General features: G+C 68.0%; 49 protein-coding genes and 1 pseudogene (1 of these 50 only partly in view). 49 read left to right on the plus strand and 1 reads right to left on the minus strand.

Annotated elements, in window-relative coordinates; all coding sequences use genetic code 11:
* From nuoH to dnaE, 32 genes and pseudogenes are all read left to right on the plus strand, one after another.
* On the plus strand, positions 1–818 hold the 3' portion of the coding sequence (nuoH, locus tag FFK22_RS13895; protein WP_138890687.1) for an NADH-quinone oxidoreductase subunit NuoH. The gene continues 190 nt to the left of window position 1, outside the view; the window shows 818 of its 1,008 coding nt (coding positions 191–1,008); its start codon lies off the left edge, out of view; it ends in the stop codon at positions 816–818.
* Positions 819–830: 12 nt separating this feature from the next.
* Positions 831–1,319, plus strand: coding sequence for an NADH-quinone oxidoreductase subunit NuoI (gene nuoI / locus FFK22_RS13900; RefSeq protein ID WP_138890688.1), 489 nt, complete (start codon positions 831–833; stop codon positions 1,317–1,319).
* Between the two features lie 122 nt (positions 1,320–1,441).
* Positions 1,442–2,041, plus strand: a complete 600-nt coding sequence (locus FFK22_RS13905; RefSeq protein WP_138890689.1) for an NADH-quinone oxidoreductase subunit J — start codon at positions 1,442–1,444, stop codon at positions 2,039–2,041.
* Between the two features lie 4 nt (positions 2,042–2,045).
* On the plus strand, positions 2,046–2,354 hold the full coding sequence (gene nuoK, locus FFK22_RS13910) for an NADH-quinone oxidoreductase subunit NuoK (RefSeq protein ID WP_138890690.1): 309 nt from the start codon (positions 2,046–2,048) through the stop codon (positions 2,352–2,354).
* A gap of 10 nt (positions 2,355–2,364) precedes the next feature.
* Positions 2,365–4,311: an NADH-quinone oxidoreductase subunit L gene (nuoL, locus tag FFK22_RS13915; protein WP_138890691.1), complete on the plus strand. Its 1,947-nt coding sequence runs from the start codon at positions 2,365–2,367 to the stop codon at positions 4,309–4,311.
* Between the two features lie 9 nt (positions 4,312–4,320).
* A complete protein-coding gene (locus FFK22_RS13920; protein ID WP_138890692.1) occupies positions 4,321–5,841 on the plus strand; it encodes an NADH-quinone oxidoreductase subunit M in 1,521 nt (506 codons plus the stop codon).
* An 18-nt stretch (positions 5,842–5,859) separates the two neighbouring features.
* A complete protein-coding gene (nuoN, locus tag FFK22_RS13925; protein ID WP_138890693.1) occupies positions 5,860–7,335 on the plus strand; it encodes an NADH-quinone oxidoreductase subunit NuoN in 1,476 nt (491 codons plus the stop codon).
* The gene (locus FFK22_RS13930; protein WP_138890694.1) at positions 7,335–8,093 is read left to right on the plus strand and encodes a biotin--[acetyl-CoA-carboxylase] ligase; all 759 of its coding nucleotides are present in this window, start codon (positions 7,335–7,337) and stop codon (positions 8,091–8,093) included. The genes nuoN and FFK22_RS13930 overlap by 1 nt, the downstream gene beginning before the upstream one ends.
* 1 nt (position 8,094) lies before the next feature.
* Positions 8,095–8,880, plus strand: coding sequence for a type III pantothenate kinase (locus FFK22_RS13935; RefSeq protein WP_138890695.1), 786 nt, complete (start codon positions 8,095–8,097; stop codon positions 8,878–8,880).
* A complete protein-coding gene (locus tag FFK22_RS13940) occupies positions 8,877–10,559 on the plus strand; it encodes a ribonuclease J (RefSeq protein ID WP_138890696.1) in 1,683 nt (560 codons plus the stop codon). Before FFK22_RS13935 ends, FFK22_RS13940 begins: the two co-directional genes overlap by 4 nt.
* Before the next feature lie 2 nt (positions 10,560–10,561).
* Positions 10,562–10,966, plus strand: coding sequence for a methylmalonyl-CoA epimerase (mce, locus tag FFK22_RS13945; RefSeq protein WP_138890697.1), 405 nt, complete (start codon positions 10,562–10,564; stop codon positions 10,964–10,966).
* Between the two features lie 73 nt (positions 10,967–11,039).
* Positions 11,040–11,306 (plus strand): DUF1467 family protein, encoded by a 267-nt coding sequence (locus FFK22_RS13950; RefSeq protein ID WP_138890698.1) that lies wholly within the window; start codon positions 11,040–11,042, stop codon positions 11,304–11,306.
* Entirely contained in the window at positions 11,285–11,860 is a 576-nt protein-coding gene (locus tag FFK22_RS13955) for a DNA-3-methyladenine glycosylase I (protein ID WP_138890699.1), read from the plus strand. Before FFK22_RS13950 ends, FFK22_RS13955 begins: the two co-directional genes overlap by 22 nt.
* Positions 11,861–12,479: 619 nt before the next feature.
* Positions 12,480–14,243 (plus strand): hypothetical protein, encoded by a 1,764-nt coding sequence (locus FFK22_RS13960; RefSeq protein ID WP_138890700.1) that lies wholly within the window; start codon positions 12,480–12,482, stop codon positions 14,241–14,243.
* A gap of 169 nt (positions 14,244–14,412) precedes the next feature.
* Positions 14,413–15,726, plus strand: a complete 1,314-nt coding sequence (gene proS / locus FFK22_RS13965) for a proline--tRNA ligase (RefSeq protein ID WP_138890701.1) — start codon at positions 14,413–14,415, stop codon at positions 15,724–15,726.
* 24 nt (positions 15,727–15,750) lie between these two features.
* Positions 15,751–17,013 (plus strand): lipoprotein-releasing ABC transporter permease subunit, encoded by a 1,263-nt coding sequence (locus tag FFK22_RS13970; RefSeq protein WP_138890702.1) that lies wholly within the window; start codon positions 15,751–15,753, stop codon positions 17,011–17,013.
* On the plus strand, positions 17,006–17,707 hold the full coding sequence (locus tag FFK22_RS13975; RefSeq protein ID WP_138890703.1) for an ABC transporter ATP-binding protein: 702 nt from the start codon (positions 17,006–17,008) through the stop codon (positions 17,705–17,707). The genes FFK22_RS13970 and FFK22_RS13975 overlap by 8 nt, the downstream gene beginning before the upstream one ends.
* Before the next feature lie 80 nt (positions 17,708–17,787).
* Positions 17,788–18,078 carry a hypothetical protein gene (locus FFK22_RS13980; RefSeq protein ID WP_221938586.1) on the plus strand — a complete coding sequence of 97 codons (291 nt, stop codon included), beginning with the start codon at positions 17,788–17,790 and terminating at the stop codon, positions 18,076–18,078.
* On the plus strand, positions 18,079–18,645 hold the full coding sequence (locus FFK22_RS13985) for a type II toxin-antitoxin system VapC family toxin (protein ID WP_138890704.1): 567 nt from the start codon (positions 18,079–18,081) through the stop codon (positions 18,643–18,645).
* A 10-nt stretch (positions 18,646–18,655) separates the two neighbouring features.
* Entirely contained in the window at positions 18,656–19,903 is a 1,248-nt protein-coding gene (locus FFK22_RS13990; protein WP_138890705.1) for a lipoprotein-releasing ABC transporter permease subunit, read from the plus strand.
* Positions 19,904–20,045: 142 nt separating this feature from the next.
* A complete protein-coding gene (locus tag FFK22_RS13995) occupies positions 20,046–21,602 on the plus strand; it encodes an acyl CoA:acetate/3-ketoacid CoA transferase (RefSeq protein ID WP_138890706.1) in 1,557 nt (518 codons plus the stop codon).
* On the plus strand, positions 21,592–22,386 hold the full coding sequence (locus FFK22_RS14000; protein ID WP_138890707.1) for an SDR family NAD(P)-dependent oxidoreductase: 795 nt from the start codon (positions 21,592–21,594) through the stop codon (positions 22,384–22,386). The genes FFK22_RS13995 and FFK22_RS14000 overlap by 11 nt, the downstream gene beginning before the upstream one ends.
* A gap of 2 nt (positions 22,387–22,388) precedes the next feature.
* A complete protein-coding gene (locus FFK22_RS14005) occupies positions 22,389–23,240 on the plus strand; it encodes a MaoC family dehydratase (RefSeq protein WP_138890708.1) in 852 nt (283 codons plus the stop codon).
* Positions 23,237–23,989, plus strand: coding sequence for a histidine utilization repressor (hutC, locus tag FFK22_RS14010; RefSeq protein ID WP_138890709.1), 753 nt, complete (start codon positions 23,237–23,239; stop codon positions 23,987–23,989). Before FFK22_RS14005 ends, hutC begins: the two co-directional genes overlap by 4 nt.
* Positions 23,986–25,497 carry a histidine ammonia-lyase gene (gene hutH, locus FFK22_RS14015; RefSeq protein WP_138890710.1) on the plus strand — a complete coding sequence of 504 codons (1,512 nt, stop codon included), beginning with the start codon at positions 23,986–23,988 and terminating at the stop codon, positions 25,495–25,497. The genes hutC and hutH overlap by 4 nt, the downstream gene beginning before the upstream one ends.
* Positions 25,498–25,511: 14 nt before the next feature.
* Positions 25,512–26,396, plus strand: a complete 885-nt coding sequence (locus FFK22_RS14020; protein ID WP_138890711.1) for a glycine betaine ABC transporter substrate-binding protein — start codon at positions 25,512–25,514, stop codon at positions 26,394–26,396.
* Between the two features lie 72 nt (positions 26,397–26,468).
* The gene (locus FFK22_RS14025) at positions 26,469–27,473 is read left to right on the plus strand and encodes an ornithine cyclodeaminase family protein (RefSeq protein ID WP_138890712.1); all 1,005 of its coding nucleotides are present in this window, start codon (positions 26,469–26,471) and stop codon (positions 27,471–27,473) included.
* A 5-nt stretch (positions 27,474–27,478) separates the two neighbouring features.
* Entirely contained in the window at positions 27,479–28,282 is an 804-nt protein-coding gene (locus FFK22_RS14030) for a phosphate/phosphite/phosphonate ABC transporter substrate-binding protein (RefSeq protein WP_221938587.1), read from the plus strand.
* Positions 28,283–28,295: 13 nt separating this feature from the next.
* Positions 28,296–28,928: an ABC transporter permease gene (locus tag FFK22_RS14035; protein ID WP_138890713.1), complete on the plus strand. Its 633-nt coding sequence runs from the start codon at positions 28,296–28,298 to the stop codon at positions 28,926–28,928.
* The gene (locus tag FFK22_RS14040) at positions 28,925–29,560 is read left to right on the plus strand and encodes an ABC transporter permease (protein WP_138890714.1); all 636 of its coding nucleotides are present in this window, start codon (positions 28,925–28,927) and stop codon (positions 29,558–29,560) included. Before FFK22_RS14035 ends, FFK22_RS14040 begins: the two co-directional genes overlap by 4 nt.
* Before the next feature lie 16 nt (positions 29,561–29,576).
* Positions 29,577–30,332 (plus strand): annotated as a pseudogene (locus FFK22_RS14045) (ABC transporter ATP-binding protein); the annotation flags it as partial.
* 397 nt (positions 30,333–30,729) lie between these two features.
* Entirely contained in the window at positions 30,730–34,203 is a 3,474-nt protein-coding gene (gene dnaE, locus FFK22_RS14050; RefSeq protein ID WP_138890715.1) for a DNA polymerase III subunit alpha, read from the plus strand.
* 7 nt (positions 34,204–34,210) lie between these two features.
* Here the strand turns inward: dnaE and FFK22_RS14055 are convergent, their stop codons facing one another.
* Positions 34,211–34,528, minus strand: a complete 318-nt coding sequence (locus tag FFK22_RS14055) for a hypothetical protein (protein ID WP_138890716.1) — start codon at positions 34,526–34,528, stop codon at positions 34,211–34,213.
* Positions 34,529–34,939: 411 nt separating this feature from the next.
* On the opposite strand from FFK22_RS14055, the gene FFK22_RS14060 reads away from it, so the two are divergent.
* The 17 genes from FFK22_RS14060 to guaA all read left to right on the plus strand — a co-directional run bounded on the left by FFK22_RS14060 (position 34,940) and on the right by guaA (position 50,066).
* Complete coding sequence (locus FFK22_RS14060; RefSeq protein WP_186002457.1) at positions 34,940–36,172, plus strand: ABC transporter substrate-binding protein; 1,233 nt, start codon at positions 34,940–34,942, stop codon at positions 36,170–36,172.
* Positions 36,173–36,194: 22 nt separating this feature from the next.
* A complete protein-coding gene (locus tag FFK22_RS14065) occupies positions 36,195–37,109 on the plus strand; it encodes a carbohydrate ABC transporter permease (protein WP_138890718.1) in 915 nt (304 codons plus the stop codon).
* Positions 37,106–37,969: a carbohydrate ABC transporter permease gene (locus FFK22_RS14070; RefSeq protein WP_138890719.1), complete on the plus strand. Its 864-nt coding sequence runs from the start codon at positions 37,106–37,108 to the stop codon at positions 37,967–37,969. The genes FFK22_RS14065 and FFK22_RS14070 overlap by 4 nt, the downstream gene beginning before the upstream one ends.
* 25 nt (positions 37,970–37,994) lie before the next feature.
* Positions 37,995–38,894, plus strand: a complete 900-nt coding sequence (locus tag FFK22_RS14075) for a nucleoside hydrolase (protein WP_138890720.1) — start codon at positions 37,995–37,997, stop codon at positions 38,892–38,894.
* An 83-nt stretch (positions 38,895–38,977) separates the two neighbouring features.
* A complete protein-coding gene (locus FFK22_RS14080; protein ID WP_138890721.1) occupies positions 38,978–39,547 on the plus strand; it encodes a chromate transporter in 570 nt (189 codons plus the stop codon).
* A 4-nt stretch (positions 39,548–39,551) separates the two neighbouring features.
* Positions 39,552–40,076: a chromate transporter gene (locus FFK22_RS14085; RefSeq protein WP_138890722.1), complete on the plus strand. Its 525-nt coding sequence runs from the start codon at positions 39,552–39,554 to the stop codon at positions 40,074–40,076.
* Positions 40,077–40,147: 71 nt separating this feature from the next.
* Complete coding sequence (locus tag FFK22_RS14090; RefSeq protein WP_138890723.1) at positions 40,148–40,564, plus strand: DUF3592 domain-containing protein; 417 nt, start codon at positions 40,148–40,150, stop codon at positions 40,562–40,564.
* A gap of 111 nt (positions 40,565–40,675) precedes the next feature.
* A complete protein-coding gene (locus FFK22_RS14095) occupies positions 40,676–41,215 on the plus strand; it encodes a VUT family protein (RefSeq protein ID WP_221938588.1) in 540 nt (179 codons plus the stop codon).
* A 13-nt stretch (positions 41,216–41,228) separates the two neighbouring features.
* On the plus strand, positions 41,229–42,269 hold the full coding sequence (gene queA / locus FFK22_RS14100) for a tRNA preQ1(34) S-adenosylmethionine ribosyltransferase-isomerase QueA (protein WP_138890724.1): 1,041 nt from the start codon (positions 41,229–41,231) through the stop codon (positions 42,267–42,269).
* Positions 42,262–43,407 (plus strand): tRNA guanosine(34) transglycosylase Tgt, encoded by a 1,146-nt coding sequence (tgt, locus tag FFK22_RS14105; protein WP_138890725.1) that lies wholly within the window; start codon positions 42,262–42,264, stop codon positions 43,405–43,407. The genes queA and tgt overlap by 8 nt, the downstream gene beginning before the upstream one ends.
* 9 nt (positions 43,408–43,416) lie before the next feature.
* Positions 43,417–43,893 (plus strand): preQ(1) synthase, encoded by a 477-nt coding sequence (gene queF / locus FFK22_RS14110; protein ID WP_138890726.1) that lies wholly within the window; start codon positions 43,417–43,419, stop codon positions 43,891–43,893.
* A complete protein-coding gene (gene queG / locus FFK22_RS14115) occupies positions 43,890–45,020 on the plus strand; it encodes a tRNA epoxyqueuosine(34) reductase QueG (RefSeq protein WP_138890727.1) in 1,131 nt (376 codons plus the stop codon). The genes queF and queG overlap by 4 nt, the downstream gene beginning before the upstream one ends.
* Before the next feature lie 79 nt (positions 45,021–45,099).
* Complete coding sequence (locus tag FFK22_RS14120; protein WP_221938589.1) at positions 45,100–45,312, plus strand: antitoxin Xre/MbcA/ParS toxin-binding domain-containing protein; 213 nt, start codon at positions 45,100–45,102, stop codon at positions 45,310–45,312.
* Between the two features lie 175 nt (positions 45,313–45,487).
* The gene (locus FFK22_RS14125; RefSeq protein WP_138890728.1) at positions 45,488–46,837 is read left to right on the plus strand and encodes an RsmB/NOP family class I SAM-dependent RNA methyltransferase; all 1,350 of its coding nucleotides are present in this window, start codon (positions 45,488–45,490) and stop codon (positions 46,835–46,837) included.
* A 1-nt stretch (position 46,838) separates the two neighbouring features.
* Positions 46,839–47,390, plus strand: a complete 552-nt coding sequence (locus tag FFK22_RS14130; RefSeq protein WP_186002458.1) for a GNAT family N-acetyltransferase — start codon at positions 46,839–46,841, stop codon at positions 47,388–47,390.
* A 78-nt stretch (positions 47,391–47,468) separates the two neighbouring features.
* Positions 47,469–48,380: a hypothetical protein gene (locus tag FFK22_RS14135; protein ID WP_138890730.1), complete on the plus strand. Its 912-nt coding sequence runs from the start codon at positions 47,469–47,471 to the stop codon at positions 48,378–48,380.
* A 111-nt stretch (positions 48,381–48,491) separates the two neighbouring features.
* The gene (gene guaA, locus FFK22_RS14140) at positions 48,492–50,066 is read left to right on the plus strand and encodes a glutamine-hydrolyzing GMP synthase (protein WP_138890731.1); all 1,575 of its coding nucleotides are present in this window, start codon (positions 48,492–48,494) and stop codon (positions 50,064–50,066) included.
* Positions 50,067–50,099: the final 33 nt, after the last annotated feature.

The raw sequence follows: 50,099 nt of genomic DNA on the forward strand, positions 1-50,099 counted from the left end.
GCATCAAGCTCTTGAGCAAGGAGACGATCATCCCGTCCGGCGCCAACCGGATGCTGTTTATCCTGGCGCCGATGATCACCTTCTTCCTCAGCCTCGTGGCCTGGGCGGTGATCCCGTTCGATGACGGCTGGGTACTGGCCGACATCAATGTCGGCGTTCTGTACCTGTTCGCGATCTCGTCGCTCGGCGTCTACGGCATCATCATCGCCGGCTGGTCGTCGAACTCGAAATACGCCTTCCTCGGCGGCCTGCGGTCCGCGGCGCAGATGGTGTCCTACGAAGTCTCGATCGGCTTCGTCATGATCTCCGTGCTGCTCTGCGTCGGCTCGCTCAACATCTCCGACATCGTCAAGGCGCAGCAGACCATCTGGTTCGCGATCCCGCTGTTCCCGATGTTCGTGATCTTCTTCATCTCGGCGCTGGCCGAGACCAACCGGGCGCCGTTCGACCTGCCCGAGGGTGAATCCGAGATCACCGGCGGCTTCATGGTCGAGTACTCGTCCATGACGTATGCGCTGTTCTTCCTCGGCGAATACGCCAACATGATCCTGATGAGCGGGATGACCACCATCCTGTTCCTCGGCGGCTGGCTGCCGCCCTTCGGCTTCGCGCCCTTCACCTGGATCCCGGGCGTGATCTGGTTCGTGCTGAAGATCCTCTTCTGCCTGTTCGTCTTCATCTGGGTCCGGGCGACGCTGCCGCGCTTCCGCTACGACCAGCTGATGCGCCTGGGCTGGAAGGTGTTCCTGCCGTTCTCGCTGGCCTGGGTGGTGATCACCGCCGGCGTGCTGACCGCCTTCGGCTGGCTGCCGAACTGAGAGGCCGAGACCATGGCATTCATCGACCGCACCGCCCGCAGCCTGCTGCTCAAGGAAATCCTGGGCGGGCTGGCGCTGACCTTCAGCTACATGTTCAAGCAGAAGGCGACGCTGAACTACCCGTTCGAGAAGGGTCCGCTCAGCCCGCGCTTCCGCGGCGAGCACGCGCTGCGCCGCTATCCCAGCGGCGAAGAGCGGTGCATCGCCTGCAAGCTGTGCGAGGCGATCTGCCCGGCCCAGGCCATCACCATCGAGGCCGAGCCGCGCGCCGACGGCAGCCGCCGCACGACGCGCTACGACATCGACATGACCAAGTGCATCTATTGCGGCCTGTGCCAGGAGGCCTGCCCGGTGGATGCGATCGTCGAGGGACCGAACTTCGAGTTCGCCACCGAGACGCGCGAGGAGCTTTTCTACAACAAGGAGAAGCTGCTGCAGAACGGGGACCGCTGGGAGGCGCAGCTGGCCGCGAACATTGCGGTCGACGCGCCGTACCGGTAAGACCCGCCGCGCCGCCTCGCCGGGGGATTCGGTCCGGACTCCGTCGGGGGGCCGGGCCGCGAGAGGGGTAGAGCAATCGTGACCTCGAGCGTCCGCAAGGGGACGACAGGGAGCACCGTGAGATGATCATCCAGGCCTTGGCCTTCTATCTTTTCGCCCTGATCACCGTCGTCGCTGGCGTGATGGTGATCTCGGCCCGCAATTCGGTGCATTCGGTGCTGTTCCTGATCCTCGCCTTCTTCAATGCGGCGGCGCTGTTCGTGCTGATCGGGGCGGAGTTCCTGGCGATGATCCTGGTCGTCGTCTATGTCGGCGCGGTCGCGGTCTTGTTCCTGTTCGTCGTGATGATGCTGGACATCAACTTCGCCGAGCTCAGGGCCGGCTTCCTGCGCTACCTGCCGATCGGCGCGCTGATCGGTGTGGTGCTGCTGGTCGAGCTGTTCCTGCTCTACGGCTCGATCGGCGGCCCGTCGATCCTGTCCGCAGGGGCGGCGCATTCGGGGCCGACCAACACGGCGGCGCTCGGCCAGCTGATCTACACGCAGTACGCCTATCCGTTCCAGGCAGCGGGCCTCGTCCTCCTGGTCGCGATGATCGGGGCGATCGTGCTGACCCTGCGCCACCGCGCCGGCGTCCGCCGCCAGGTGATTTCGCAGCAGCTCGCGCGCCGCCGCGAGGAGGTGATGGTGATCAAGAAGATCGGCACCGGGGAAGGGGCCTGACGCCATGACGATCGGAATCGGACACTATCTCGGCCTCGCGGCGATCCTGTTCACGCTCGGCATCTTCGGCGTGTTCCTGAACCGCAAGAACGTCATCGTCATCCTGATGTCGGTCGAGCTGATGCTGCTCGCCGTCAACATCAACCTCGTCGCCTTCTCGGTCGCCCTCGGCGACTTGGTGGGGCAGGTGTTCGCGCTGTTCGTGCTGACCGTCGCCGCCGCCGAGGCGGCGATCGGCCTCGCGATCCTCGTCGTCTACTTCCGCAACCGCGGCTCGATCGCGGTTGAGGACATCAACATGATGAAGGGCTGAGGCGCCCCCGATGGACATCGCAGCAATCTTCCTGCCGCTGGCCGGCTTCCTGATCGCAGGACTGTTCGGCCGCTTCATCGGCGACCGCGCCTCGATGGCCGTGACGACGCTCGCCGTCTGCGTCGCCGCACTCATCTCCTGGTGGCTGTTCTTCGACGTCGCCATCGACGGCAACGTCCGCACCCATTCGCTGCTTCTGTGGATCAGCGTCGGCACCTTCGTCGCCGACTGGGCGCTGAAGTTCGACACGCTGACCGCCGTGATGCTGATCGTGGTGAACACCGTCTCCGCGATGGTGCACGTCTACTCGATCGGCTACATGTCGCACGACCACTCGAAGCCGCGCTTCTTCGCCTATCTCAGCCTGTTCACCTTCGCCATGCTGATGCTGGTGACGGCGGACAACCTGGTGCAGCTGTTCTTCGGCTGGGAGGGAGTCGGCCTGGCCTCCTACCTGCTGATCGGCTTCTGGCATGAGAAGGAGAGCGCCCGGGCCGCCGCGGTGAAGGCATTCCTGGTCAACCGCGTCGGCGACTTCGGCTTCGCGCTGGGCATCTTCGCCGTCTACAAGATCTTCGGCACGGTGCGGTACGAGGAGATCTTCGCCGCCGCGCCGCATCTGGTCGATGCCCGGATCAACTTCCTCGGCATGGACCTGCCGGCCCTGACCACCGCCTCATTGCTGCTGTTCGTCGGCGCCATGGGCAAGTCGGCCCAGCTCGGCCTGCACACCTGGCTGCCGGACGCGATGGAAGGCCCGACCCCGGTCTCGGCCCTGATCCATGCCGCGACGATGGTCACCGCCGGCGTGTTCATGCTGGCGCGGATGTCGCCGCTGTTCGAATACGCCCCGGACGCGCTGGCCGTGGTCACCGTGATCGGCGCGCTGACCGCCTTCGTCGCCGCGACGATCGGCCTGACCCAGTTCGACATCAAACGGGTCATCGCCTATTCGACCATGAGCCAGCTCGGCTACATGTTCTTCGCCATCGGCGTCTCGGCCTACCAGGCGGCGATTTTCCACCTGCTGACCCACGCCTTCTTCAAGGCGCTGCTGTTCCTCGGCGCCGGCTCGGTGATCCACGCCATGGGCGGCGAGCAGGACATGCGGAAGATGGGCGGCATCTGGAAGCTGATCCCCTGGACCTATGCCCTGATGTGGATCGGCAGCCTGGCGCTGGCCGGCATCGGCATCCCTGGCGTGTTCGGCTTCGCCGGCTTCTACTCGAAAGACATGATCCTCGAAGCATCCTGGGCCGCCCACACCAATGTCGGCGCCTTCGCCTACTGGCTCGGCATCCTGGCGGCGGTGATGACCGCCTTCTACAGCGGCCGCCTCCTGTTCATGACCTTCCACGGCAAGCCGCGCGCCGACCACCATACCATGGACCATGTCCATGAATCCCCGCCGGTGATGTTGGTGCCGCTCCTGATCCTCGGCGCCGGCGCGGTGCTGGCCGGCCTGATCGGCTACGACGTCTTCGTCGGCGAGGGGCGCGAGCACTTCTGGCGCGAGGCGATCCTGGTGCTGCCCGCCCAGGACAGCATCGAGGCGGCGCACCACGTCGCCCTCTGGGTCAAGCTGCTGCCGCTGGTCGCCGGCCTGGCCGGGCTCGCCGCCTCCTGGGTGTACTACATCCAGGCGCCGTCCCTGGCGGGCGCGACAGTGCGGGCGTTCAAGCCGATCCACCAGCTGTTCTTCCGCAAGTGGTACTTCGACGAGATCTACGATGCCCTCTTCGTCAAGCCGGCCTTCGTCCTGGGCCGCGCGCTCTGGAAGGGCGGCGACGGGGCGATCATCGACCGGCTCGGGCCGGACGGCATCGCCGCCACCTCGATCGGCGTCGCCCGCCGGGCCAGCCGGCTCGAGAGCGGCTATGTCTACCACTATGCCTTCGTCATGGTGATCGGCGTGGTCGCGCTGGTCTCCTGGTATGTCTTCGGCGGCCGGATGTGAGAGTGACTCATGGGTAACTGGCCGATCCTCTCGCTCGCCACCTTCCTGCCGCTGGTCGGAGCAGCCTTGATCCTGCTGCTGGCCCGCGGCAGCGAGGCCGCCGTGGCCGCCACCTCGCGCTGGGTGGCGCTGTGGACCACGCTCGTCACCTTCGCCCTCTCGGTCGCCATCTGGCTCGGCTTCGACCCGACCGCGGTCGGCTTCCAGATGGAAGAGAAGGTGGCCTGGTTCCCGGACCTCAACATCGCCTACCACATGGGCGTGGACGGCATCTCGGTGCTGTTCGTCGTCCTGTCGGCCTTCCTGATGCCGATCTGCATCCTCGCCAGCTGGGAGAGCATCCACAGCCGGGTGAAGGAGTACATGGTCTCGTTCCTGATCCTCGAGACCATGATGATCGGCATGTTCTGCGCGCTCGACTACGTGCTGTTCTACGTCTTCTTCGAAGGCGTGCTGATCCCGATGTTCGTGCTGATCGGCATCTGGGGGTCGGGCGAGCGCCGCATCTATGCCGCGTTCAAGTTCTTCCTGTTCACGCTGCTCGGCTCGGTGCTGATGCTGGTGGCCCTCCTGGCCATGTATGTCCAGGCCGGCACCACCGACATCCCGACCCTGCTGGCGACCGATTTCGGCTACGACATGCAGGTCTGGCTATGGCTGGCCATGTTCGCCTCCTTCGCCGTGAAGGTGCCGATGTGGCCGGTCCACACCTGGCTGCCGGACGCGCATGTCGAGGCGCCGACGGCGGGTTCGGTGATCCTGGCCGGCGTGCTGCTGAAGATGGGCGGCTACGGCTTCCTGCGCTTCTCGATCCCGATGCTGCCCGAGGCGACGGCGCTGTTGACGCCGCTGGTCTACGGCCTGTCGATCGTCGCGGTCATCTACACCTCCCTCGTCGCCCTGGCGCAGGAGGACATGAAGAAGATGATCGCCTATTCCTCGATCGCGCATATGGGCTTCGTCACCGCCGGCATGTTCTCGCTGACCCAGCAGGGCGTCGAGGGCTCGATCTTCCAGATGCTCAGCCACGGCGTGGTCTCGTCGGCGCTGTTCCTCTGCGTCGGCGTGGTCTATGACCGGCTGCACACCCGCGAGATCGCGCGCTATGGCGGTCTGGCGAACAACATGCCGAAATACGCCGTGTTCTTCATGATCATGCTGCTCGGCTCGGTCGGCCTGCCGGCCACCTCGGGCTTCGTCGGCGAGTTCCTGATCCTGACCGGCCTGTTCCAGGTGAACACCTGGGTCGCGACCCTGACCGCGACCGGCCTGGTGCTCGGCGCCACCTACATGCTGCTCTTGTACCGCAAGGTCATCTTCGGCGAGATCACACGCGAGGATGTGCGGAAGATGACCGACCTGAGCCCGCGCGAGATCGTCCTCTTCGTGCCGCTGGCCCTGGTGGTGCTGTGGATGGGCATCTACCCGTCCAGCTTCCTGAACGTGATGTCGGTCTCGGTCGACCACCTCATCACCCAATACCACGCCGATCTCGGCCGCGCCGACGCGGTCGCGTTGGCCGTCCGCTGAGCCGGGGATCCGATCGCCATGGTGTCTCTTCCCGATCTGATGCCGGCCCTGCCGGAGATCTTCCTGGCCTGCGCCGGCATGGCGCTGCTGCTGATCGGTGTCTTCCTGGGCGAGAAGTCGACCCGGATCGTCGCCTCCCTGGCGGTGATGTCCTTCATCATCGCCGCCGCCCTGCTGCTGATGGCGCCGGGCGGGCGGGCCGTGACCTTCAGCGGCATGTTCGTCGCCGACGGCTTCGGCGTGTTCATGAAGATCCTGGTGCTGATCGGCTCGGCGCTGGCCCTGATCATGTCGCTCGACTATCTCGAGCATGAGGGCATGTCGCGCTTCGAGTATCCGGTGCTGTTCGTGCTGGCCACCGTCGGCATGCTGCTGATGATCAGCGCCAACAACCTGATCTCGCTCTATCTCGGCCTCGAGCTGCAGAGCCTGTCGCTCTACGTCGTCGCCGCCTTCAACCGCGATTCGGAGCGGTCGAGCGAGGCCGGGCTGAAATACTTCGTGCTCGGCGCGCTGTCCTCGGGCCTGCTGCTGTACGGCGCCTCGCTGATCTACGGCTTCCTCGGCACCACCAGCTTCGACGCGCTGGCCCAGGCCCTCTCCGGCCAGGCGGGACAGGGCGTGGTGCTCGGCGGCGCCTCGATGGGCGTGATCATCGGCCTCGTCTTCGTCTGCGCCGCCCTGGCCTTCAAGGTCTCGGCCGTGCCGTTCCACATGTGGACGCCGGACGTCTATGAGGGCGCGCCGACCCCGGTCACCGCCTTCTTCGCAGTGGCCCCGAAGGTGGCGGCCATGGCGCTGTTCGTCCGCGTGCTGGTGGAGCCGTTCGGCCATCTCACCAGCCAGTGGCAGCAGATCATCGTCGTCGCCTCGGCCTTGTCGATGATCCTCGGTGCCTTCGCCGCGATCGCGCAGACCAACATCAAGCGGCTGATGGCCTATTCCTCGATCGGCCATGTCGGCTTCGCGCTGCTCGGCCTCGCCGCCGGCACGCAGCAGGGCATCACTGGCGTGATCGTCTACATGGCGATCTACATCCCGATGAGCCTCGGCGCCTTCGCCGTGATCCTGTCGATGCGGATCGACGGCAAGCAGGTGGAGGGGATCCAGGACCTCGCCGGCCTCGGCAAGTCCAGCCCCGGCATGGCCTTCGCCCTGGTGATCATGATGTTCTCGATGGCCGGCATCCCGCCGCTGGCCGGCTTCTTCGCCAAGCTCTACGTGTTCAAGGCGGTGATCGAGCAGGGCACCACCGGCTTCATCGTGCTCGCGGTGATCGGCGTGCTGGCCAGCGTGGTGTCGGCGGTTTACTACCTGAAGATCATCCGGGTGATGTATTTCGACGAGCCGAAGGTCGGCTTCGACAAGCCGGAAGGCGCCGCGATCCCGGCGATCCTCGCCGTCTCGACCCTGTTTATCGTCATGTTCTGGTTGCTGCCGGCGCCGCTGACCGGGGCTGCCCAGGCGGCCGCGGCCAGCCTGTTCGGAGGCTGATGCCCGACGCCCTGCCTCCCATCGCACTGCCACCGGGCTGGCGGCTCGACGCGCGGGACCGCGTCGGCAGCACCAATGACGAGGCGCGGGCGCTCGCCGTAGCGGGCGCCGCGCACGGCACCATCGTCTGGGCCCGGCGGCAGGACGCGGCCCGGGGCCGCCGCGGCCGCGCCTGGTCCGCGCCGGAAGGAAACCTCTACTGCACGGCCATCCTGCGGCCGCAGGTGCCGTTCAGCCGGGCCGGGGAGCTGACCTTCGTGGTCGCTGTCGCCGTGGCCGACGCGGTGGCAAGCTTCGGGCTCGAACCGAAGCTGAAATGGCCGAACGACGTGCAGATCGCCGGCGACAAGATGTGCGGCATCCTGCTGGAGGCCGCAGTCGCCCCGGATCGCACCGTCGACTGGATCGTCGCCGGCATCGGCGTGAACATCGCCCACCACCCCCAGCTGGCCGACTACAACGCCACCAGCCTGCACGCCGCCGGCGCGAAGGACGCGACGGTCGAGGCGGCGCTGGAGCGGCTGGCCGCAGCGCTGGACCGCCGCCTGGCGGAATGGCGGGCAGGGGGCTTCGATGCCACCCGTGCCGCCTGGCTCAAGCGCGCCGTCGGTCTCGGCGCCCGCATCAAGGTGCGGCTCGAGACCGAGACGCTGGAGGGGGTGTTCGAGCAGATCGACCCGACCGGCGCTCTGATCTTGCGCACCGACACCGGCCGGCACAGCATCACCGCGGGCGACGTCTTCTTCGGGAGGGGCTGAGATGCTTCTCGCCATCGATGCGGGCAACACCAACATCGTCTTCGCGGTGTTCGACGGGGCACAGCAGAAGGGCCAGTGGCGCATCGCCACCGACAGCCGCCGCACCTCCGACGAATACGCCGTCTGGCTGGTCTCGCTGATGAAGATGCGGGGCCTGCGGCCGGTCGACGTGACCCGCTCGATCCTGTCCAGCGTGGTGCCGGCCGCGACCTTCAACTTGGCCAAGCTGTGCCGCGACCATTTCGGCACCGACCCGATGCGGGTCGGCGATCCCGAGATCCAGCTCGGCATCAGGAATCTGCTGCGCAACCCGCGCGAGGCGGGGGCCGACCGGCTGGTCAACGCCGTTTCCGCCGGCGCCGCCTATCCCAAGCCGCTGATCGTGGTCGACATCGGCACCGGCACCACCTTCGACGTGGTCAACGCCGATGGCGACTTCGTCGGCGGCATCATCGCCCCGGGACCCCAGCTGGCGCTCGACGCGTTGCACAAGGTGGCGGCCCAGCTGCCCAAGGTCGAGATCGTGCGGCCGGAGCAGGTGATCGGCTACGGCACCATCAGCGCCATGCAATCCGGCATGTTCTGGGGCTATCTCAGCATGATCGAAGGGCTGATCACCCGCATCAAGGCCGAGCTGTCGCCGACCGGCACGCCGCCGGTGACGGTGATCACCACCGGCGGCCTCGGTAGCGTTTTTGCCCAGGCGACCCATATGATCGACCACATCGACAGCGAACTGACCCTGCGCGGACTGCGCCTCATCTACGAGCGAAACACCACCACATGAACGCATCTCCCGCGGCCGGCGCCAACGGCCCCGACGACGCCCTCTACTTCCTGCCGCTCGGCGGCGCCGGCGAGATCGGGATGAACCTGTATCTCTACGGTCATGCGGGCCACTGGCTGATGGTCGATTGCGGGGTCACCTTCGCCGACGAATCGGTTCCGGGCATCGACCTGATCGTGCCCGACCCGGTGTTCATCGAACGGCGGCGCGACAAGCTGCTGGCGCTCGTGATCACCCATGCGCATGAGGACCATATCGGCGCCATCACCCATCTCTGGCCCGATCTGCGCTGCCCGATCTACGCCACGCCCTTCACCGCCGCGGTGCTGCGGATCAAGCTGCGCGAGACCGATTTCGCCGACCAGGTGCCGATCATCGAGGTGCCGCTGGGCGGCGATGTCGAGATCGGTCCGTTCGGCGTCGGCTTCATCACCATGACCCATTCGGTGCCGGAGCCGAACGCCCTGGTGATCCGCACCAAGCACGGCAACGTGGTCCACACCGGCGACTGGAAGCTGGACCCGGCGCCGCAGATCGGCGACGTGACCGACGAGGCGAAGCTGCGCCGGCTCGGCGACGAGGGCGTGGTCGCGGTGATGGGCGACAGCACCAACGCCCTCAACCCCGGCCGCTCCGGCTCGGAGGAGGAGGTCCGCCGCGGCCTGGCCGAGGTGATCGCGGCCCAGCCGAACCGGGTCGTCGTCACCTGCTTCTCGTCCAACGTCGCGCGCATCCACAGCGTGGCGCTGGCGGCGCAGCAGGCCGGGCGGCAATGCGCCATGGTCGGCCGGTCGCTGTGGAAGATCATGGAGGCGGCCCAGAGCACCGGCTACATGAACGACCTGCCGGAGCCCTTCGTGCGCGAGGATCAGGTCGGCTACATCCCGCGCGACAAGATCGTGCTGATCTGCACCGGCAGCCAGGGCGAGGCGCGGTCGGCCCTGGCGCGCATCGCCGGCGACAGCCATCCGCACATCACCCTGGATGCCGGCGACACGGTGGTGTTCTCGGCCCGCGAGATCCCGGGCAATGAGAAGGCGATCGGCCGGGTGCAGAACGCGCTGGTGGGGCAGGGCATCACCCTGATCACGCCGGACGACGCCATGGTGCACTGCTCCGGCCATCCGGCGCGTGAGGAGCTGACCACCCTCTACCAGTGGCTGAAGCCGCAGGCGGTGGTGCCGGTGCATGGCGAGGAGCGGCACATGCGCGCCCATGCGGCGCTGGCCGAGGCGGGGCAGGTGAAGCAGACCCTGGTGCCGCGCAACGGCGCCCTGATCCGCCTGGCGCCCGGGCCGCTCGAGATCGTCGACAATGTCGAGCACGGCAAGCTGGCACTGGACGGGCATCATCTGGTGCCGATCGGCGGCGAGGCGATCCGCGACCGCCAGCGCATCATCCACAACGGCGCCGCGGTGGTGACCCTGGTGCTCGACCGCGACGGCCGGCTGGCCGCCGACCCGAGGGTGGCGCTGCTCGGCATCGAGGACGCCGAGGACCAGGCCGACAGCGAAGCCGAGGTTGGAGACGAGGTGCGCTCGGCGATCGAATCCCTGCCGCGAACCCAGCGCAACGACGACACGGCGATCACCGAGGCGGCGCGGGTGACGGTCCGCCGCACGATCCGCAGCTGGCACGGCAAGAAGCCGGTCACCGAAGTGCATCTGGTCCGGCTCTGACCATGATCGGCCGCCTCAATCACGTCGCCATCGCCGTGCCGGACCTGGCGGCCGCCGTGGTGCTCTATGGCGAGACGCTGGGGGCCGAGGTGTCGGCGCCGGTCGACCTGCCGGAGCACGGCGTGACCACAGTCTTCGTCGTGCTGCCGAACACCAAGATCGAGCTGCTGCACCCGCTGGGCGAGGGCTCGCCGATCGCGAAGTTCCTGGAGCGCAACCCGAAGGGCGGCATCCACCACCTCTGTTATGAGGTCGAGGACATCCGGGCTGCGCGCGACCGGCTGGTCGCGGCGGGCCTCCGCGTGCTCGGCGACGGCGAGCCGAAGATCGGCGCCCATGGCAAGCCGGTGCTGTTCCTGCACCCGGCCGACCTCGCCGGCACCCTGACCGAGATCGAGCAGGTCTGAGACCAGGACGAAAAGACCCATGTCGCCCGTCGGGTCAGGCGGGTAAGAGGGCAGACACTCCGGGAGGGACCGCATGGGCCTGGTCAGCGGCATCGTCGTCTTTGTCATCATCTGGTGGACTGTGATCTTCATGGTCCTGCCCTGGGGCGTGCGGCCCGAGGTCGACGATGCGCAGCCGGGCCACCAGGTCGGGGCGCCGGCCAATCCGCGGATGTGGCGCAAGGTGCTGATCACCACCGCCATCACCATCGTGCTATGGGTGGTGATCGACATCCTGATCACCGAGAACGTGTTCTCCTTCCGGGACTGGGCCGAATCATGGACGAGAGCGCAGCAGTGACGGGCCCGGCGCCGGCGAAGACCTATTGCGCCTTCGCCGAGCGCGACCCGCTGCACAAGGCCTATCACGACACCGAATACGGCTTCCCGGCACGGGACGACACGGTGCTGTTCGAGCGATTGATTCTCGAGATCAACCAGGCCGGCTTGTCCTGGGACCTGATGCTGAAGAAGCGCGAGACCTTCCGCCACGCCTATGCCGGCTTCGACATCGACAAGGTCGCAGCCTTCGGCGACGCCGACCGTACCCGGCTGCTGGCCGATCCCGGGGTGATCCGCAACCGCTTGAAGGTCGACGCCGCGATCGATAACGCCAAGCGGCTGCAGGCGATCCGCGAGAGCCACGGCAGCTTCGCCGCCTGGCTCGACGCCCATCACCCGCTGGCCAAGGCGGAGTGGGTGAAGCTGTTCAAGAAGACCTTCCGCTTCACCGGCGGCGAGATCGTCGGCGAATTCCTGATGAGCCTGGGCTACCTGCAGGGCACGCACCATCCTGCCTGCCCGGTCTACGCCACGATCCTGAAGCTGGACCCGCCCTGGCGGCGCGGAGGCTGAAGTCCCCGTCGCTGGCCTCTGCAATGTGTGTATCCATGCACAAAAAAACGGCAGGGCCGAAGCGCCTGCCGGTCGAAAACCTGTCTTATTAATTGTGTCCGACGGACTTTAGTCCTGCCGGCACTCCCGACAGTTTCCTCCCTAAACTCGAGCCTGCCCTTGTCATTCTTTTTGTTCAGGCGAGGCGGACCTTAGCGAGGAAAAATGGGGCTGTCACGCAGAATCGCATGCCCCCCATGCGGCCAGATCAGGACGAATTTGTGCACAAACAAATCGGCCGGAATTGCGCCCCGGATCGATATCCCACACGCAGTCGGCGAGCGCTCTAACGCCCATCTAGGAGGTGAGGCCGAAGGCTATTCCCTGGGCGATTGCGCAAACCGGCGGCATCGATCGCCGCAGCGCAGTGCGGAGGCCATTCATTCCGGTCGCGCATTGAACCATACCAAAACCGGGGCTGGCGATCTGGGGCGCTTCCGCCCACTCATTCCAGTCTTGGGGCTGCTCACAACCACCATCCTCTCGCATCCCGCGCCGGCGGGTTCGTTCAATCATCCCTTCAGTATTCCACGCTGATTCAGCAGTTGGCTCTGAGGGCACAGCAACGGAGGACAGGCCGATGGCGGATGCATCAGGGAGCGGACAAGGGAGCGGAGGCCGGAGCGCTCACGCCGACCTGGCGAACCAGCCGAGATTCATCAGCTGGCTCAATGCCCTGACGAGCTCTGACGCCGGTGGCAATCTCGCCGCGTCGTCCCAGGCGGGGAACGGTGGCGGCGGAGATCAGGAGGCGGCCATCACCGCGGAACCGCCGCAGCCTGCTCCGGGGGGCGAGTGGATCGAGATGCTGCCGTCCGGGGCGGAGGTGACGGCGGCGGTCACCGAATTGCTCAACCGCGACCTCGAGCTGGCACGGAAGGTGGACGCCATCTTCAAAGATCCCGATTTCGTCGCTTTCATGGGCGCTCGGACTGACCCGGACGATCCGGCACAGCCCGCTCCGGACCTTGAGGCGGTCCAGGCCGCTGTCCGGCAAATCATCAACCAGATTGGCGCGAGACCGTCCGACAAAAATGCCGCCATCCGCTGGGGGCTCAATTTCTGGCAGGTTGCCAAGACGACGGGCCTGATCAGCCTCCTGGGCTTCGGTCTCCGGCCAGGTTTCCAATCCTTAACCGTTCAGTCGCTGAATCTCGGCCAGCCTGACGAAAATACCGGGCTTGCCGAAGGCGTCTTCTACACAGGTCAGGCCGTCAGCTCTCTCATCATGCTGACCTCGGCTGCCTTGAACGCCAGAGACCAGAAGTGGGATGCGACCATCGGGGACCTTATCTATACCTTGTCCATGCTAGGTGGTATCGGATTCGCAAAAAGCTATGACGTCGCTGCCAGCCTTGCGACGTCGACGGTAGGCGCCGCTTTCTATGCAACCTTCACTGAAATCTTAAAGACATTCAGGACGATGAAGGTGCCGCAGCTGGCCGGCGTCGACCCGACCGGTTGGAGAAAGATCGGAGTATATATGGCGGGGGCCACCACGTTTACCTTGAGTTTCATTCCTGCCACAGCTTGGTCATATTCAAACGATTATGTCGGGCCCGGCAAGTTTGCAGACCAGAATGCCGGCGACCTCATCCGAAGAGGAGCCCAGATCGGCGTCTTGTGGGCCGGAGCGCTGGTCGGTTACAACGCCCTGACGCCGCCGCTCGTGAAACTGGTCGCGGGCAACCAATTCGGGGCCATCGGCCCGCTTGAATATGAAGCCGAGTGGAAATCGAACAAGGAATTGATCGAGAAAAGTCCCAGGGAACTGCTGAGTTCTGCATTTGCAGTGGCCAACGATAGCAACAAGTTCTTTGCATTCGTCCTGGTGTTCAATACATTTCTGGCGCTCAATGGGGGAGTGCGGTTGGGCCCAACCGGACAGGATGCGATTCCGAACGAAGCGCTCCGTATCTTCGTCAATACAGTAATTTCGAGCATATTTTGTCTGGGTCTGTGCTATATTTATGAAATGCAATACGGCACGAGGAAGCAAAAGCCAAGCGAGGTCTTGACCGAGGGCAGCGAAGGACATGAGCGGGTAGAGGCTGCCCTGGACGCGTTTTACGGTGAAGTGGTCGCAGCGGAAGAACCGATCCCGATAGCCGACCTGCCCGATCTGATCGCGCAACGTGCAGCCACCTTGGAGACCGACGCGGAGAGCGCCATGTTCACGGTGCTCGTCTACACCCAGACGGTGCCCCGGGCGATCGAAGAGGACCGGATATCGAATGCGGCGGCGACGCCACCGCAGTCAGAGGGGGTTGGGGCGGACGCAGAGGATCCTGAGCCAGCCGTGTCGCCGCCGGAGGGCGAGGTGAGTCCGAGTGGCCCCCGATGATCCGCCGCCGCCCTGCTGGCGGCCTCCTGCACCACGCCTCGGGGCACGATCCTGTGGCAAGCATCGGGAGAATCGCGATGCCGCGGAACCCCGCATGGACAGGCTGCCGGTCCTTCCCTAAAGTCGCGCGCCTGACGTTTCCCACCGGTTCCACACGAAGGCCCGCTCGATGCGCCTGTCCCAGTTCTTCCTGCCCACCCTGAAGGAGAATCCCAGCGAGGCGCAGATCGTGTCGCACAGGCTGATGCTGCGGGCCGGCATGATCCGGCAGCAGGCGGCCGGCATCTATTCGTGGCTGCCGCTGGGCTTTCGGGTACTGAAGAAGATCGAGCAGGTGGTGCGCGAGGAGCAGGACCGGTTCGGCTGCCAGGAGATCCTGATGCCGACGATCCAGCCGGCCGATCTGTGGCGCGAGAGCGGCCGCTACGACGATTACGGCAAGGAGATGCTGCGCATCCGCGACCGCAGCGACCGCGACATGCTGTACGGCCCGACCAATGAGGAGATGGTCACCGACATCTTCCGCGCCTCGGTCAAGAGCTACAAGCAGCTGCCGCAGCTCTTGTACCACATCCAGTGGAAGTTCCGGGACGAGGTGCGCCCGCGCTTCGGCGTGATGCGCGGCCGTGAGTTCTTGATGAAGGACGCCTACAGCTTCGACATCGACTACGAATCCGCGCGGCGCTCCTACAACAAGTTCTTCGTCTGCTACCTCAGCACCTTCGCCCGGCTAGGGCTGAAGGCGGTGCCGGTGAAGGCCGACACCGGCCCGATCGGCGGCGATCTGAGCCACGAGTTCCAGATCCTGGCCGAGACCGGCGAGAGCCAGGTCTATGTCGACCCGCGGCTCCTGGAGCTGGACACCGAGGCGCGGCAGCTCGGCCCCGACGACGACCTTGCCGCCTTCGTCGACCGCGTCACCGGCCTCTACGCCGCAGCGGACGAGATGCACGACGCGGCCAACTGCCCGGTCCCGGCGGCCGAGCTGCAGACCCGGCGCGGCATCGAGGTCGGCCACATCTTCTATTTCGGCTCCAAATACTCGGCGCCGATGGGCGCGACCGTGGCCGGGCCGGACGGCACGCCGCGGCCGGTCGAGATGGGCAGCTATGGCATCGGCGTGTCGCGTCTGGCCGGCGCCATCATCGAGGCCAGCCATGACGAGGCCGGCATCATCTGGCCGGATGCGGTGGCGCCCTTCGATGTCGGGCTGATCAACCTGAAGCCGGGCGACGCCGCCTGCGACGCCGCGGCTCAGGACCTGTACCAGCGTTTCCAGGCCGCCGGCCTCGACCCGCTCTATGACGACCGCGACGAGCGGGCAGGAGCGAAGTTCGCCGAGATGGACCTGATCGGTCTGCCCTGGCAGGTGGTGATCGGGCCGCGCGGCGCCGCCAACGGCGTGGCCGAGATCAAGCGCCGGGCCACCGGCGAAAAGATCGAGCTGCCGCTCGACGCGGTGGTGGCGCGGATCAAGGGCTGAGCCGGCGATCCGCCGGCGCGCCGCATGTTCAACGCCTTCGAACGGAAAGTCGCCTTCCGCTACCTGCGGGCCCGCAGGAAGGAAGGCTTCATCTCCGTCATCGCCGGCTTCTCCTTCGCCGGCATCCTGCTGGGCGTGGCCACGCTGATCATCGTCATGTCGGTGATGAACGGCTTCCGCGCCCAGCTGGTGGACCGCGTGCTCGGCCTCGATGCCCATCTCAAGGTCAGCGCCGCGGCCGGCGCCGGCCTGCCGGATTACGGGCCGCTGGCCGACAGGCTGCGGCAGGTGCCGGGCGTGGTGCGGGTGTCGCCGGTGATCGAGGACCAGGCGCTGGTCAGCCGGGATTCCGACTTCACCACCTTCCAGGGTGCCCCGGCGACGGTGCGCGGGGTCGAGTCGGCGGATTTCCTGGGCCGGCCGGCAATCGCCCGGTCGCTCCTGATCGACAAGCCGGAAGAGTTCTCCGGCACCGAGGTGATCGCCATCGGCAGCGGCCTGGCCGGGCAGTTCGGTGTCCGCCTCGGCGACGAGCTGACGCTGATCACGCCGCATTTCAACCGCACCGCCTTCGGCCTGGTGCCGCGGGCCAAGACCTACACCGTGGCCGCGATCTTCACCACCGGGCTGCAGGAGACCGATGCCGCGACCGTCTACATGCCGCTGGAGGCGGCGCAGCTGCTGTACCAGCTGAAGGGCCAGGCCGGCGGCCTCGACATCTTCACCACCGACCCGGAGCGGCTCGACGCGGTGCGGGCGAAGGTGGCGGACGTGGTGGGCCCCGACCTCAAGGTAACGGACTGGCGCGACGCCAACGCCACCATCTTCACGGCGCTGCAGGTCGAGCGCAGCGCCATGTTCATCATCCTGACCCTGATCATCGTGGTGGCCGCCTTCAACATCATCTCCAGCCTGGTGATGCTGGTGAAAGACAAGGGCGGCGACATCGCCATCCTGCGCACCATGGGCGCGTCGCGCTGCGCCATCCTGCGCATCTTCTTCCTGACCGGCGCCACCATCGGCACGGTCGGCACCCTGGCCGGGCTCGCCCTCGGCCTCGGGCTCGCCGCCAATATCGACGCCATCCGCCAATGGCTGCAGGGCGTGCTGGGCCCCGGCACCTTCGCCGCCGAGTTCAGCTTCCTGGCCTCGCTGCCGGCGCTGGTCGATCCGGGGCAGGTGGTCGCGGTCTGCCTTCTCGCCATCGGCCTCACCTTCCTGGCCTCGATCTTCCCGGCCTGGCGGGCGGCCCGGCTCGATCCGGTGGAGGCCCTGCGCTATGAGTGACGCCGCCATGACCACCGCCGCCGAAGTGCTTCGCCTCGAAGGGATCCGCCGCAGCTTCCACCAGGGCGAGACCCGGCTCGACGTGCTGCGCGGCGCCGAGCTGTCGCTGGCCGGGGGCGAGATCGTCGCCCTGGTCGGCCCCAGTGGTGCCGGCAAGTCGACCCTGCTGCACATCGCCGGCCTGCTGGAGCAGCCGGATGGCGGCACCATCACCGTCGCCGGCCAGCGCTGCGACGGGCTGGGCGACGGGCTGCGCACGGCGCTGCGTCGCTCGGCCATCGGCTTCGTCTACCAGTTCCACCATCTGCTGCCGGAGTTCAGCGCCATCGAGAATGTGGTGCTGCCACAGATGATCGCCGGCCACCCGCGGGCTGCCGCGCGCCAGCGGGGGCGGGAGCTCCTGGCCCGGGTCGGCCTGGCCGGAAGGCTGGAGCATCGCCCGGCCCAGCTGTCGGGCGGCGAGCAGCAGCGTGTCGCCATCGCCCGGGCCCTGGCCAACGCGCCGAAGGTGCTGATCGCCGACGAGCCGACCGGCAATCTCGACCACACGACTTCGGATTCGGTGTTCGAGATGCTGGTCGAAGTGGTGCGCTCGACCGGCGTCGGCGCCCTGATCGCGACCCACAACCTGGATCTGGCCGAGCGCATGGACAGGGTGGTGGAGATGCGCGACGGCGTGCTGGCGGCCCGATAGGGCCGGCCGCGCTTGTCGTCGATGGCGCAGGCGCGTATGTTGAACAAGGATAAGTTTTGTTCAACGTCGGGACCAGATCGATGCCCACAACCGCACGGAAGGCACGTCGCCAGTCCGAAATCAGCAAGGCCCGGTTCGAATCGGTGATGGTGGCAGCCGAACGCTCGGGCCTGCTGCGGGACAAGAGCAGCCGCATCGGCGTCCGGGTCAGCCCGAAGCTGGTCGCGGAGGCCAAGCGGCTGACTGGCATCGAGGCCGATACCGAGTTGATCGAATTCGCTTTGGCCAGCATTGCCTTGGAAGACGAGTTCCTTCGCGTCTTTGATGAGATCAGGGGCACGGTGGACCCGGATTTGAAGCTCGGATACTGAGTGGCCGATTTCAACTTCGACGCCGCGCTGCGATGGGCTCGTTTCGATCCGCAGCGGACGCTTGCGCGACGGCCCGACGATCGCCTTCCCTTTATCGATAGCAAGCCCACCAGCGGACCGGGGCTTCTGTTCGACACCAGTGTTTATATTGACCGGATGCAGGGGCGAGTGCCGGCCGAGTTGAGGCAACTCCTCGGGCATCGCCAAGCCAACCATTCGACGGTTGCGATACAAGAGTTGATGCACGCCGTTGGAGCGCTGAATCCGGCCGATGCCCGGACATCGGCGGCGATCGCCCAGATCCGCCTCGCGATCAGGTCTATGCCGCCTCATCGGGTCTTCGCTCCGGATCCGGATACCTTGGGGCGGGCAGCGTTGCTGTCCGGGATGCTGTGCCGCCTTCAGGGCTACGCTGCCGACCGAAGCCTGCGCGCCCTGCACGACTGCATCCTGTTCCTGCAGGCCCAGAAGCTGGGCTTGAGCGTTCTGACGGCGAATGTCGCCGACTTCGATATCCTGCTGCAGTTGATTCCATCAGGACGTGCCTTGGTGTACCGGCGGGTGTAGGAGCTATCCGATGTTCAACGCCTTCGAACGCACCGTCGCCTTCCGCTACCTGCGGGCCCGCCGCGGCCAGGGCTTCGTCTCGCTGATCGCCGGCTTCTCGCTGCTCGGCATCGTCATCGGCGTCGCCACGCTGATCACCGTCACCTCGGTGATGAACGGCTTCCAGACCGAGCTGCTGGCCCGGTTCCTCGGCTTCAACGCCCATGTCAGCGCCGTGCCCCTGGGGGGGCGCGAGATTGCCGATGACGCGGCCGTGGCCGGGCGGCTGCGCGGGGTCGACGGCGTCACCCGGGTGGTGCCGGTGATCGAGGCCCAGGCGCTGGCCAGCGCCGGCAAGGCCTCGGCCGGCGTCCAGATCCGTGGCGAGCAGCCGGAGGATTTCCTGGCCCGGCCGCTGATCGCCCAGGCCCTGCAGTTGCAGGCGCCCGGCGCCTTCGCCGGCGGCGACGCGGTGGCGATCGGCCGGGGTCTGGCCGAGAAGCTCGGCCTTTCCCTCGGCGGCAAGCTGACGCTGCTGGCGCCAGGCGCCGCAGGGCAGGGGGAGCAGTCAGCCGGCCCGACGGCGCGCGCCTTCACCGTGGTCGCGATCTTCGATGCCGGGCTCTACCAATTCGACAGCGGCGTCGCCGTGCTGCCGCTGCCGGCGGCGCAATCCTTCCTCGGCTTCAAGGGCGTGTCACGGCTCGACCTCATGGTCCGCGACCCGGATCGGATCGGCGAGATCGCCGCGGCCCTGCAGCAGGCCGCCGGCCCCGGCATCCGCTTCTTCGACTGGAAGCAGGCGCTGAGCGGCTTCCTCGACATCGTCGCCGGGCAGCGCAACGTGATCTTCGTGATCCTGTCGCTGATCGTGCTGGTGGCCGCCTTCAACATCATCTCCAGCCTGATCATGCTGGTGAAGGAGAAGGGGGCGGACATCGCCATCCTGCGCACCATGGGCGCCTCGCGCGGGTCGATCCTGCGCATCTTCTTCCTGGCCGGCGCCACCATCGGCGTGATCGGCACCCTGGCCGGGCTCGGCCTCGGCATCGCCCTGGCCGACAGCCTGGAAACGCTGCGGCAGTGGCTGCAGCAGCTGACCGGCACGCCGATCTTCGACCCCCGGCAATATTACCTGACCCGGATCCCGACCGAGATCGACACGGGCGAGGTGGTGCTGGTCTGCGGCATGGCGCTGGCGCTGTCGCTGCTGGCCTCGATCTACCCCGCCTGGCGGGCCGCGCGGCTCGATCCCGTGGAAGCGCTTCGGTACGAGTGATCCGGACGGATCGCTCGACGTCTTCATCGCGTCGGTTGTTGTGGCCCTGACCGCTGAATTTTTAGCCATCGCACTTTAGTGCCTTGCAAACGGCCCCCGTTCACGCCTGTATATACAAGTTGTCGGACATTAGGGCCGCACGATGCAGGTCATCACATCCTCCGAGGCGGCGGGGCTGGTGCGCAGCGGCATGACCGTTGCCGCGTCCGGCTTCGGCGGGTGCTGCCATCCCGAGGCGATTTCGGCGGCCGTCGAGCGGCGCTACCTGGTCGAGGGCGCCCCGCGCGACCTGACGCTGCTGTTCGCCGCCAGCACCGGCGACCGCAAGACCCGCGGCATGGGCCATTTCGGCCATGAGGGCCTGGTCGGGCGCGTGATCGCCGGCGGCTGGCGCGGTACCCCCCGCCTCGGCGCGCTGGCGCTGCAGGACAAGATCGACGCCTATTGCTGGCCCCAAGGGGTCATCGCCCAGCTCTACCGCGCCATCGCCGCCGGCCAGCCCGGCGTGGTCACGCGCATCGGCCTCGGCTCGTTCATGGACCCGCGCCATGGCGGCGGCCGGCTGAATGCGCGGACGACGGCCGAGCTGGTCGAGCGGGTCAGCCTGCGCGGCCAGGAGTGGCTGCTGTACCCGGCGATGCCGCTCGACTGCGTCCTGCTGCGCGGCACCACGGCGGATGAGGACGGCAACATCACCCTGGAGGACGAGGCCTTCCCCGTCGACGTGCTGGCCATGGCCCAGGCCGGCCGGAACTCCGGCGGCATCGTCATCGTCCAGGTCAAACGCATCGCTGAGCGAGGCTCGCTGCCGGCTGCGGATGTGCGCATCCCGGGCATGCTGGTCGACTATGTGGTGGTCTGCGACGACCCCGCCGAGCACGGGGTGAGCTTCGGCGAGACCGACAACATCGCCTATACGGGCCGGCACCGGGCCGCCGCCAGCCGCTTCGCGCCGCTGCCGCTGTCGGTCGACAAGGTCATCCAGCGCCGCGCCTTCCTGGAGCTGCTGGGCCGGGACCACCCGACCATCAATCTCGGCATCGGCATTGCCGCCGGCATCGGCCGGATCGCCGGCGAAGAGCAGTTCGACGACTACACCGTCACCATCGAATCCGGCGTGATCGGCGGCATCCCGGCCGAGGAGCTGTCCTTCGGCGCCGCGGTCAACCCCAGCGCGATCATCCCGCAAGCCTCGCAGTTCGACTTCTATGACGGCGGCGGCCTGGACATCGCCTTCCTCGGCATGGCCGAGGTCGACATCCGCGGCGCCGTCAATGTCAGCCGGTTCGGCCAATCCATCATCGGCGTCGGCGGATTCACCAACATCGCCCAGACGGCGAGCACCGTCGTTTATATGGGCTCGTTCTCACATGGCGGCGCCGAGATCGCGGTCGAGGACGGCCGGCTTTCGATCGCCGTCGACGGGCGGTCCTGCAAGATCGTCGAGAAGGTCGGGCAGGTCAGCTCCGACCCCGCCGCGGCGCCTGCGGGCCAGCGTCAGGTCGTCGTCACCGAGCGTGCGGTGTTCCAGGTCATCGACGGTCGTCTGACCCTGACCGAGGTGGCGCCGGGCGTCGATGCGAAGGCGCAGGTGATCGACCGCCTGCCGCCGGGCGTCGCCATCGCGGACCGGCTGGCGGAGATGGATGCCCGCCTGTTCCGCGACTCCGCCATGAAGGATTCCCCCGATGAACATTGATGGGGCCGTCGTCATCGTCACCGGATCGGCGACCGGCGTCGGGGCCTCCTGCGCCGGGATGTTCGCCGAGCGGGGCGCCAGGGTCGTCGTCAACTATTCGCGCAGCCGCGACGAGGCCGAGGAGACCGCCGCCGCCTGCCGAGCGCTCGGCGCCGAGGTCGAGGTGGTGCAGGCGGATGTCTCCGAGGACGCCGCCTGCCGGGCCATGGCGGCGAAGGCGGTCGATCGCTGGGGCCGGCTGGATGCGCTGGTCAACAACGCCGCCGTGACCGTGACGTCCGATCCTTTCGATCTGGAGACACTGTCGGCGGCGGACTTTCAGAAGGTGTTCGGCGTCAATGTCGTCGGCGCCTACCAGATGTGCCGTGCGGTGCTTCCGGCGATGCGCGCCGGCGGCGGCGGCGCGATCGTCAACGTCTCCTCCAACGTCGCCTTCACCGGCGGCGGCAGCTCGCTGGCCTATACGGCCTCGAAGGGGGCGCTGAACGCGCTGACCAAGGCGCTGGCCCGCACCTGCGGCCCGGAGATCCGCGTCAACGCGGTCTGCCCCGGCGTCATCGACACCCGCTGGATGCGTCAGACCCTGGGCACCGACGCCTATGACGCGCTGGCGGCCCGCTTCTCCGCCACCGCGCCGCTCGGGCGGGTGGCGACGCCGAAGGATGTGGCGGGTGCGGTGGTCTGGCTGGTCGAAGGCGCGGAGTTCGTCACCGGCGAGCTGCTGTCGGTGGATGGCGGCATTCGCCTCGCCGGCGGCGCGCGCAAGCCTGCCGCCCGGAGCTGACCGTGGCCGTGTCCGCCCGAGCGATCATGGAGTTCCCGGCCCCCGAGGCCCGGCAGACCGTAGCGGCGCGTGACGCCATCCTCTATGCGCTCAGCGTCGGATACGGGACCGAGCCGCTGGACGAAGCTCATCTGCGGCGGACCCAGGAGCGCGATCTCCTGCCGGCGCCGACCCTGGCGAATGTCGTCGCCCATCCCGGCCCGTGGCTGCAGGACGCCGGCATCGACTGGCAGCGGCTGGTGCATGCCGAGCACCGCCTGACGATCCATCGGCCCGTCCCGATCGACACCCCGATGCTGTCCCGGAGCCGCATGACCGCGATCGTCGACCGCGGCCCCGAGAAGGGCATGTTCGCGACCTTCGAACGGGCGATCGTCACGCTTCCGGACGAGGCACTCGTCGCCACCATCGTCCAGACCAATGCCTGCCGCGGCGACGGCGGATGCGGATCGGCAGGAGCGCCGCCGGAGCCGCTGGCATCGGTTCCGGCCCGGGCGCCGGATGCCATCTTCGCGATCGCCGTGCCCGAGGACGCCGCCCTGCTTTACCGGCTGAACGGCGACCTCAACCCGCTGCATTGCGACCCGGCCTATGCCGCGCGCGCCGGCTTCCCGCGGCCGATCCTGCATGGCCTCTGCACCTTCGGTTACGCGGGCTATGCGGTCGGCCGGACGGTCGGGGCCGGAGCGCTCGCGGATGTCGGCTTCATCGCCGCCCGCTTCACTGCGCCGGTGCTGCCGGGTGACGGGCTGGAATTCGACATCTGGCGGCAGGGTCTGGACATCAGGTTCCGTGCCCGAGTTCCCGCGCGCGGCGTGACCGTCCTCGACTTCGGCACCGCGAGGCTGGCATGACCAAGCCGGCGGGCGAGGCGCCGCACTACCTGCGGATCAAAGACGCAATCCTGGCGCTGATCGCCGAAGGCACGTTCAAGCCCGGCGATCGCGTCTATTCCGAGAACGAGCTGGTGTCCTCCTTCGGCGTCAGCCGCATGACCGCCAACCGGGCGCTGCGGGAGCTGATGTTCGAGGGGGTGCTGACGCGCACCACGGGCCTCGGCACCTTCGTCTCGTCGCAGCGGCACGATGTCGACCTGCTGCAGATCCGGAACATCGCCGACGAGATCTCCGGCCGCGGCCGCCGCCATACGGCGAAGGTCGTGACCGCCGACCGGATCAAGGCGGATGCCGCCGTCGCGCAGTCCCTGGACCTCGCAGCGGGTATCGAGGTGATGCGCACGCTGATCGTCCATCTCGAGGACGACCAGCCGATCCAGGTGGAGGAGCGCTACGTCAACCCGACCGTGGCGCCGGGCTATCTGGGCAACGACTTCACCCGCACCACCCCGAACGAATATCTGACCAAGGTCGCGCCGATCACCGCGTTCGAGCACTTCGTCGAAGCGATCAGGCCCGATGCCCAGGTGCGGAAGCTGCTCGGCATCAAGCCCGACCAGCCATGCCTCAGGGTGTTCCGCCGCACCTGGTCCGGCGAGGCGGTGGTGACCTGCGCGCTGCTGTCCTATCCCGGCGACAAATACCGGCTGGAAGCGCGCTCGGGCCCGGCCAGGACGGCCGCCCTTCTGAACGGGAGAGACCAGTGACCCCGGCCGCACCCATCGTGTCCTTTTCCGCCACGGCGCCGACGATTGCCGACATCGTCGCCATCGCCCGGGGCGACGCCCGCGTGATGATTTCCCCCGAGGTCGAGGCGCGGATCCTCGCCGCGCGCGCCGTCGTCGATCGCTATGCCGCGTCGGACGTGCCGGTCTACGGCCTGACGACCGGGCTCGGCGCCGGCGTTGACACGCGCCTGGCGACGGAAGACCTGGTCGCGTTCCAGCGTCGGGTTCCGCTGGGCCGGGCCGTGGGGGTCGGGCCGGCCCTGCCGCGCGAAGCGGTGCGGGCCATGATGGCGGTGCGCATCGCCGGCATGGCCGCCGGCGGCGCCGGCGTGTCGCTGCCGGTGTTCTCCGGCATCGTCGCGGCGCTGAATGCCGGTTTCCATCCGGTGGTGCCGTCTCTGGGTTCGATAGGCGCGGCCGATCTGGCGCCGCTGGCGCATCTGGGCAGCGCCCTGCTCGGCGAGGGCGAGGCCGAATTCGGCGGCGCGGTGATGGCGGCCGGCGAGGCGCTGCGCCGGGCAGGGCTGGAACCGCTCCGGCTGGCCCCGAAGGATGGCCACGCCATCGTCGTCGCCAACAGCCTGTCGGTCGGCAAGGCCTGCCTGTGCCTGGCGGATATCGAGCGGCTGTTCGACTGGTCGCTGACGGCCGTCGCGCTCAATTTCGAAGCCTTCCGCGCCAATGTGTCGGCCCTCGACGACCGCGCGCTGGCGGCGCGGCCGGCTTTCGGCCAGCGCGTGGTGGCGGACCGGGTGCGGGCGCTTCTGGCCGGCAGCTCCCTCCTGGCCGAGGGCGCGGCGCGGCGGGTGCAGGACCCGCTGAGCTATCGCTGTGCGCCGCAGGTCTGGGGGGCGTTGCTGCACGCGGTCGGCGAAGCGCGGACCGCCACTGAGATCGAGATCACCAGCTCCGGCGACAACCCGGTGGTGCTGGTGCCGGAAGGGCTCATGCTGTCGCATGGCAATTTCGATCTGACCGCCTTCGTGCTGGGCTGGGAACGGCTCGGCCAGGCGATGGCGCATGGCGCGGCGGCAACCGCCTGGCGCACGATGAAGATCATGTCGGCCGGGATGTCGGACCTGCCGCGATTCCTGACGCCGCTCGGCGGGAGCCGGGCGGGGTTCGCCACGGTTCAGAAGACGGTCTCGCTGCTCGAAGCGGAGATTCGCCACCTCGCGGCCCCGGCCTCGCTGACGCCGATTCCCGTAGCGGACGGAGTCGAGGACCAGGCGTCGCTGGCGCCGAGCGTGCTGGCGAAGACCGAGGCGATCGTCGACCGGCTGCGCTTCCTCGTCGCGATCGAGCTGATCGCGTCCGCCCAGGCCGTGGAGCTGCGCGGCGTCGAGACCGAGCTGGGCGCGGGCACCGGAGAGGCCTATCGGCTGATCCGCCAGCATGTGCCACCGCTGGTCGAAGACCGTACCCAGGGCGCCGATGTCCAACGAATGGCGGAGCTCATCCGCAACACCCCGGGAGCTTTCACATGACAGGGAGAATGAAGATGAGATTGTCGATCCTGTCCGCCGTCGCCGCTGCGGCGATGGCCACCCTTGCCTTCAAGCCCGCCGCGGCAGACCCGATCAAGGTCGGCAGCAAGAACTTCACCGAGCAGTACATCCTGGCCGAGATGTATGCGGCGCTGCTGGAACACGCCGGCTTCGAGGTGGAGCGCAAGATCAATCTCGGCGGCACTCTGATCGCCCACCAGGCTCTGACCACCGGCGAGATCGACCTTTATCCGGAATACACCGGCACCGCGCTCTCCGCGGTGGTCAAGGGCACGATGTCGACCGATGCGGCGAAGGTCTATGACGAGGTCAAGGCTTTCTACGCCAAGCAGTTCAACCTGACCTGGCTGCAGCCGACGGGCATCAACAACGGCTATGTCATCGTCGTCCGCAAGGAGACCGCCGACGCCGACAGCCTGAAGAGCCTGTCCGACCTGGCCAAGGTGGCGAACACGCTGGTGTTCGGCGGCGGCGCCGAATTCCCCGACCGGGCCGACGGCTTGCCGGGGCTGAAGCGCGTCTACAACGCGGAATTCAAGGAATTCAAGCAGTTCGCCAAGCTCGGCCTGCGCTACGACGCGCTCTCCCAGAAGGAGGTCGATGTCGTCAACGGCGCGGCCACGGACTGGCAGATCGGCGCCCAGGACCTCGTCCCGCTCGCGGACGACAAGGGCCTGTTTCCGCCATATTACGTCGCCCCGGTCGTCCGCCAGCAGGTCCTGGACGCCAACCCGAAGGTGGCCGAGGTCCTGGACTCTCTGGGGTCCCATCTGGACAACGCCACGATGCGGGCCCTCAACGCCAAGGTCGAGAACGACCATGAGGAGGCCAAGGACGTCGCCGAGGCCTTCCTGAAGGAAAAGGGGCTGCTGCCCTGACCTCCGAAGGGGCGGCGGGAGCCGGTCCTGCCGCCTCGCCCGTCGGACCGCGCCCATCTCTGGAGACCGGGAATGCAGGAAATCTGGATCGACTACCTGAACGCGCTCGATGCCAAGGCGCTCGCGCTCTCCAATGACGAGATCCTCGCGGCGGTGGAGAAGGCGCTCGACGCGCAGGGCCGCGGCGAGACGGTGATCGAGCCGCGCGTCCACCTGGTGCCCGAAAGCTCCGACAAGGGGCACTTCAACGTGCTGCGCGGCTATGTCAAATCGCTGGGCTATGCGGGGGTGAAGGTCGTCGGCGACTTCGTCGACAACTACAAGATCGGCCTGCCCTCCGAGATGGCGGTGCTGAACCTGTTCGATCCGGACACCGGCATGCCGAAGGCGATCGTCGACGCGACCGCGATCACCGACATGCGCACCGGCGCGGTGACGGCGCTCGGCGCGAAGTACCTCGCCCGCAAGGACAGCAAGGTGCTCGGCCATATCGGCGCCCGCGGCACGTCGTACTGGAATGTCCGCCTGCTCGACCACCTGTTCGATTTCGCCGAGATCCGAATCCATTCCCGCCGCCCGGAAAGCCGGAATGCCTTCGCGGAACGCCTCGAACGGGATCTCGGCAAGACGATCATCGTCACCGACACTTGGGAGGATTGCCTCAAGGGCGCCGACATCATGGTCGAGGCCAGCCGGCTGCCCGAGCCCACGCCGCTGTTCAGGACCGAATGGGTGAAGCAGGGCGCCTTCGTCGTGCCCTACGGCACGATGAGTGCGCTGGAGTTCGATCTCACCGACATCATGGACAAGGTCGTGGTCGACGACTGGGGGCAATGCGGCCCCGGACGGCCGTTCGGGGCGCTGCGCCGCCATGTCGACGAGGGCAAGGTCACGGCGGAGACGTTGCATGCGGAGATCGGGCAGATCGTCTGCGGCCTGAAGCCCGGCCGGGAGAGCGACGACGAGACCATCCTGTTCTGGCATCGCGGCCTCAGCACCACCGATGTCGCGCTCGGCGCGGCCATGGTCGACAAGGCCAGAGCGCTGAAGATCGGCCAGCGGCTGCGGTTCGCGTGACCGGCATGGCGATCGTGGCCTGCTCCCGGATGTACAATGTCGGCCCGAAGATCCGCAGGCTCTGGGACGACCTGTTCGCCTGGCTGTCCGAGGAGTCCGGCATCCGCCTCGAGGTCATAGCCCACGCCGCTCCCGCTCCCCTGTCGGAGCTCTGGGCCAGGCCGGACCTGGGCGCGGCCTTCATGTGCGGCTATCCGTTCTCCCGGCTCCCGGCCGACGAGCGGCCGGTCGCCCTGGCGGCGCCGGTCTCGACCGCCCCTTGGGCGAAGGGCCGGCCGGTCTATGCGAGCCATATCGTCGCCGCCAGGCATGCGGCCTTCGATCTCGCCGATCTCCCAGCCCTGCGCTGGGGCTGGACGGTGCGCGATTCCCAATCGGGCTATCACGCGCCGCGGGCCTTCCTCGCCGGCTTGCCGCAGCCGGGGAGGGGGGTGAAGACGATCGGCCCGTTGCTCAATCCGAACGGCGTCGTGGACGCGATCGCGACCGGCAGGATCGATGTCGGCGCGATCGACGCCTATGCCTGGCAGCTGCTGCAGCTGCATGAGCCGGCGGCCCTGGCGCCGCTGCGGATCATCGCGACGACGCCGGCGACTCCCGTCCCGCTGCTCGTCGCCTCCCGCCGTCAGCCGGCCGACGGGATCGCGGCGCTGAGGCAGGCGCTGCTTCGGGCGCATCGCGGCGCCCAAGGGCAAAGCATCCTGGCTGCGCTCGGTCTCTCGCAATTCGTGGAGCCGGATGTCGCGGCGTACGACTCCCTGCCGAAGCTGGCGCAAGAGGCCGACGCGCGGCTGGCGGCAGCATGGTGAAAGACGCCGCCCGATGAAGTGGGTGCCGAAGAACATCGACCGGCTGTTCGAGGCCCTGCTCGAGCATCTCGGCCTGGTCTTCTCCTCGGTCGGGATCGCGCTGGTCATCTCGCTGATCGTCGGCATCTGGGCCGCCCGCCGGCCGAGGACGTTCAGCACGATCGTCATCATGGCCGGAATCCTGTTCGCGATTCCGAGCCTGGCGCTGTTCGCCCTGTTCATCCCGGTCATGGGGATCGGCTCGGCCCCGGCCATCACCGGCCTGGTCGCCTATTCGCTGATGATCCTGATCCGCAACATCGGGCTCGGCTTCCAGGCGGTTCCGCGCGACGTGCTGGATGCCGCGCATGGCATGGGGTATGGCACCGCCCGCCGGATCTGGGAGGTCGAGCTGCCGCTGGCCATGCCCTTCATCGTCGGCGGCATCCGCATCGCTGCGGTCACGGTGATCGGCATCGCCACCGTGGCCGCCTACATCAATGCCGGCGGCCTCGGCGTCATCATCTTCGAAGGCATCGATCAGCGATTTCCGGAAAAGATCCTCGCCGGTGGCCTCCTCACCTCGGCGCTGGCGCTGTCCACGGACTATCTGTTCGCGTCGATCGAGAAGATCCTGCGCCGCCGCAGCGGAAGGCCGGCGGCATGATCGTGATCGATGCCTTCCACTGGATCACAGCCAATCCGGGCGTGTTTTTCAGCGCCTTCAACCGCCATCTGCTGATGTGCGCCATCTCGCTCGGGATCGCGCTGGCCATCGCCATTCCGCTCGGCGTGCTCGTCGCCAGGTCGCCGCGTGCCGCCTTCGTCGCGGTCAATGTCGCCGGATCGCTGCGATCGATCCCGAGCCTGGCGATCCTGTCGGCGGCCATGCCGTTCCTCGGCATCGGCCTGCTGCCCTCGGTCGTCGCCCTCATCGTGCTGGCGATCCCGCCGCTGCTTCTCAACACCATGATCGGCATCCGGGAGATCGACCCCGCCCTGCTCGATGCCGCCCAGGGCATGGGCATGGGGCGCCGCGACATCCTGTGGCAGATCGAGCTGCCGCTGGCCGTGCCGTCGATTCTGGCGGGGGTCCGGACCAGCGCCATTCAGGTCATCGGCGGCGCGGCGCTGGCGTCGTTCATCGGCGGCGGTGGGCTGGGCGATTTCATCAATGCCGGCATCGCCATCATGAACATGCCGCGCCTGCTTGTCGGCGCGCTGCCCATCGCCCTGCTCGCCATCCTGGCCGAGCTGCTGTTCGGCTGGCTGGAACGATCCTTCGCCCGTAGACGATGACCCTCGGAATACGCCGATGATACGACTGGATCACGTCACCAAGACCTATGAGGGCAGCGGCCGCCACGCCGTCGACACGCTCGATCTGGAGATCGAGGCCGGCACCACAGTGGCGCTGATCGGCCCGTCCGGCTGCGGCAAGACGACGACGATGCGGATGATCAACCGGCTCGAGACGCCGACCTCCGGCCGCGTGCTGGTGAATGGCCGCGATGTCGCGCAGACTGACCAGCGGGAGTTGCGGCGCAGCATCGGCTACGTCATCCAGCAGGTCGGCCTGTTCCCGCACATGACGATCGAACGGAACATTGCGACGGTGCCGCGGCTGCTGGGCTGGGACCGGCCGAGGACCGACCGGCGCATCGACGAGCTGCTCGATCTCGTCGGCCTCGACCCCGCGATCATGCGCCGCCGCCTGCCGCACGAGCTCTCCGGCGGGCAGCGTCAGCGTGTCGGATTTGCCCGCGCGCTGGCCGCCGACCCGGCCATCATGCTGATGGACGAGCCGTTCGGGGCGATCGATCCGATCACGCGGGTCAGGCTGCAGGACGAATTCCGGCAGATCCTGAGGAAGGTCAGCAAGACGGTGGTCATCGTCACCCATGATCTCGACGAGGCCATCAAGATGGGTGACCGGATCGCGATCATGCGCGACGGCCGGTTGCTGCAATACGATACGCCGGCGGCGATCCTGGCTGATCCCGCTGATGATTTCGTCGAGAGCTTCCTCGGCGCGGACCGGGCGATCAAGCGGCTGAGCCTGATCGATGTCGCGAGCGCCATGGCACCGCCAGCGCCGCAGGAATCAGGCGAGTCCGTCGGACCCACCGCCAGCCTCCACCATGCTCTGGCTCTGATTCTCGCCGGAGATCTTCCTGGCCTCGACGTCAAGGACGGTGATGGTTCGAGGATCGGATATCTGTCGCGGGAAGCCGTCCTGTCCGCGCACCGGTAGCACAGGCTCAGGCGAGCTCGGCGCAGCGGTTTGCGCCGAACTGATGCCTCCGGATGATCATGGCGCCATGGACCGGGCTCAAGGCCGGGACCGACCTCTCCGCGTCCGGTGGGAGGGGCAACGTGTCAACTGCACCGGTCATCCCTTTGGGTTATGAATAGCGGCTTGCCCGATTCTGTCGGGCCGCCCCCGTTCCGTCGCCGCGGAGAGCCGCATGCCACACGCCGATTTCATCCATCTGCGCGTGCACAGCGCCTATTCCCTGTCGGAAGGGGCGATCAAGACCAAGGAGCTGGTCGGCATCTGCAAGAAGCTGCAGATGCCCGCCGTGGCGGTCACCGACACCGGCAACCTGTTCGGTGCGCTGGAATTCTCCTTCGCCGCCAAGGACTACGGCATCCAGCCGATCATCGGCACCATCCTCAGCATCACCCGGGCCGAAACCGAGTCGGGCGCCCGGGTCGGCGGCCCGGCCATCGCCGAGCCGGACTGCCTGGTGCTGCTGGCCCAGAACGAGGCCGGCTACGAGAATCTGATGGCGCTGAGCAGCCGCGCCTATCTGGAGACCGAGCAGGGGCTGGCGCCGCAACTCGCGCTGGAGGCGCTGGAAGGCCACACCGAGGGTGTCATCGCCCTGACCGGCGGGCCGCGGGGGCCGGTCGGCCGCCTGTTGCTGGCCGAGCATCCGGAGCGCGCTCTTGCCACGCTACGCTACCTCAAGACGCTGTTCCCCGGCCGGCTCTATGTCGAGCTGATGCGGCACGGCATGGAGGAAGAGGACCGGATCGAGGCAGGCCTGATCGATCTCGCCTATCAGGAGGACGTGCCGCTCGTCGCCACCAATGACTGTTTCTTCGCGGGCGAGGACATGTACGAGGCGCATGACGCGCTGCTGTGCATCGCCGACGGTACTTATGTGGTCGAGGCCAACCGCCGGCGGGTGACGCGCGACCACCGCTTCCGCTCGGCCGAGGAGATGCGCCAGCTTTTCGCCGACCTGCCGGAGGCGGTCGACAACACGCTGGTGATCGCCCGGCGCTGCGCGGTGATGCCGAAGAAGCGGAACCCGATCCTGCCGACCTTCCCGAGCGAGGCCGGCCGCACCGAGGCGGAGGAACTGCGAGCCCAGGCGCATGCCGGGCTCACCGCCCGGCTGGAGGCGCATGTCTACACGCCGGAGATGACGGCGGAGGAGCGCGAGGCGGTGCGGGAAAAATACACCGCCCGTCTCGACTACGAGCTCGACGTCATCGAGAAGATGGGCTTCCCGGGCTACTTCCTGATCGTCTCGGACTTCATCAAATGGTCCAAGGCGCACGACATCCCGGTCGGGCCGGGCCGCGGCTCCGGCGCCGGTTCTGTCGTCGCCTGGGTGCTGACCATCACCGACCTCGATCCGCTGCGCTTCGGCCTGCTGTTCGAGCGGTTCCTGAACCCCGAGCGCGTGTCGATGCCGGATTTCGACATCGATTTCTGCCAGGACCGGCGCGACGAGGTGATCACCTATGTGCGCGACAAATACGGCCATGACCGCGTCGCGCAGATCATCACCTTTGGTAAGCTGCAGGCCCGCGCCGTGCTGCGCGACGTCGGCCGCGTGCTGCAGATGCCCTACGGCCAGGTCGACCGCATCTGCAAGCTGGTGCCGAACAACCCGGCCAACCCGGTCACCCTGGCCCAGGCGATTGAGGGCGAGCCGGCGCTGCAGCAGGAGCGCGACAACGACCCGGCGGTGCGCCACCTGATCGACCTCGCGATGAAGCTGGAGGGCCTGTACCGCCACGCCTCGACCCATGCCGCCGGCGTCGTCATCGGCGACCGGCCGCTGCACGAGCTGGTGGCGCTGTACCGAGACCCGCGCTCGCCGGTCCCGGCCACCCAGTTCAACATGAAATATGTCGAGCAGGCCGGGCTGGTGAAGTTCGACTTCCTCGGCCTGAAGACGCTGACCGTGCTGCGCGTGGCGGAGAACCTGATCAAGGCCAGCGGCGTCGACATCGACCTGGCGCATATCCCGCTCGATGACGGGCCGACCTACACCATGCTCGGCCGGGCGGAGGCGACCGGCGTGTTCCAGCTGGAAAGCTCGGGCATGCGCGACGTGCTGCGCCGGATGAAGCCGAACCGCATCGGCGACATCATCGCGCTGGTGGCGCTGTACCGCCCCGGCCCGATGGACAACATCCCGACCTTCATCGAGGTCAAGAACGGCACCAAGGCGCCGGACTACCTGCACCCGTCGCTGCAGCCGATCCTGGAAGAGACCTACGGCATCATGGTTTACCAGGAGCAGGTGATGCAGGTGGCGCAGACCCTGGCCGGCTACTCGCTCGGCGGCGCCGACCTGCTGCGCCGCGCCATGGGCAAGAAGATCAAGGCGGAGATGGACGCCCAGAAGGCGACCTTCGTCGAGGGCGCGGTGGCCCGCGGCGTGCCGGCCGGCCAGGCCTCCACCATTTTCGACCAGGTCGAGAAGTTCGCCGGCTACGGCTTCAACAAGTCGCACGCCGCCGCCTACGCCATCGTCGCCTACCAGACCGCCTATTTGAAGGCGAACCATGCGGTCGAGTTCCTGGCCGCGTCGATGACGCTCGACCTCGGCAACACCGACAAGCTGAACGTCTTCCGGCAGGAGCTGACGCGCCTGAAGATCAAGCTGCTGATTCCCGACATCAACAAGTCGCAGGCGGTGTTCGCGGTCGAGACGCTGCCTGACGGCAACAAGGCCATCCGCTATGCCCTCGGCGCGATCAAGGGCGTGGGGCCGGAGGCGATGCGCAGCCTGGTGCAGGAGCGGGAAAAGGGTGGACCGTTCAAGGACCTGTTCGATCTGGCCCGGCGGCTCGACCTGAAGCTCCTGAACAAGCGCCAGCTCGAGAACCTGGCCCGCGCCGGCGCCTTCGATTCGATCGACCGCAACCGCGCCCGGGTCGTCGCCTCCTTCGAGACGCTGCTGCGCTACGCCCACACGATGGCGGCGGAGCGCGACAGCGGCCAGATCGGCCTGTTCGGCGGCCCTGCCGGCGGGGGCCTGAGCGCGCCGCCGCTGCCGACCATCCCCGACTGGGATTCGATGGAGCGGCTGCGGCAGGAGTTCGACGCCGTCGGCTTCTACCTCTCCGCCCATCCGCTCGACACTTACAACACCAAGCGTCTGGGCTCGGTGCGCTCGGCCGAGATCGGCCAGAAGATGCGGATGGGGCACACCCAGCTCCGCCTCGCCGGCATCCTGATGGCGAAGCGCGAGATGACGACCAAGACCGGAAACCGCATGTGCTTCGGCACCTTCTCCGACGCCAGCGGCGTGTTCGAGGTCACCTTCTTCGCCGAGACCCTGGCGACCGCCCGGCAACTCCTCGAGGTCGGCGCTGCTTTGGCGATGGCGGTGGAGATCCAGAGCCGCGGCGAGGAGCTGCGGCTGACCGCATTGTCGGTCGAGCCGATCGACCAGGCCCTGGCGAAGAGCGCCGCCCGCTTCGTCATCTATGTCGACGGCGTGCACGCGATCCAGCCGCTGCACGGCCTGCTCGACCGCGAAGGGCAGGGGCGCTGCAAGGTCAACCTGCAACTGCTGCTGTCGCCCACCGAGGAGGTCGAAATCGAGCTGCCCGGAGGCTTTGCCGTCGGCGGCCGGGCCAAGGCGGCGCTGAAATCGGTGCCCGGCGTGCTCGGCGTCGAGGAGTTCTGAGGCTGGTTCAGGGCGATGACCCATAGCTGCGGTCCACCCGGCGGATGTGCAGCGCCTGGACCAGGCTGTCCTTCCAGCTCTGGGGCATCCCGTGGCCGAGGAACAGCTCGATGCCGGCCAGCAGCAGGAAGGCGACGGCGCATCCGAGCCACAGCCGGCCCATCGCGCGGGATGCCCTCGGCCTGGCGGCGCCGGGTCGGGTGACGAAGCGCAGCAGCGCTACCAGCACCATGATCCAGCCGGCGGCCCCCGGCAGAAGCAGGCCGGCTGGGCCGGCGATGTCCCAGGAGAGCAGCAGCGTCCATGCGCCGATGGAGCCGAGCACGGGCACGTCGTATCGCGGGGTCTCCGAAACGGAGCCGGCGGGGCGATACGACAACCGGTGGCGCGGCATTGGCATGGGACGTCATTCTCTGAGTTGTGACGACCCCGCAGTGAAGAGCCCAGATCGGTGGCGCACAAGCGGCAACCGTATCGACGTTGGCGAGCCGGCCTGACCGCGCCTTTCTGTTCGAGCCATTGCTGATCCAGGCCCGCTGGCACCCGCTTGCGGGCCTGTCCTCGTGTCGTCCGTCACCGCGAGATTGCTGGTTGACTCATCATACCAGCACACCATAATGCCGGTAACCAACGGGCGGGCGGAACCGCCGGACATAAGACGACCTCAACGTCTCCATCGCCGGGGGAGGGCGACATGCAGGCTCTGACGCGTCGATTCATGGTCGTGGGCGCAGCGATGCTGACAGCCCTTGTCGCCATTCCCGCCGGGGCCCAGGAGGCGCCGGCCAAGCCGGTCACGATCGAGTTCTTCGGCCTCGCCTCGCACAACTGGCCGCTGGTGATCGAGCGCTTCCAGGCCGATTACCCGACCGTCACCGTCCACTTCACCAAATTCGGCACCGACGAGCTGAAGCAGGCGCTGCGGGTCGGCGCATCGTCGGGCAAGCTGCCGGATGCCTGGTGGAACTGGGGCGGGTCGCTGGCCTCGCCCTACAACCGGGCCGGCCACGCGCTGAAGCTGACGCCGGAGCTGCTGGCGGCGCTCGGGGTCGAGGCCAATCTGACGCCGGCGGCGCTCGACATCACCCGCGACGGCGCCGACCTGTACGGCATCCCGAACAAGATCGGGCCCTTCGGCTTCATCTACAAGAAGGCGCTGTTCGACAAATACGGGCTACAGCCGCCGCAGTCCTTCGCCGAGCTGGAAAAGGTGGCGGAGACGCTGAAGGCGAACGGCGTCACGCCGTTCTCGATCGGCGGCAAGTTCAGCTGGATGACGATGCGCTTCTTCGACTTCTTCCTCGAGCACTATGCTGGGCCGGAGGGGCATGACGCGCTGCTGGACATGGCGGAGTCCTGGGACTCCGAGCCTGTCATCCAGTCCTTCGCCAAGCTGAAGGACTGGGCCGACAAGGGCTATTTCCCGGACGGCTTCCTGACCGTCGACCCGGCCACCAACATGCCACTGCTCTACAACGACCAGGCGGCGATGGTGTTCGACACGCCGAGCCTGGAGACCAGCCGCATCGCCCGCGAAGGCAAGTCGCCGGCGGATTACGGCACCTTCCCGCTGCCCACCGACCGGACCCCGAAGCGGGTGCCGGGATCGCCGTCGCAGATCCAGGTCAACGCCAGGGCCTCCGACGACGTGCGCAAGGCAGCGCTGCTGTTCGCCAGCTACGCCGTGCGGCCTGCGGTCGCGCCGGTCACGGCCCAGGCGGTCGGCTTCCCCAGCGCCACCAAGGGCATCCTGCCGGCCGAGGACCTGCCGATCCAGCGCCAATGGTCGCAATGGACCCAAAGCGAGATCGGCTTCTACCGGCTGACCGACCAGGGCCTGCCGCAGGACGTCGTCGCCGCCTATTTCGAGGCGCAGGACTCCGTGCTGCTCGACCTGATGTCGCCGGAGGAAGCCGCCGCCCAGGTGCAGGAGGCGATCGAGCGCAGCAAGAGCCGCGCCAGCAACTGACCCGAGACGGGAGGCCCGCGGCATGGCCGATGCCAGCCTTGCGACGAGACGGCGGCTGCCGCGAAAGCTGGTCGACCAGGTGCTGGCGCCCTGGCTGTTCCTGGCCCCGGCGACGCTGATCTTCGCCATCGTGCTGGTCTATCCGATGGCCTATTCGAGCTGGCTCAGCCTGTTCCGCTGGGATGGCGTGTCGCCGGACAGGCTGTGGATGGGGCTCGGCAACTATGTCGAGCTGTTCACCCGCAACCGGGTGTTCTGGATCGCGCTGAAAAACAACGTGATCTGGAGCCTGCTGTCGCTGGTGGTCCCGACCGGCATCGGCCTGGCCCTGGCGCTGGCCCTTGAGGGCCGGTTCCGTGGCAGCGCCTTCTTCCGCAGCGTCTTCTACTTCCCGGCGATCCTGTCGATGAGCATCGTCGGACTGATCTGGAGCTGGATGTACCACCCCAGCCTCGGCCTGGTGAACCAGCTGCTCGAGGTGCTGGGCCTGTCCAGCCTCGAGCGCAACTGGTTGTCCGACCCGAAGATCTCGCTCTACTCCGTCTTCGTCGCCGCCGCCTGGCACAATGCCGGCCTGCCGATGCTGCTGTTCCTGGCCGGGCTGCAGACCATCTCCAGGGAGGTGCTGGACGCCGCCCGCATCGACGGCGCCGGCCGGTTCCAGCGCTTCTGGTATGTGACCTTCCCGCTGCTGCGCGAGACCACCATGGTCGTGGTCGCGATCACCGCGATCAACTCGCTGAAGGTCTACGACATCATCTACGTCATGACCTATGGCGGCCCGGCCAACCGCACCCAGGTGCTGGGCAGCTGGATGTATTTCCTGACTTACAACCACAACGAGGTCGGGCTCGGCACCGCCATCGCCGTGATCCTGTTCCTGCTGACCCTGGTCTTCGCCATCCCCTATACCCGCCACATGGTGCGCAGCCGATGACGGCCGTCTCCCTCGCCGGCGCGGCGGCCCGCGCCCGGCCGTTCCGGCTGCGCTTCGGGTCGCTCGGCTTCTACGCCGCGCTCGCCATCGGCGGCATGGTCTGGACCGCGCCGCTGATCATCCTGGTGTTCACGGCGCTGAAGAGTGCCGGTGACTTCGCCCAGAACGGTGCCTTCGCCCTGCCGCAGTCGCTCGAATTCGGCAACTTCGCCAAGGCCTGGGCGATCGGCATCCAGACCTACTTCTGGAACTCGCTGGTGCTGACCGTGCTCAAGGTCCCGGCCGGGATCTTCATCTGCTCGCTCGCCGCCTTCGCTTTGACCAAGATGAAGATGCGCGGCAGCAGCCTGGTCTTCACCATCTTCCTGCTCGGCCTGATCGTGCCGATGCAGATGACGCTGGTGCCGCTGACCCTGCTGTACCAGCGGCTCGACCTGATCGACAGCCTGCCGGGCCTTTTCTTCCTCTATCTCGGCTTCGGCCTGCCGCTCGGCATCCTGGTGCTGCGCGGCTTCTTCCGCTCGATCCCGGCCGAGATGATCGAGGCGGCGCGGATCGACGGCTGCTCCTGGTGGGGCGTGTACCGGCGGGTGGTGATGCCGCTGGCGACCCCGGCCGTGGTCTCGCTGCTGATCCTCGACGGCATCGCCACCTGGAACGAGTTCATCCTGGCCCAGATCTTCATCCGCACCGAGGCGCAGCGCACCCTGCCGCTCGGGGTGGTGCAGTTCAGCACCGAGTTCTCGACCGCCTACGACCTGCTCGCGGCCGGCCAGCTGATCACCATCGCGCCTCTGCTCCTGCTCTACCTGTTCTTCCAGCGCTACTTCGTCCACGGCATGGCCGGGGCGGTGAAATGAGCGCGCCAGCGAAAGGAAACCGACCGTGCTGCCCCCGGAAAAGAAAGCCCGCCTCATCCTCAACACCGACGCCAAGAACGAGGCGGACGACCAGTACACCATCGTCCATGCGCTGCTGACGCCCAGCCTCGACCTGCACGGCATCAGCCCGGCGCATTTCGGCACGCTGAAGTCGAAGACCAGCCTCAAGGACAGCCATGACGAGGTCATCAAGCTGCTGCAGCTGATGGACCTCTCCGGCCGGGTCCGGGTCGCCGACGGCGCCGAGGGGCCGCTGCCGGACGAGCGCACGCCGGTGCCCTCGGCCGGTGCGCATCTCATCGTCGAGGAGGGGATGAAGGACGATCCGCGGCCGCTCTACGTCGCCTTCCTCGGGCCGGTCACCGACATGGCCTCTGCGCTGCTGATGGAGCCGCGGCTGAATGAGCGCAACGTCGTCGTGGTCTGGATCGGCGGCGGGCCGTGGCCGACCGGCGGCCGGGAGTACAACCTGTCCAACGACATCGCCGCAGCCAATGTGGTGATGCGGTCGAAGGTCCAGCTCTGGCAGATCCCGATGCCGGTCTACCGCATGATGGCGGTCGGCTATGCCGAGCTGTATGAGCGGGTCTACGACAAGGGCCCGATCGGTAAGTACCTGGTCGACCAGCTGGTGGAATGGAACCTGAAGGTCCATCCCGGCCCGATCGAGCACCGCTCCCTCGGCGACACGCCGGCCCTCTCGGTGATCCTCAACCCGAACGGCGGTGTCTCGGAATGGGTGCCGGCGCCGGAGTTCAGCCCGCAGATGCACTACATCCACACCGGCGCCCACCGGCCGATCAAGCTGTACCACTCGATCGACGTGCGCTGGATCCTCGAGGACTTCTTCGCCAAGCTCGCCCGCTTCAGCCGCGGCGAGCAGGAATTCACAACCTTCGGGTGACGGCAGGGGCTCGTTGTCGCGCCCCTTGTTGCCGCGCCGCGCCTGCGCTTGAGTGAGGGCGTCGCGGAGAATCGGGGGCCGGCATGGCTGAGACCGCAGCTGAGGCGGCGGCCGGGCCGCCGGGCCTGGGGCAGATCTTCCTGGCCTTCAGCAAGATCGGGCTGACCAGCTTCGGCGGCGGGCTCAGCGGCTGGATGCTGCGGGAGTTCGTGCAGAACCGGCGGTGGGTGTCCGAGGCCGACTTCCTCAACGGCCTCGCCTTGGCGCAGGCCTTTCCCGGGGTCAATGTCGTCAACCTCTCGCTTTGGATCGGCTTCCGTCTGCGCGGCGGGCCGGGGGCGCTGGCGGGCGTGCTCGGCATGATCGTGCCGGCAATGCTGGTTGCCATCGCCGCCGCCGCGGCCTTCGCCGAGGTCGCGCAGTATCACTCCGTCCATCTGGCCCTGGCTGGGGCGGCGGCCGCGGCGGTCGGGCTGTCGCTACAGATGGGCGTGCGGGCGGCGCGCCGGGCGGCCCGCTCCGCCGTGCCGGTCGCGATCATCGTCGTCACCTTCGTGGCCATCGGCGTGCTGCACCTGCCGCTGCTGCCGGTGATGGCGGTGCTGGCGCCGCTCAGCATCGCCTGTGCCGCCTGGCGGCCGCGGAAGGACTGAGGCGATGGACAATGTGCTGGTGCGGCTGCTGATCGTCTTCGTGCCGCTATCCTTCCTCAGCGTCGGCGGCGGCCAGAGCATCGTCGCCGACATCCATCGCCAGTCGGTCGGCGTCTATGGCTGGATGACCGACGCCCGCTTCCTCGACCTGTTCGGCCTGTCGCGGATGACGCCGGGGCCGGGATCGCTGCTGGTGACGCTGGTCGGCTGGCAGGCCGCCGGCTGGGCCGGGGCGCTGGTGGCGACGGCGGCGATCTTCGTCCCGTCCTCGCTGCTGGTCTACGGCCTGGCGCGGCTATGGGCGCGATACAGCGGCGCGCCGTGGCAGCGGGCCGTCGAGACCGGGCTGGCGCCGGTCGCCGCCGGCATGGTGCTGGCCGCCTCCTTCACCCTGCTGCAGGCGGCGGAGGGCGGGGTGCTGGCCTGGGCGATGGCCGCGGGCTCCTGCCTGGCGCTGGTGTTCACCCGGGTCAGCCCGTTCCTGCTGCTCGGCGCCGGCGCCGTGCTGTTCCTGCTGGTCCAGCCCTGACACACGAAGTCCCGGAGATTGCCACAATACCGGATTATGTCCGACCCTCAGCGAAACGAGCGGAGGCGGCGATGGCACGAGTCACCGGCGTCCGAGCTTTGCCCATCCTGGGGTTGGTCTTCGTCACCCTTGGCCTCGTCGGCCTGATCGCCGCCGGTGTGCTGGCCTGGCGGGAGCAGGACAGCAGCCGTACGGCCACGGCCGACGGCGTGATCGTCGACTTCAACAACGGCCCGGTGGTCGAGTTCACCACGGCGCAGGGCACGACGGCGCAGTTCCGCAGCCCGGTGCGCAGCACCACCTTCGCCCGGGGGCAGCACCTGCCGGTGGCCTATGATCCGGCCGATCCCGGCGACGCTGCGGTCGACGGCTTCGCCGGGCGCTGGTTCCTGCCCAGCCTGTTCGGCATCATCTTCGGCGTTTTCCTGGTGATCGGCTTGGCGCTCTCGCTGTTCGGCCGGCTCTTACAGCCCCGCCAGCCGGCATGACCGCCCCGCGGGCCGCGATGGTGGCCAAGCCGGCCCGGTTGCGCTAAAAGCCCCACCGGACCCGGGCGCCGAGGGCTGCGCCGCGGGCGTTTTGCATTTGGAAGACCTGTCTTGCGCACCGAAACCCGCGGCATGGGCCTGGCGCTGATCGCTATGATCACCGTCGTGGTGGCCTCGAACTACCTGGTCCAGTTCCCGATCAACGATTGGCTGACCTGGGGTGCCTTCACCTATCCGGTCACCTTCCTGGTCACCGACCTGACCAACCGCTTCTTCGGTCCGCACCGCGCCCGCCAGGTCGCCTATGCCGGTTTCGCCCTCGCCGTGGTGCTGTCGCTGTGGCTGGCCGATTGGCGCATCGCCGTCGCCTCCGGCACCGCCTTTCTGGTCGGCCAGCTGCTCGACATCCACATCTTCGACCGGCTGCGCCGCGCCGCCTGGTGGCGCGCGCCCTTCATCGGCTCGGCACTGGGCTCGGTGGTCGACACCGCCCTGTTCTTCACCATCGCCTTCGCCGGCACCGGCCTGCCGATCCTGACCCTGATGGCCGGCGACCTGTCGGTGAAGCTGGCCTGCGCCTTGCTGTTCCTGGCGCCGTTCCGGGCGCTGATGAACCTGCTCATGCCGATGCCGGCGCTGCAGAACGGCTGACCCCGCTTTCGCCATGCGTGTCGATGAGTTCGATTTCGACCTACCGCGGCAGCTGATCGCCGACCGGCCGGCCGAGCCGCGCGACGCCGCCCGGCTGCTGGAGGTCGCGGCCGACGGCCTCACCGACCGCCGGATCGGCGATCTGCCTGGGCGGCTGCGCGCCGGCGACCTGCTGGTGGTCAACGACACCCGCGTCATCCCGGCCCGGCTGCACGGCAAGCGCGGCCTGGCGGGCATCGAGATCATGCTGCACCAGCCGGCCGATTCCGGGCACTGGCGCGCCTTCGCCCGCCCGGCCAAGAAGTTGAAGCCGGGCGACGTGGTCCGCTTCGCCGACGACTTCGCCGCCACCATCGTCGCCAAGGGCGAGGCCGGCGAAGTAGAAGTGGCGTTCGACGATCCCGCCGGCCTGGCCGCCCAGCTGCAGCGCCATGGCGAGATCCCGCTGCCGCCCTATATCGACCGGCCGGACGGGCCGGATGAGCGCGACCGCTCCGACTACCAGACCGTCTTCGCCCGCCATGACGGCGCCGTCGCCGCGCCGACCGCCGGGCTGCACTTCACCCCGCCGCTGCTCGACGCGCTGGCCGCGCGCGGCGTCGAGACGGTCCGCCTGACCCTGCATGTCGGCGCCGGCACCTTCCTGCCGGTGAAGAGCGACACGGTCGAAGGCCATGTCATGCATGCCGAACGCGGCGTGCTGACCGCCGAGGCCGCGGAGCGGATCAACGCCGTGCGCGCTGCCGGCGGCCGCATCGTCTCGGTCGGCACCACCAGCCTGCGCCTGCTGGAGAGCGCGGCGGCCGAGGACGGCACCATGCGGCCCTTCGACGGATCGACGGCGATCTTCATCACCCCAGGTTACCGCTTCCGCGTGGTCGACCTGCTGGTGACGAATTTCCACCTGCCGCGGTCGACCCTGTTCATGCTGGTCTGTGCCTTCGCCGGCATGGAGAGGATGAAGCAGGCCTATTCCCACGCCATTTCCGCGGGCTACCGTTTCTACTCCTACGGCGACGCCTGCCTGCTGCACCGGTCGGACAGAGATGACTGAGTTCCGCTTCGAGCCCGCCTTTCACTTTGAAGTGGAGGCCCGCGACGGCGCCGCCCGCACCGGCCGCCTGCACACCGCCCATGGCGTGGTCCAGACCCCGACCTTCATGCCGGTCGGCACCGCCGCCACGGTGAAGGCGATGCGGCCGGAGGAGGTGGCGGCCACCGGCGCGCAGATCGTGCTGGGCAACACCTACCACCTGATGCTGCGCCCGGGGGCGGAGCGGGTGGCAAGGCTGGGCGGCCTGCACCGCTTCATGAACTGGCCCGGCCCGATCCTGACCGATTCCGGCGGCTTCCAGGTGATGTCGCTGTCGCAGCTGCGGCGCATGGACAAGGACGGGGTGACCTTCCGCTCGCATCTCGACGGCAGCGAGCACCGGCTGTCCCCGGCGCGGTCGACCGAGATCCAACACCTGCTCGACGCCACTATCACCATGGCATTCGACGAGTGCACGCCGTTCCCGGCTGAGCCGGAGGTGGCGGCCAGTTCGATGCGCCTGTCGATGGGTTGGGCGCAGCGCTCGCGCGACGCCTTCGTCGCCCGGCCCGGCTACGGCCAGTTCGGCATCGTCCAGGGCAGCGTGTACCCCGAGCTGCGGCTGGAATCCGCCGCGGCGCTGACCGCGATCGGCTTCGAGGGCTACGCCATCGGCGGCCTGGCAGTGGGCGAGGGGCAGGAGCGGATGTTCGCCGCCCTCGACGTCACCGTGCCGGCGCTGCCGGACGACCGGCCGCGCTACCTGATGGGCGTGGGCAAGCCGTCGGACCTGGTCGGCTCGGTCCGCCGCGGCGTCGACATGTTCGACTGCGTGCTGCCGACCCGGTCCGGCCGCACCGGCCAGGCCTTCACCCGCCGCGGCACGGTCAACCTGCGCAACGCCCGCCACCAGGACGACCAGCGGCCGCTGGACGACAGCTGCCGCTGCCCGGCTTGCCGCCAGTACAGCCGTGCCTATCTGCACCATCTGGTGCGCAGCGAGGAGGTGCTGGGTCTGATGCTGCTGACCCAGCACAACCTGACCTATTATCAGGACCTGATGGCCGGGCTGCGCGGCGCCATCGCCGCCGGCACGCTCGACGCCTTCGCCGCCGACTTCGAGGCGGAGCAGGCGCAGGGCGATATCGCGGCCCTCTGAGGAGACACCATGGCCCGCAAGGCAAAGACCAAGGGCACGGAAGCGCTCACCCAGCTCGGCCAGGCCACGGCGCTACCGGCCTCGCCGGAGGAAGCGGTGCTGGAGACGGTGCCGAACCCGCGGCCGAAGCAGCTGTACCTGGTGCGCTTCACCGCGCCGGAGTTCACCTCGCTGTGCCCGATCACCGGCCAGCCCGACTTCGCCCATCTGGTGATCGACTACGCCCCGGCGGCGAAGATCGTCGAGAGCAAGTCGCTGAAGCTGTTCCTCGGATCGTTCCGCAACCACGGCGCCTTCCATGAGGACTGCACCGTCTATGTGGCGGAGCGGCTGATCAAGGCGATGAAGCCGCGCTGGCTGCGCATCGGCGGCTACTGGTACCCGCGCGGCGGCATCCCGATCGACGTGTTCTACCAGAGCGGGCCGGCGCCCGAGGGCCTGTGGCTGCCCGACCAGGGCGTGCCGCCCTATCGCGGACGGGGATGAGCGGCGCGGCCGACATCAAGGACCGTATCCGGGCCGAGGCCTTCGCCCTCGGCTTCGACAGCGCCGGCTTCGCCGCCGCCACGCCCGACCCCAGGCTGCGCGAGCGGCTGGAGCTGTTCCTCGGCGAGGGCCAGCATGGCGACATGGGCTGGCTGGAGGCGAATGCCGACCGCCGCGCCGACCCGCAGACCCTGTGGCCCGACGCGCTGACCGTCCTGTCGCTGGGCCTCAACTATGGCCCGGCCGAGGATCCGCTCCTGCTGCTGCAGCAGCAGGAGAGAGGGGTGATCTCGGTCTACGCCCAGGGCCGCGACTACCACGACGTGGTCAAGAAGAAGCTGAAGGCGCTGGGCGGCTGGATCCACCGGACCTTCAAGACCGAGCTGAAGGTGTTCGTCGACACCGCGCCGGTGATGGAGAAACCGCTGGCGATGCGGGCCGGGATCGGCTGGCAGGGCAAGCACACCAACCTGGTGTCGCGCGACTGGGGCTCGTGGCTGTTCCTGGGCGAGATCTACCTGGCGATCGCCCTGCCGCCGGATGCGCCGGAGCAGGACCGCTGCGGCTCCTGCCATGCCTGCCTCGACATCTGCCCGACTGCGGCCTTCCCGGCGCCCTACCGGCTCGACGCCCGGCGCTGCATCTCCTACCTGACCATCGAGCACAAGGGCCCGATCCCGCGCGAGATGCGGTCGCTGCTCGGCAACCGCATCTATGGCTGCGACGACTGCCTGGCGGTGTGCCCCTGGAACAAGTTCGCCGCCGCCGGGCGCGAGGCGGCGCTGGCGCCGCGGCCGGAGCTGAACGGCCCGGCCCTGGTGTCGCTGCTGCGCTTCGACGATGCGGGCTTCCGCGCCGCCTTCTCCGGCTCGCCGATCAAACGCATCGGCCGCGACCGCTTCCTGCGCAACGTGCTGATCGCCATCGGCAACAGCGCCGACCCGGCGCTGGCGCCGGCGGTGGAGCCGCTGCTGGACGACGCCTCGCCCCTGGTCCGCGGCGCCGCCGTCTGGGCCCTCGGCCGCCTGCTCGGCCCCGACGGCCTGCGCCGGCTGGCCATGGCGAGGGCCGAGGACCCGGAGGCCGAGGTGCGTGATGAATGGCGGGCCGGGCTCCAGGCCGCGTGACGCGGAGCGGACCAGTCTCGGCCGGGCCTCTCTCGAAAGCCACCGCGACAGGCGTCACCTTTTTTGCGACAGTTGACTGATGACCATGCAGAGCGGCAGGACCTGGAAGTTCGCCGAGATCCTGGCGAAGGCGAGCTACGTCTTCGGCTCTCAGGAGGTTGCCGAGAGGTGGCTCGAGACGCCGGCGATCAGCTTCGATCAGCGCCGCCCGATCGACCTCCTGTCGACGCCGGCCGGTGTCGAGCTGGTCGAGGACCACTTGGTCCGTCTCGACTACGGCGTCTACATGTGACGCTGCTTTCGCCGCCGTTCGGCACCGGAGATCTCGTCGCGTGGTGCCTGGATGCCGAGGCGCCACGCCACAGCCTGATACCCTCGGCGCATAGCTCGCCCGCGCATTCCCTCAAACGCTGGCCGCCGCCGTCGAAGCGCGGTAGAAGGCGCGTTTTCCTGCTACGCTCCGGACCATGACCCCCTCCGCCCGCATCCAGGCCACGATCGACATTCTCGAGCGCCTCGGCATCGAGAACCGCCCCGCCGACGCCCTGGTCTCGGCCTATTTCCGCACCCGCCGCTTCATCGGCTCGAAGGACCGCAGCGAGATCGCCGCCCGGGTCTACGCCGTGCTGCGCCATCACGCCCGGCTGGGCTGGTGGCTGGCCCGGGCTGAGGCCGAGGACACGCCGCGCAACCGGGTGATCGCCGAGCTGACCTTGGCCGAGGGCGTCGCGGTCAAGGATATGGGCCGGCTGTTCTCCGGCGAGACCTACGCGCCGATCCCGCTGGACGGGCCGGAGGACAAGCTGGTCAAGGCCACCGCCGGCCAGCCGCTCGACCATCCCGACATGCCGAAGCCGGTGCGCAGCGAGATCCCGGACTGGGCCGCGGCCTCGCTGGAGGCCAATTTCGGCGACCGCTTCGAGGCGGAGGTGGCGGCGCTGCTCGACCAGGCGCCGCTCGACCTGCGGGTCAACGAGCTGCGCGGCACCCGCGACGAGGTGGTGCAGACGCTCGCCGCGGGCAAGCTCGACGTCGTGGCGACGCCGCTGTCGCCGCTGGGCATCCGGGTCAAGGGCCGGCCGCAGCTCGGCCGCCATCCCGCCTTCCAGTCCGGCCTGATCGAGGTGCAGGACGAGGGCTCGCAGCTGATCGCGCTGCTGGTCGACGCCCGGCCGGGCCAGCAGGTGGTGGATTTCTGCTCCGGCGCCGGCGGCAAGGCGCTGGCCCTGGCGGCGCGGATGAAGGGCAAGGGCCGGGTGGTGGCCTGCGACGTGTCCAAGGGCCGGCTCGACCGCGGCAAGGAGCGGCTGCGCCGCGCCGGCATCGACAATGTCGAGCCGCGCCTGCTGGAGAACGAGCGCGACCGCTGGGTCAAGAAGCAGCGCGGCAAGTTCGACCGGGTGCTGGTCGACGCGCCCTGCAGCGGCACCGGCGCCTGGCGCCGCAACCCCGACGCCCGCTGGCGGCCGATGGAGCTGGAGCGGCTGCTGGGCGTGCAGCGCGAGATCCTGGACAGCGCCGCCCGCCTGGCCAAGCCGGATGGCGGCCGGGTGATCTACGCCACCTGCTCGCTGCTGCGCGAGGAGAACGAGGCGCAGGTCGAAGGCTTCCTGGCCGCCCATCCCGACTACCGGCTGGTGCCGGTCGAGACGGTGTGGGACGAGGCCGTCGGCACCGGCCCGGCTCCGACCAGCGGCATGCTGCGCCTGTCGCCCGCCGCCAACGGCACCGACGGCTTCTTCGTCGCGGTGTTGGAGCGCGGGCCCAAGGCCGATGCCGGCGAGACCGCCGAGGCGCCGGCGGACGAGGAAGGCTGACATGATCCGCCGCGCGATCCTGGCCGATGCGCCGGCGATCGCGCGGATCCATGTCCAGTCCTGGCAGGAAACCTATCGCGGCCTGGTGCCGGACGAATATCTCGACCGCATGACCGTGACCCAGCGCGAGCGCGGCCATGAACGCTCGCTGGCGCATGAGGACGGCACCGCGACCTTCCTGGCGCTGGACCCGACGCCGGCCGGCGGGGCGGTGCCGGTCGGCTTTGCCCTATGCGGCCGGGCCCGCGGCGCGCCGGGCTGGAACTGGGGCGAGATCTTCGCCCTCTATCTGCTCGACCGGGCGAAGGGGAGGGGGCACGGCCGGGCGCTGATGGCCGCGTCCTCCGGCTGGTTCGCCGAGCGCGGCATGACCCCCTTCATGCTCTGGGCCCTGACCGCCAATTTCCGCGCCACCGGCTTCTACCGCCATCTCGGCGGCGAGCCCTATGCCGACCGGCTGGAGCGCTTCGGCGGCGCCGTGCTGGCCGAGAGCGCCTTCCGCTTCGACCGGCGGATCGCGGCGGAGCGGGATCCGACTGCCGATCGGATCTAGCCGCCGGTCGTCTTTTCGATTAACTTATTGCTGTTTTATCGCGAATATTGATTTGAACATTGCGCGAGGTCGCCGGCGATGACCGAAAATACTTGGGAAAACGTTCTTCGGGCTGCTGCCGTCATCATCATTGTCGGCGGGATAGTCCTGATCGGATATGCCGCTGTCTCGATGATGGGCGGAGTGACGGCATTGGAGAAGATCGTCAACCTCATGGCGATCCTCGTCTTCGGCTTCGGCGTTGCTGCCGTCATCCGTTTCACGCTTGGCCGCGCCTTGCTGACGTCTATCGCCGGTGCTGGCGGCGGAGCGCCCGCCGACCCGTCTGAAGTGATCCGGTCGCGTCTCGCCCCGCTCGTGATCGGGATCGGTGCCGGCGGGATCGGTATCATCGCGATTGTCACAGTCATCGGTCTCATTCTCGCGGGTGTGGACAAAGCCAAGCTTGAGACCATTCTTCCGAACATCTTCACGGCCGTCCTTCCGGTCTTGGCCACCTGGGTCGGCACGGTGCTGGCCTTCTATTACACCAACGAGAGCTACCGGCAGGCGGCGGAGAGCACGCGCCAGCTGATCCAGCCGACCCAGAACGACGGGTCGATCGCCGACCGGATGATCCCCTATGAGAAGATCACCAAGATCGAGTTGCCGACGGGGGCGACGGCGTCCAACGTGCAGATGGGCGATGTCTCCAAGCTGTTCTCCGAAGCCATCACCCGGGTCATCATCTTCGACCCAGGTAAGGTCCCGGCCGCGATCGTGCGCAAGAAGCTCGCCGAGGGCAAAACCTACGCCACGGTGGGCGACTACCTGAAGGTCGAAGGCAACACGGCCGATGCAACGAACTTCGTCTATCTGCCGACCAAGGCGACCGTTGCCGACGGTCGAAGGATGCTGGAGTTGCACAACACGGCGGACATATTCATCAACGATGCCGGCGCATCGGGCAAGGCGATCAACGGCTGGGTGACCGACGAGCGGCTGCGGTAACCGAACCGTCATCCGCGCATGGACGTTGCGCGCCCGGCGCGGGCCGCGTCGCTTGTCCTGCGGCCGGGGGGAGGGTAAAGCTCCGTCTCACCGCCCGACCCCGGAGTTGCCATGACCGCCCCGACCGCCAAGCCGTCGCCGGACCGCGTTCTCATTCTCGATTTCGGCAGCCAGGTCACCCAGCTGATCGCCCGCCGGGTCCGGGAATCCGGCGTCTATTGCGAGATCTGGCCGTTCAACCAGGCGGGCGACGACCGCATCCGGGCCTTCGACCCGCGCGGCATCATCCTGTCCGGCAGCCCGGCCTCGGTCACCGAGGACGCCTCGCCGCGCGCGCCGCAGCTGGTGTTCGAGCTCGGCGTGCCGGTGCTGGGCATCTGCTACGGCCAGCAGACCATGTGCGAGCAGCTGGGCGGCGCGGTGGAGGCGGGGCACCATCGCGAATTCGGCCGGGCCTGGCTGGACGTCAAGGAGAGCTGCACCCTGTTCGACGGCGCCTGGGCGACAGGCAGCCGCGAGCAGGTGTGGATGAGCCATGGCGACCGCGTCACCCGGCTGCCGGACGGCTTCCGCATCGTCGCCACCAGCGAGAACGCGCCCTATGCCGCGATCGCCGACGATGTCCGCCGCTACTACGGCGTGCAATTCCATCCCGAGGTGGTGCACACCCCGCATGGCGCGGCGCTGCTGCGCAACTTCACCCATCGGGTCTGCGGCTGCGCCGGCAGCTGGACCATGGCCGCCTTCCGCGAGGCCGAGATCGCCAAGATCCGCGCCCAGGTCGGCACCGGCAAGGTCATCTGCGGCCTGTCCGGCGGCGTCGACAGCGCCGTGGCCGCCGTGCTGATCCACGAGGCGATCGGCGAGCAGCTCACCTGCATCTTCGTCGACACCGGGCTGATGCGCACGGGCGAGGCGGAGCAGGTGGTGTCGCTGTTCCGCGGCCACTACAACATCCCGCTGGTGCATGTCGATGCCGCGGACCTGTTCCTCGGCCGGCTCGAGGGGGTCAGCGACCCAGAACAGAAGCGCAAGATCATCGGTACCGCCTTCGTCGAGGTGTTCGACGCCGAGGCCGAGAAGATCGACGGCGCCCGCTTCCTGGCCCAGGGCACGCTATACCCCGACGTGATCGAGAGCGTGTCCTTCACCGGCGGCCCGTCGGTGACGATCAAGAGCCACCACAATGTCGGCGGCCTGCCGGAGCGGATGAAGCTGGCCCTGGTCGAGCCGCTGCGCGAGCTGTTCAAGGACGAGGTGCGGGCGCTGGGCCGCGAGCTCGGCCTGCCCGACACCTTCGTCGGCCGCCACCCGTTCCCGGGCCCGGGCCTGGGCATCCGCATCCCTGGTGCTGTCAGCCGCGACATGCTGGAGATCCTGCGCAAGGCCGACGTGATCTATCTCGAGGAGATCCGCCGCGCCGGCCTCTACGACGCGATCTGGCAGGCCTTCGCGGTGCTGCTGCCGGTGCGCACGGTGGGTGTGATGGGCGACGGCCGCACCTACGACTATGTCTGCGCGCTGCGGGCCGTGACCTCGACCGACGGCATGACCGCCGACTACTACCCGTTCGACCACGAGTTCCTGGGCCGGGTCTCAACCCGCATCGTCAACGAGGTCCGCGGCATCAACCGCGTGGTCTACGACATCACCTCGAAGCCGCCGGGGACCATTGAGTGGGAGTGATTGCGGTCGTAGATCGACTAGCTCGGAACACCC

This window comes from Mycobacterium sp. KBS0706 (assembly GCF_005938675.2).
Classification (GTDB): Bacteria; Pseudomonadota; Alphaproteobacteria; order DSM-16000; family Inquilinaceae; genus Inquilinus.

What these genes read in the sequence shown, in the direction of transcription:
- nuoI (WP_138890688.1), top strand. Translation starts at nt 831, where the DNA reads ATGGCATTCATCGACCGCACCGCCCGCAGCCTGCTGCTCAAGGAAATC.
- FFK22_RS13905 (WP_138890689.1), top strand. Translation starts at nt 1,442, where the DNA reads ATGATCATCCAGGCCTTGGCCTTCTATCTTTTCGCCCTGATCACCGTC.
- nuoK (WP_138890690.1), top strand. Translation starts at nt 2,046, where the DNA reads ATGACGATCGGAATCGGACACTATCTCGGCCTCGCGGCGATCCTGTTC.
- nuoL (WP_138890691.1), top strand. Translation starts at nt 2,365, where the DNA reads ATGGACATCGCAGCAATCTTCCTGCCGCTGGCCGGCTTCCTGATCGCA.
- FFK22_RS13920 (WP_138890692.1), top strand. Translation starts at nt 4,321, where the DNA reads ATGGGTAACTGGCCGATCCTCTCGCTCGCCACCTTCCTGCCGCTGGTC.
- nuoN (WP_138890693.1), top strand. Translation starts at nt 5,860, where the DNA reads ATGGTGTCTCTTCCCGATCTGATGCCGGCCCTGCCGGAGATCTTCCTG.
- FFK22_RS13930 (WP_138890694.1), top strand. Translation starts at nt 7,335, where the DNA reads ATGCCCGACGCCCTGCCTCCCATCGCACTGCCACCGGGCTGGCGGCTC.
- FFK22_RS13935 (WP_138890695.1), top strand. Translation starts at nt 8,095, where the DNA reads ATGCTTCTCGCCATCGATGCGGGCAACACCAACATCGTCTTCGCGGTG.
- FFK22_RS13940 (WP_138890696.1), top strand. Translation starts at nt 8,877, where the DNA reads ATGAACGCATCTCCCGCGGCCGGCGCCAACGGCCCCGACGACGCCCTC.
- mce (WP_138890697.1), top strand. Translation starts at nt 10,562, where the DNA reads ATGATCGGCCGCCTCAATCACGTCGCCATCGCCGTGCCGGACCTGGCG.
- FFK22_RS13950 (WP_138890698.1), top strand. Translation starts at nt 11,040, where the DNA reads ATGGGCCTGGTCAGCGGCATCGTCGTCTTTGTCATCATCTGGTGGACT.
- FFK22_RS13955 (WP_138890699.1), top strand. Translation starts at nt 11,285, where the DNA reads ATGGACGAGAGCGCAGCAGTGACGGGCCCGGCGCCGGCGAAGACCTAT.
- FFK22_RS13960 (WP_138890700.1), top strand. Translation starts at nt 12,480, where the DNA reads ATGGCGGATGCATCAGGGAGCGGACAAGGGAGCGGAGGCCGGAGCGCT.
- proS (WP_138890701.1), top strand. Translation starts at nt 14,413, where the DNA reads ATGCGCCTGTCCCAGTTCTTCCTGCCCACCCTGAAGGAGAATCCCAGC.
- FFK22_RS13970 (WP_138890702.1), top strand. Translation starts at nt 15,751, where the DNA reads ATGTTCAACGCCTTCGAACGGAAAGTCGCCTTCCGCTACCTGCGGGCC.
- FFK22_RS13975 (WP_138890703.1), top strand. Translation starts at nt 17,006, where the DNA reads ATGAGTGACGCCGCCATGACCACCGCCGCCGAAGTGCTTCGCCTCGAA.
- FFK22_RS13980 (WP_221938586.1), top strand. Translation starts at nt 17,788, where the DNA reads ATGCCCACAACCGCACGGAAGGCACGTCGCCAGTCCGAAATCAGCAAG.
- FFK22_RS13990 (WP_138890705.1), top strand. Translation starts at nt 18,656, where the DNA reads ATGTTCAACGCCTTCGAACGCACCGTCGCCTTCCGCTACCTGCGGGCC.
- FFK22_RS13995 (WP_138890706.1), top strand. Translation starts at nt 20,046, where the DNA reads ATGCAGGTCATCACATCCTCCGAGGCGGCGGGGCTGGTGCGCAGCGGC.
- FFK22_RS14000 (WP_138890707.1), top strand. Translation starts at nt 21,592, where the DNA reads ATGAACATTGATGGGGCCGTCGTCATCGTCACCGGATCGGCGACCGGC.
- hutC (WP_138890709.1), top strand. Translation starts at nt 23,237, where the DNA reads ATGACCAAGCCGGCGGGCGAGGCGCCGCACTACCTGCGGATCAAAGAC.
- FFK22_RS14020 (WP_138890711.1), top strand. Translation starts at nt 25,512, where the DNA reads ATGAGATTGTCGATCCTGTCCGCCGTCGCCGCTGCGGCGATGGCCACC.
- FFK22_RS14025 (WP_138890712.1), top strand. Translation starts at nt 26,469, where the DNA reads ATGCAGGAAATCTGGATCGACTACCTGAACGCGCTCGATGCCAAGGCG.
- FFK22_RS14030 (WP_221938587.1), top strand. Translation starts at nt 27,479, where the DNA reads ATGGCGATCGTGGCCTGCTCCCGGATGTACAATGTCGGCCCGAAGATC.
- FFK22_RS14035 (WP_138890713.1), top strand. Translation starts at nt 28,296, where the DNA reads ATGAAGTGGGTGCCGAAGAACATCGACCGGCTGTTCGAGGCCCTGCTC.
- FFK22_RS14040 (WP_138890714.1), top strand. Translation starts at nt 28,925, where the DNA reads ATGATCGTGATCGATGCCTTCCACTGGATCACAGCCAATCCGGGCGTG.
- dnaE (WP_138890715.1), top strand. Translation starts at nt 30,730, where the DNA reads ATGCCACACGCCGATTTCATCCATCTGCGCGTGCACAGCGCCTATTCC.
- FFK22_RS14060 (WP_186002457.1), top strand. Translation starts at nt 34,940, where the DNA reads ATGCTGACAGCCCTTGTCGCCATTCCCGCCGGGGCCCAGGAGGCGCCG.
- FFK22_RS14065 (WP_138890718.1), top strand. Translation starts at nt 36,195, where the DNA reads ATGGCCGATGCCAGCCTTGCGACGAGACGGCGGCTGCCGCGAAAGCTG.
- FFK22_RS14070 (WP_138890719.1), top strand. Translation starts at nt 37,106, where the DNA reads ATGACGGCCGTCTCCCTCGCCGGCGCGGCGGCCCGCGCCCGGCCGTTC.
- FFK22_RS14080 (WP_138890721.1), top strand. Translation starts at nt 38,978, where the DNA reads ATGGCTGAGACCGCAGCTGAGGCGGCGGCCGGGCCGCCGGGCCTGGGG.
- FFK22_RS14085 (WP_138890722.1), top strand. Translation starts at nt 39,552, where the DNA reads ATGGACAATGTGCTGGTGCGGCTGCTGATCGTCTTCGTGCCGCTATCC.
- FFK22_RS14090 (WP_138890723.1), top strand. Translation starts at nt 40,148, where the DNA reads ATGGCACGAGTCACCGGCGTCCGAGCTTTGCCCATCCTGGGGTTGGTC.
- queA (WP_138890724.1), top strand. Translation starts at nt 41,229, where the DNA reads ATGCGTGTCGATGAGTTCGATTTCGACCTACCGCGGCAGCTGATCGCC.
- tgt (WP_138890725.1), top strand. Translation starts at nt 42,262, where the DNA reads ATGACTGAGTTCCGCTTCGAGCCCGCCTTTCACTTTGAAGTGGAGGCC.
- queF (WP_138890726.1), top strand. Translation starts at nt 43,417, where the DNA reads ATGGCCCGCAAGGCAAAGACCAAGGGCACGGAAGCGCTCACCCAGCTC.
- queG (WP_138890727.1), top strand. Translation starts at nt 43,890, where the DNA reads ATGAGCGGCGCGGCCGACATCAAGGACCGTATCCGGGCCGAGGCCTTC.
- FFK22_RS14120 (WP_221938589.1), top strand. Translation starts at nt 45,100, where the DNA reads ATGACCATGCAGAGCGGCAGGACCTGGAAGTTCGCCGAGATCCTGGCG.
- FFK22_RS14125 (WP_138890728.1), top strand. Translation starts at nt 45,488, where the DNA reads ATGACCCCCTCCGCCCGCATCCAGGCCACGATCGACATTCTCGAGCGC.
- FFK22_RS14130 (WP_186002458.1), top strand. Translation starts at nt 46,839, where the DNA reads ATGATCCGCCGCGCGATCCTGGCCGATGCGCCGGCGATCGCGCGGATC.
- FFK22_RS14135 (WP_138890730.1), top strand. Translation starts at nt 47,469, where the DNA reads ATGACCGAAAATACTTGGGAAAACGTTCTTCGGGCTGCTGCCGTCATC.
- guaA (WP_138890731.1), top strand. Translation starts at nt 48,492, where the DNA reads ATGACCGCCCCGACCGCCAAGCCGTCGCCGGACCGCGTTCTCATTCTC.